The organism is Actinomyces sp. Marseille-P3109 (genome assembly GCF_900323545.1).
Lineage (GTDB): Bacteria > Actinomycetota > Actinomycetes > Actinomycetales > Actinomycetaceae > Actinomyces.
The window spans coordinates 1,095,761-1,153,431 of the sequence record NZ_OOHN01000008.1 but is presented as its reverse complement, the minus strand read 5'-3'; the positions used below and the strand labels follow the sequence as shown (position 1 = coordinate 1,153,431).

44 protein-coding genes, 2 tRNA genes and 1 pseudogene (2 of these 47 running past the window's edge) are annotated in these 57,671 nt (G+C 68.6%); 35 read left to right on the top strand and 12 right to left on the bottom strand.

The window, feature by feature from the left end; genetic code table 11:
• Nucleotides 1-669: the start of a chloride channel protein gene (locus BQ8008_RS05265; RefSeq protein ID WP_108833104.1), read on the bottom strand. It extends 1,425 nt beyond the left edge of the window; the window shows 669 of its 2,094 coding nt (coding positions 1-669); it begins with the start codon at nt 667-669; the stop codon falls past the left edge of the window.
• Entirely contained in the window at nt 669-2,696 is a 2,028-nt protein-coding gene (locus tag BQ8008_RS05260) for an alpha/beta hydrolase family protein (RefSeq protein ID WP_108833103.1), read from the bottom strand. Before BQ8008_RS05260 ends, BQ8008_RS05265 begins: the two co-directional genes overlap by 1 nt.
• Nucleotides 2,697-3,023: 327 nt before the next feature.
• Between BQ8008_RS05260 and BQ8008_RS13905 the strand changes: the two genes are divergently transcribed.
• The 5 genes from BQ8008_RS13905 (at nt 3,024) to pflA (ending at nt 8,903) form a co-directional block, all read left to right on the top strand.
• On the top strand, nt 3,024-3,146 hold the full coding sequence (locus tag BQ8008_RS13905) for a hypothetical protein (RefSeq protein ID WP_267896212.1): 123 nt from the start codon (nt 3,024-3,026) through the stop codon (nt 3,144-3,146).
• Complete coding sequence (dxs, locus tag BQ8008_RS05255) at nt 3,133-5,181, top strand: 1-deoxy-D-xylulose-5-phosphate synthase (protein WP_108833102.1); 2,049 nt, start codon at nt 3,133-3,135, stop codon at nt 5,179-5,181. The genes BQ8008_RS13905 and dxs overlap by 14 nt, the downstream gene beginning before the upstream one ends.
• Before the next feature lie 385 nt (nt 5,182-5,566).
• Complete coding sequence (gene pflB / locus BQ8008_RS05250) at nt 5,567-7,681, top strand: formate C-acetyltransferase (RefSeq protein WP_108833101.1); 2,115 nt, start codon at nt 5,567-5,569, stop codon at nt 7,679-7,681.
• 77 nt (nt 7,682-7,758) lie between these two features.
• Nucleotides 7,759-8,004: an autonomous glycyl radical cofactor GrcA2 gene (gene grcA2, locus BQ8008_RS05245; protein ID WP_009406209.1), complete on the top strand. Its 246-nt coding sequence runs from the start codon at nt 7,759-7,761 to the stop codon at nt 8,002-8,004.
• Nucleotides 8,005-8,027: 23 nt separating this feature from the next.
• Complete coding sequence (pflA, locus tag BQ8008_RS05240) at nt 8,028-8,903, top strand: pyruvate formate-lyase-activating protein (RefSeq protein ID WP_108833100.1); 876 nt, start codon at nt 8,028-8,030, stop codon at nt 8,901-8,903.
• Nucleotides 8,904-9,007: 104 nt separating this feature from the next.
• Here pflA and BQ8008_RS05235 read toward each other — a convergent pair whose 3' ends face one another.
• From BQ8008_RS05235 to glgX, 5 genes are all read right to left on the bottom strand, one after another.
• The gene (locus tag BQ8008_RS05235) at nt 9,008-10,357 is read right to left on the bottom strand and encodes an HRDC domain-containing protein (RefSeq protein ID WP_234415238.1); all 1,350 of its coding nucleotides are present in this window, start codon (nt 10,355-10,357) and stop codon (nt 9,008-9,010) included.
• Entirely contained in the window at nt 10,354-10,959 is a 606-nt protein-coding gene (locus tag BQ8008_RS05225) for a DUF3000 domain-containing protein (RefSeq protein ID WP_442778220.1), read from the bottom strand. The genes BQ8008_RS05235 and BQ8008_RS05225 overlap by 4 nt, the downstream gene beginning before the upstream one ends.
• A gap of 157 nt (nt 10,960-11,116) precedes the next feature.
• Nucleotides 11,117-12,904 (bottom strand): malto-oligosyltrehalose trehalohydrolase, encoded by a 1,788-nt coding sequence (gene treZ, locus BQ8008_RS05220; protein ID WP_108833099.1) that lies wholly within the window; start codon nt 12,902-12,904, stop codon nt 11,117-11,119.
• Nucleotides 12,901-15,579 (bottom strand): malto-oligosyltrehalose synthase, encoded by a 2,679-nt coding sequence (treY, locus tag BQ8008_RS05215; RefSeq protein WP_234415237.1) that lies wholly within the window; start codon nt 15,577-15,579, stop codon nt 12,901-12,903. Before treY ends, treZ begins: the two co-directional genes overlap by 4 nt.
• An 84-nt stretch (nt 15,580-15,663) precedes the next feature.
• On the bottom strand, nt 15,664-17,871 hold the full coding sequence (gene glgX / locus BQ8008_RS05210; RefSeq protein ID WP_108833098.1) for a glycogen debranching protein GlgX: 2,208 nt from the start codon (nt 17,869-17,871) through the stop codon (nt 15,664-15,666).
• Nucleotides 17,872-18,077: 206 nt separating this feature from the next.
• Here glgX and BQ8008_RS05205 point away from each other — a divergent pair.
• The 23 genes from BQ8008_RS05205 to BQ8008_RS05090 all read left to right on the top strand — a co-directional run bounded on the left by BQ8008_RS05205 (nt 18,078) and on the right by BQ8008_RS05090 (nt 41,695).
• Nucleotides 18,078-18,150, top strand: a tRNA-Gly gene (locus BQ8008_RS05205).
• A 1-nt stretch (nt 18,151) separates the two neighbouring features.
• A tRNA-Val gene (locus tag BQ8008_RS05200) sits at nt 18,152-18,226 on the top strand.
• A gap of 329 nt (nt 18,227-18,555) precedes the next feature.
• Nucleotides 18,556-19,797: a carboxylate--amine ligase gene (locus BQ8008_RS05190; RefSeq protein WP_108833096.1), complete on the top strand. Its 1,242-nt coding sequence runs from the start codon at nt 18,556-18,558 to the stop codon at nt 19,795-19,797.
• Nucleotides 19,798-19,815: 18 nt separating this feature from the next.
• Nucleotides 19,816-21,126: a peptidoglycan bridge formation glycyltransferase FemA/FemB family protein gene (locus tag BQ8008_RS05185; protein WP_442778219.1), complete on the top strand. Its 1,311-nt coding sequence runs from the start codon at nt 19,816-19,818 to the stop codon at nt 21,124-21,126.
• 87 nt (nt 21,127-21,213) lie between these two features.
• Entirely contained in the window at nt 21,214-23,265 is a 2,052-nt protein-coding gene (gene thrS, locus BQ8008_RS05180; RefSeq protein WP_108833094.1) for a threonine--tRNA ligase, read from the top strand.
• A complete protein-coding gene (locus tag BQ8008_RS05175) occupies nt 23,258-23,896 on the top strand; it encodes an HIT family protein (RefSeq protein WP_108833093.1) in 639 nt (212 codons plus the stop codon). Before thrS ends, BQ8008_RS05175 begins: the two co-directional genes overlap by 8 nt.
• 119 nt (nt 23,897-24,015) lie before the next feature.
• The gene (pgsA, locus tag BQ8008_RS05170) at nt 24,016-24,648 is read left to right on the top strand and encodes a phosphatidylinositol phosphate synthase (protein ID WP_108833092.1); all 633 of its coding nucleotides are present in this window, start codon (nt 24,016-24,018) and stop codon (nt 24,646-24,648) included.
• Nucleotides 24,645-25,646 carry a phosphatidylinositol mannoside acyltransferase gene (locus BQ8008_RS05165; RefSeq protein ID WP_108833091.1) on the top strand — a complete coding sequence of 334 codons (1,002 nt, stop codon included), beginning with the start codon at nt 24,645-24,647 and terminating at the stop codon, nt 25,644-25,646. Before pgsA ends, BQ8008_RS05165 begins: the two co-directional genes overlap by 4 nt.
• A complete protein-coding gene (locus tag BQ8008_RS05160) occupies nt 25,646-26,827 on the top strand; it encodes a glycosyltransferase family 4 protein (RefSeq protein ID WP_108833090.1) in 1,182 nt (393 codons plus the stop codon). The genes BQ8008_RS05165 and BQ8008_RS05160 overlap by 1 nt, the downstream gene beginning before the upstream one ends.
• Before the next feature lie 74 nt (nt 26,828-26,901).
• On the top strand, nt 26,902-27,651 hold the full coding sequence (locus tag BQ8008_RS05155) for a hypothetical protein (protein WP_442778218.1): 750 nt from the start codon (nt 26,902-26,904) through the stop codon (nt 27,649-27,651).
• Nucleotides 27,652-27,655: 4 nt separating this feature from the next.
• A complete protein-coding gene (locus tag BQ8008_RS05150; protein ID WP_199907938.1) occupies nt 27,656-28,939 on the top strand; it encodes a PrsW family intramembrane metalloprotease in 1,284 nt (427 codons plus the stop codon).
• Nucleotides 28,940-29,085: 146 nt separating this feature from the next.
• Nucleotides 29,086-29,988 (top strand): pyridoxal 5'-phosphate synthase lyase subunit PdxS, encoded by a 903-nt coding sequence (gene pdxS, locus BQ8008_RS05145; RefSeq protein WP_108833088.1) that lies wholly within the window; start codon nt 29,086-29,088, stop codon nt 29,986-29,988.
• Nucleotides 29,985-30,677 carry an NUDIX hydrolase gene (locus BQ8008_RS05140; RefSeq protein WP_108833087.1) on the top strand — a complete coding sequence of 231 codons (693 nt, stop codon included), beginning with the start codon at nt 29,985-29,987 and terminating at the stop codon, nt 30,675-30,677. The genes pdxS and BQ8008_RS05140 overlap by 4 nt, the downstream gene beginning before the upstream one ends.
• A 35-nt stretch (nt 30,678-30,712) precedes the next feature.
• Complete coding sequence (gene pdxT, locus BQ8008_RS05135) at nt 30,713-31,411, top strand: pyridoxal 5'-phosphate synthase glutaminase subunit PdxT (RefSeq protein ID WP_199908021.1); 699 nt, start codon at nt 30,713-30,715, stop codon at nt 31,409-31,411.
• 45 nt (nt 31,412-31,456) lie between these two features.
• The gene (locus tag BQ8008_RS05130) at nt 31,457-32,221 is read left to right on the top strand and encodes a YebC/PmpR family DNA-binding transcriptional regulator (protein WP_108833085.1); all 765 of its coding nucleotides are present in this window, start codon (nt 31,457-31,459) and stop codon (nt 32,219-32,221) included.
• A 70-nt stretch (nt 32,222-32,291) separates the two neighbouring features.
• Nucleotides 32,292-32,897 carry a crossover junction endodeoxyribonuclease RuvC gene (locus BQ8008_RS05125; RefSeq protein WP_108834691.1) on the top strand — a complete coding sequence of 202 codons (606 nt, stop codon included), beginning with the start codon at nt 32,292-32,294 and terminating at the stop codon, nt 32,895-32,897.
• Between the two features lie 115 nt (nt 32,898-33,012).
• Nucleotides 33,013-33,669, top strand: coding sequence for a Holliday junction branch migration protein RuvA (gene ruvA / locus BQ8008_RS05120; protein ID WP_108834689.1), 657 nt, complete (start codon nt 33,013-33,015; stop codon nt 33,667-33,669).
• A 1-nt stretch (nt 33,670) separates the two neighbouring features.
• Nucleotides 33,671-34,702 (top strand): Holliday junction branch migration DNA helicase RuvB, encoded by a 1,032-nt coding sequence (gene ruvB, locus BQ8008_RS05115; protein WP_108834687.1) that lies wholly within the window; start codon nt 33,671-33,673, stop codon nt 34,700-34,702.
• A 181-nt stretch (nt 34,703-34,883) separates the two neighbouring features.
• A complete protein-coding gene (gene yajC, locus BQ8008_RS05110; protein WP_108833084.1) occupies nt 34,884-35,225 on the top strand; it encodes a preprotein translocase subunit YajC in 342 nt (113 codons plus the stop codon).
• Nucleotides 35,226-35,464: 239 nt separating this feature from the next.
• Nucleotides 35,465-37,570, top strand: coding sequence for a protein translocase subunit SecD (gene secD / locus BQ8008_RS05105; protein ID WP_108833083.1), 2,106 nt, complete (start codon nt 35,465-35,467; stop codon nt 37,568-37,570).
• Nucleotides 37,567-38,670, top strand: coding sequence for a protein translocase subunit SecF (secF, locus tag BQ8008_RS05100; protein ID WP_108833082.1), 1,104 nt, complete (start codon nt 37,567-37,569; stop codon nt 38,668-38,670). The genes secD and secF overlap by 4 nt, the downstream gene beginning before the upstream one ends.
• Nucleotides 38,667-39,224 (top strand): adenine phosphoribosyltransferase, encoded by a 558-nt coding sequence (locus tag BQ8008_RS05095; RefSeq protein ID WP_199907936.1) that lies wholly within the window; start codon nt 38,667-38,669, stop codon nt 39,222-39,224. The genes secF and BQ8008_RS05095 overlap by 4 nt, the downstream gene beginning before the upstream one ends.
• A gap of 143 nt (nt 39,225-39,367) precedes the next feature.
• The gene (locus tag BQ8008_RS05090; protein WP_108833081.1) at nt 39,368-41,695 is read left to right on the top strand and encodes a RelA/SpoT family protein; all 2,328 of its coding nucleotides are present in this window, start codon (nt 39,368-39,370) and stop codon (nt 41,693-41,695) included.
• Between the two features lie 9 nt (nt 41,696-41,704).
• On the opposite strand, the gene BQ8008_RS05085 is transcribed toward BQ8008_RS05090, so the two are convergent.
• Nucleotides 41,705-42,340 carry a hypothetical protein gene (locus BQ8008_RS05085; RefSeq protein ID WP_108833080.1) on the bottom strand — a complete coding sequence of 212 codons (636 nt, stop codon included), beginning with the start codon at nt 42,338-42,340 and terminating at the stop codon, nt 41,705-41,707.
• 170 nt (nt 42,341-42,510) lie between these two features.
• Between BQ8008_RS05085 and BQ8008_RS05080 the strand changes: the two genes are divergently transcribed.
• Entirely contained in the window at nt 42,511-43,374 is an 864-nt protein-coding gene (locus BQ8008_RS05080; protein ID WP_108833079.1) for a MerR family transcriptional regulator, read from the top strand.
• A gap of 121 nt (nt 43,375-43,495) precedes the next feature.
• Here the strand turns inward: BQ8008_RS05080 and BQ8008_RS05075 are convergent, their stop codons facing one another.
• Nucleotides 43,496-45,196 (bottom strand): DUF349 domain-containing protein, encoded by a 1,701-nt coding sequence (locus tag BQ8008_RS05075; RefSeq protein WP_108833078.1) that lies wholly within the window; start codon nt 45,194-45,196, stop codon nt 43,496-43,498.
• A gap of 377 nt (nt 45,197-45,573) precedes the next feature.
• Here BQ8008_RS05075 and BQ8008_RS14115 point away from each other — a divergent pair.
• The 6 genes and pseudogenes from BQ8008_RS14115 to BQ8008_RS05050 all read left to right on the top strand — a co-directional run.
• Nucleotides 45,574-46,011 (top strand): annotated as a pseudogene (locus BQ8008_RS14115) (ATP-binding cassette domain-containing protein); the annotation flags it as partial.
• A gap of 96 nt (nt 46,012-46,107) precedes the next feature.
• On the top strand, nt 46,108-47,121 hold the full coding sequence (locus BQ8008_RS14110; RefSeq protein ID WP_442778233.1) for an ATP-binding cassette domain-containing protein: 1,014 nt from the start codon (nt 46,108-46,110) through the stop codon (nt 47,119-47,121).
• An 81-nt stretch (nt 47,122-47,202) separates the two neighbouring features.
• Complete coding sequence (locus BQ8008_RS05065) at nt 47,203-48,018, top strand: MBL fold metallo-hydrolase (protein WP_108833076.1); 816 nt, start codon at nt 47,203-47,205, stop codon at nt 48,016-48,018.
• Between the two features lie 35 nt (nt 48,019-48,053).
• On the top strand, nt 48,054-49,499 hold the full coding sequence (gene hisS, locus BQ8008_RS05060) for a histidine--tRNA ligase (RefSeq protein ID WP_234415236.1): 1,446 nt from the start codon (nt 48,054-48,056) through the stop codon (nt 49,497-49,499).
• Entirely contained in the window at nt 49,496-51,289 is a 1,794-nt protein-coding gene (locus BQ8008_RS05055) for a dynamin family protein (protein ID WP_108833075.1), read from the top strand. Before hisS ends, BQ8008_RS05055 begins: the two co-directional genes overlap by 4 nt.
• Nucleotides 51,289-52,995: a GTPase gene (locus BQ8008_RS05050; RefSeq protein WP_108833074.1), complete on the top strand. Its 1,707-nt coding sequence runs from the start codon at nt 51,289-51,291 to the stop codon at nt 52,993-52,995. Before BQ8008_RS05055 ends, BQ8008_RS05050 begins: the two co-directional genes overlap by 1 nt.
• 660 nt (nt 52,996-53,655) lie before the next feature.
• On the opposite strand, the gene BQ8008_RS05040 is transcribed toward BQ8008_RS05050, so the two are convergent.
• From BQ8008_RS05040 to BQ8008_RS05030, 3 genes are all read right to left on the bottom strand, one after another.
• Nucleotides 53,656-54,510 carry a CPBP family intramembrane glutamic endopeptidase gene (locus tag BQ8008_RS05040; protein ID WP_108833073.1) on the bottom strand — a complete coding sequence of 285 codons (855 nt, stop codon included), beginning with the start codon at nt 54,508-54,510 and terminating at the stop codon, nt 53,656-53,658.
• 59 nt (nt 54,511-54,569) lie between these two features.
• Entirely contained in the window at nt 54,570-55,166 is a 597-nt protein-coding gene (locus BQ8008_RS05035; protein WP_108833072.1) for a PadR family transcriptional regulator, read from the bottom strand.
• A gap of 123 nt (nt 55,167-55,289) precedes the next feature.
• A protein-coding gene (locus BQ8008_RS05030; RefSeq protein ID WP_108833071.1) for a DEAD/DEAH box helicase crosses the window boundary here: on the bottom strand, nt 55,290-57,671 show its 3' portion. It continues 189 nt past the right edge of the window; 2,382 of the gene's 2,571 nt are visible here — the last part of the coding sequence; its start codon lies off the right edge, out of view; the stop codon is at nt 55,290-55,292.

The window sequence follows — 57,671 nt, the reverse complement described above, 5'->3', positions numbered from 1 at the left end:
AACCGTCGAGGTCACACAGGCCAGGACGATGACGATGAAGGCATCCGAGCTGAAGCCCATGAGGACGACCTCCAGGGCGAAGAAGGCCCCCGCCAGCGGAGCGTTGAAGGCCGCCGCGATCCCAGCGGCAGTTCCGGCGGCAGCCAGGTAGCGGATCGGGAGCTTCGGCAGGCGCAGGCCCCGCCCGATGAGGCTTGCCGTCGAGGCGCCCAGCTCTGCGATCGGTCCCTCCGGACCCACCGAGCCGCCCCCACCGATCGTCAGAGCCGACGACGTCGTCACGGCCAGAGCTGGGAGCGGTGCCATCGTGCCGTCGCCGTGGCGCGTCGACCAGATGACGCCGGCCACCCCGTGACCGGTGGGCGTATGACCCAGCCGGGACATGACAGGACCCACGATGAGCCCCGAGAGCACCGGGGCCGCCAGGACGAACCAGGTGCCGAGCGCCGCCAGAGACCCGACCGAGGGCCCCATCGACTCCGTGTAGTCGTTGGCCCCGCTCAGCAGCCGGGACCAGGCGTCGATCCCCAGCCGGAACAGTACGGCCCCCAGACCCGAGGCGAGCCCTACCAGCACCGCCAGGATGTAGAGCCCGAGGCGATGATGACGGAAGAGGCTGCCCGCGCGCCTTGTCAGGGGCTGGGACAGCCTCTTCCAGGCATGATCCATCAGCGCAGGTTCTCCACCTTGACCATGAAGGTGTCCTCCTCACCGCGCCGCTCGGACCCCGAGCAGGAGCCGCCGATGTTCCACACCTGGCGGTAGAAGCTCAGCTCGGCCTCGTAGCGGCGCCGGATGTTCGCGGCCAGACGGAACCCGTGGCCCTCGCCCTGGAAGACCTCCAGGGCCACCGGCGCGCCGGCCTCCTTGAGAGCCTCGTACATGGCGGTGGCCTGCTCAGCCGGGACGATCGGGTCCTCCGAGCCCTGGATGAGCAGCAGCGGCACACTGATGTCCTCGATGTGGTTGATGGGGCTGCGCTCGTCCAGAACCGGGTCGTCAATGTCGTGGGTGCCCATGAGCTGGCCGATGTAGTGCGACTCGAACTTGTGGGTCGTGCGCACCAGCCTCTTGAGATCGGTCACCCCGAAGCAGGAGCTGGCGGCCGTGAACGCCGAGGAGCGGGTGATCGCCGACAGCACCGTGAAACCGCCGGCCGATCCGCCGCGGATCGCGATGCGGCGCGGATCCACGAGCCCGGCGTCCACCAGGTGCTGGACGCCGCTGACGCAGTCGTCGACGTCGTAGATGCCCCACTTGCCCTCGAGGGCCTTGCGGTAGCCGGTGCCGTAGCCCATGGAGCCGCGGTAGTTGACGTCGAGATAGGCGAAGCCCCGACTGGTCCAGTACTGGATGCGCAGGTCGTAGCCGGGCACGGCCGTCGCCGTCGGGCCGCCGTGGACGTTGACGATGAGGGGTGGCAGCTCGCCCTCGCCGCCCACGTGGGAGGCCGACGTCGGCGGGTAGTAGAAGCCGTGAGCGCTCGCACCATCGCTCGTGGGCCAGGAGACCGGCTCGGGGAAGGACACCCCGAGGCCCTCGGGCTCGAACTCACCCGAGCCGCGCAGCACCTGCACCGTGCTGTTCTTGACCTCCACGATGCTTGGCATCGTCATCTCGTTGGAGGCCAGCATGACGACGCGACCGGCGCTGGAGGCCACGTTGCCGATCGGCTGCCAGCCCACGTTCCACTCCTCGAGCTCGCCGTTGGCGAGCTTGATGGTGCCCAGGTGGGAGACCGCGTCCTGGGCCCAGGAGGCGATGATGTGGTCGGCGTCGAGTACGTCGAAGGAGTGCGGTCCCAGCTGCCAGGCCGGGGTGGTGAACGTGACCTCGGCCGGGTGCAGGGGGCGGGTGCGCAGCTTCTCGGACCATCCCGGACGGTTGGTGCCGCGCACCGGGAAGCCCTCGGTGCGATAGAGGTTCCAGAAGCCCGAGGCGTTCGAGCCATGAACCAGGTCGCACTCCTCGGTCCAGCGCGGCTCGGAGACCGAGTGCCCGTCACCGCCGTCCACCAGCGCCTGCTCGCCGATCGTCCCGTCCGGATTCAGGTCGCCCACGTGCAGGGAGGCGTTGTCCCACGGCATACCCGGGTGGTCCCAGGTGATCCAGGCCAGGTGCTCGCCGTCGGGCGAGAGCGTCGGGGCGACCACGAAGTCCGTTCCCGACACCAGCGTGAGCACACGCGAGTCGTCACGGGCGGCCGAGCCGTCCAGAGGAATCGCCACCAGGGTGTTGACCGCCTCGCCCTCGCCACGGTGGTCCTCGCGGACCGCGTAGACCAGGCCACGGCCCGTGTCGATCTCCAGGTCGCCATGACGCACGTCGCCGTAGATGGTCAAGGGAACCAGACCGCGCAGGCGGTGCGCCACGTCATAGCGGTACAGGCGCCCGTCCCCAGCATGGGAAACCACGATGATCCCGCCGTCGACGGCGTAGGCCCTTCCGCCGTACTCGTGCACCCGGGTACGCACGTCGACCAGCTCGTCGGCCGGCGTCAGCGGAAGCACCTCTCCGATCTGACCGTCCCCGTTACGGCGCAGCAGGACGTTGCGCCCTGCCTGCGAGGCGCGCTGCTCCACCCAGTAGGTATCGCCTCCGTCCACACGAACCTGGGACAGCAGAACCGTCCGGGTCGTGATCGTGCCTGGAGTGATGGGTGAGGGCCAGGTGCCGAAGGGGGCTGTGATGCTCATGGTTCCTCCTGGAAGGCTGTCCTGAGGGCGGTCGGGCGGTCGGGCGGTCAGGTGCGACGACGCCACGGACCGGCCGGCGCGAAGGGTTCCGACGGTCAAGGCATACAGTACGTGCTTATCCGTGACCCGCGTGACACGTGACTGTACGGCGGCCAGGACCGCCCTATGCTGAAGGCCAGCATGAGACCGGCATCGAGACCGGCATCGAGACCGGCTCGGCGATCGGCACGGAGACAGGCTGTGATACCGCCACCGAAGCGGTGACGTCAGGAGGAGTACCACCACCGCAGAAACATCATTGCGTGCCCACCGGCTACCCTTTCCCGGGTGCCTCCGCATCCTCTCATCCGCTCCACCAGCTCGGTGGCCGACGACGCACCACCGCATGAACGACACCTCACCACACTCGACATCACCTTCGACAAGGAGGCGCACCGTGCCAGCAGCTGAGCACACTGGTCGGCCCGCCAAGCAGGGCAAGGGCAGCCGAGCGCTTCTTTCCTCAGTGAGGAAGCCCGCCGACCTCAACCGCCTCACCAGCGACGAGCTGGTGGCGCTCGCGGCCGAGATCCGTCGCCACCTCGTCGCCTCGGTGGCGCGCACCGGCGGCCACCTGGGTCCCAACCTCGGTGTCGTGGAGCTGACGATCGCCCTGCACCGCACCTTCCGCTCGCCGCGGGACACCATCGTCTTCGACACCGGTCACCAGGCCTACGTCCACAAGCTGCTCACCGGCCGGCAGGACTTCACCCACCTGCGCGAGCGCGGAGGGCTGTCCGGTTACCCGTCGCGGGCCGAGTCCGTTCACGACGTCGTGGAGAACTCCCACGCCTCCACCTCGCTGTCCTGGGCGGACGGCATCGCCCGAGCCAACCACCTCCAGGGCCACGACGAGCGCCACGTGGTCGCCGTCATCGGTGACGGCGCCATGACCGGCGGCATGGCCTGGGAGGCCCTGGACAACATCGCCGACTCCTCAGACCGGCACCTGGTCATCGTCGTCAACGACAACGGACGCTCCTACGCCCCCACCATCGGGGGACTGGCCCACCACCTCGACGCGCTGCGCACGAATCCCGGCTACGAGCGCGTCCTGACCGGGGTCAAGCGCACGCTCCTGTCCCAGGGGGCGCCCGGCCGGGCGGCCTTCGACGCCCTGCACGGCCTCAAGCGGGGACTCAAGGACGTCCTCGTCCCCTCGGCCTTCTTCGAGGACCTGGGAATCAAGTACACCGGACCCGTCGACGGCCACGACATCACCGCCATCGAGTTCGCCCTCACCCGGGCCCGCGAGTACGCCGAACCGGTCATCGTCCACGTCATCACCGAGAAGGGGCGCGGATACACCCCCGCCGAGGAGCACGTTCCAGACCGCTTCCACGCCGTGGGCCAGATCCATCCCGAGACCGGGCTGCCGGTCGTGGCCGAGCGCTTCGGGTGGACCTCCGTCTTCGCCGAGGAGATCGTGTCGCTGGCGCGCGGCGACGAGCGGATCGTCGGGGTCACCGCTGCGATGCAGGCTCCCGTGGGTCTCCAGCCCTTGGCCGACGCCATGCCGGAGCGGGTCATCGACGTCGGCATCGCCGAGCAGCACGCGCTCACCTTCTCCGCCGGGCTGGCGTTCTCCGGGATGCACCCCGTGGTGGCCCTCTACGCCACCTTCCTCAACCGCGCTTTCGACCAGGTCCTCATGGATGTCGCTCTCCACCGCGCAGGAGTGACGGTAGTCCTGGATCGAGCCGGGATCACCGGCACGGACGGGGCCAGCCACAACGGCATGTGGGACATGGCGCTGCTGGCTCACGTCCCGGGCCTGCGCCTGGCGGCTCCCCGGGACGAGGCGACGCTGCGTGAGAGCCTGCGTCAGGCCGTGACCACCGACGACGCCCCCACGGTGGTGCGCTACCCCAAGGGAACTCTGCCCGACCCGCTGCCGGTGGTGCGCCGCCTCGAGCAGGTGGTTGATGACCAGGGCCTGCAGGACGAGGAGAGTGGGGAGACGGGGGAGGCGGATGCCTTCGACGTCGTCGACGTGCTGCTCGAGAGTCGGGGCACGGTGGGCGCGCCTCATATCCTCCTGGTGGGCGTGGGCGCCATGGCGGCTCAGGCCTGCGAGGCCGGACGGACCCTTCAGCAGGAGGGCCGCACCGTCGCGGTGGTGCACCCGCACTGGGTCATCCCGGCTCCCGATCCTCTTGTCCGGGCCGCAGCCGAGGCCGACGTCGTCGTCGTGATCGAGGACGGACTGGTTGACGGAGGCATCGGGTCCCAGCTGCGCGATGCTGTGGAGGACCACCAGGCCTCCCGTCCCGGTGAGGCAGGCTCCCCGGTCTTCCGTCGCATCGGCATCCCGCGTCAGTTCATCGACACCGCCTCCCGGGCCGAGCTGCTGGAGGACTTCGGCATGCTGGCGGCCGACATTGCCAGGACGGCGGCTACCGCCGCTGACGGCGTCGTGGCGGTCCGGGACCTTGGGGCCGAGTAGGCGTGCATCGGCGGTGCGGCGCGGCTTCTGGCGCGCTCGTTGTCGACCATGCAGCCGACCGCCACTGGGACACCTGTCCTAATCTTTGTGATAGGCCGACAGCCTGCGGGCGTGCTCCCGTTCGCCGATATCGTCGAAGGTAGAGCGACGTTGTTTTCGGGCGACGATCATCTTTCCGAACGGTAGCGATAGGGACCTATGTCCTAGTTTGGGGTGGTGTTGATCGGCCTGTGAGTCATCACACCGGCTCTTCTTGGGACCAGTGGCCCACAAGGCCTCGCCGGAGTTCTACTCTGAGAGTGACGGCGCGCCGATGTGCCGCCTCGCCTCACAAGGGCGACAACAACCGGGTGGCTCTCCGGTCACCCACACGAGGAGGGCACGGATGACCACTGAGGTCACAACATCTGCCACCACGGTGAGCGGCAATGACGCCTGGGAGGGCTTCGTTACCGGACCGTGGACCGAGGACATTGACGTCCGCGACTTCATCCAGCGTAACTACACCCCCTACGAGGGTGACGCCTCGTTCCTCGCGGGCGCCACGGACAAGACCCTGCGCCTGTGGGACACCCTGGAGAAGGACTACCTCTCCGAGGAGCGCAAGGTCCGCATCCTTGACGTCGACACCCACACTCCCGCTGACATCGACGCCTTCCCTGCCGGCTACATCAGCGAGGACGACGACGTCATCGTTGGCCTGCAGACGGATTCCCCGCTGCGTCGCGCCATGATGCCCAACGGTGGCTGGCGCATGGTGGAGACCGCGATCAAGGAGGCGGGCAAGGAGGTCGACCCCGAGGTCAAGAAGATCTTCACCCGCTACCGCAAGACCCACAACGACGCGGTCTTCGACATCTACACCCCGCGCATCCGTGCGGCGCGCTCCAGCCACATCATCACCGGTCTGCCCGACGCCTACGGCCGCGGTCGCATCATCGGCGACTACCGCCGGGTGGCGCTCTACGGTGCCGACTTCCTCATTGAGGAGAAGCAGAGGGCCAAGGACGCCGTGGCGGACAAACCCTTCTCCGAGCACTGGGCCCGCTACCGCGAGGAGCACTCCGAGCAGATCAAGGCCCTCAAGAAGCTCAAGGTCATGGCCGCCTCCTACGGCTACGACATCTCCGGCCCGGCCAAGAACGCCCACGAGGCGGTCCAGTGGACCTACTTCGCCTACCTGGCCTCCGTGAAGTCCCAGGACGGTGCCGCCATGAGCATCGGCCGTCTCTCCGGCTTCCTGGACATCTACTTCGAGAGGGACCTGCGCAACGGCGTCATCGATGAGAGCCGAGCCCAGGAGCTCATCGACAACATCGTCATGAAGCTGCGCATCACGCGCTTCCTGCGCACCATCGACTACGACCAGATCTTCTCCGGTGACCCCTACTGGGCCACCTGGTCCGACGCCGGCTTCGGCGAGGACGGTCGCTCCCTGGTCACCAAGACCTCCTTCCGTCTGCTGCAGACCCTGCGCAACCTCGGTCCCGCCCCGGAGCCGAACATCACGATCTTCTGGGACGAGAACCTGCCGCAGGGCTACAAGGACTTCTGCGCCCTGATCTCGATCACGACCTCCTCCATCCAGTACGAGGCCGACGAGCAGATCCGTGACCACTGGGGCGACGACGCCGCGATCGCCTGCTGCGTGTCCCCGATGCGCGTGGGTAAGCAGATGCAGTTCTTCGGCGCCCGCGTCAACTCCGCCAAGGCCCTGCTCTACGCCATCAACGGCGGTCGCGACGAGATGACCGGCAAGCAGGTCGTCTCCGGTCTGCCCGGTATCGAGGGCGACGGCCCCCTCGACTTCGACGAGGTGTGGGACAAGTACGAGAAGATGCTGGACTGGGTGGTGGCCACCTACGTCGAGGCCCTCAACATCATCCACTACTGCCATGACCGTTACGCCTACGAGTCCATCGAGATGGCGCTGCACGACTCCGACATCGTGCGCACCATGGGCTGCGGCATCGCCGGCCTGTCGATCGTGGCCGACTCCCTGGCTGCCATCAAGTACGCCAAGGTCACCCCGGTGCGTGATGAGACCGGCCTGGTGGTCGACTATGTCACCGAGGGCGACTTCCCGATCTACGGCAACGACGATGACCGCGCCGACGACATCGCAGCCACCGTGGTCCACACGATCATGTCGAAGATCAAGGCTCAGCCCTTCTACCGGGACGCCATCCCGACCCAGTCGGTGCTGACGATCACCTCCAACGTCGTCTACGGCAAGGCCACGGGCTCCTTCCCCTCGGGTCACCAGAAGGGCACCCCCTTCTCGCCCGGCGCCAACCCGGAGAACGGGATGGACACCCACGGCATGGTCGCCTCGATGCTCAGCGTTGGCAAGCTCGACTACAACGACGCCCTGGACGGCATCTCGCTGACCAACACGATCACCCCGCAGGGTCTGGGCCGTACGCTCGATGAGCGCGTCGCCAACCTCGTGGGCATCCTCGACGCCGGATTCGTTCCCGACGACTGCGCCGAGATCTGATCCAGCCGGCTTCCCCGGCTGATCACACCGCAGCAACCTCTCACACATCGATAACATCACCTCAGAAAGGGGCCACCATGGCCACGTATGAAGAGCGCCTCGCCTCCATGAAGGCGCAGCGTCAGGACAACGGCGGCGTCAAGGGCCTGTACCACGCCAACATCAACGTCCTGGACCGCAACACCCTCGAGGACGCGATGGAGCACCCGGAGAACTACCCGAACCTCACGGTCCGCGTCTCCGGCTACGCCGTCAACTTCGTCAAGCTGACTCGCGAGCAGCAGCTTGACGTGCTCCACCGCACCTTCCACTCCCAGGCCTGAGCCCTGGAGCACGGCGAGCGGTCATGACGCAGACCACGACGACCGTGCGCGACGGCGGTCGGGACCAGGACTTCCTGGCCCCGGCCGCCCGTTTGCGCGGGGCGGGTATCGGCGGGCTCGAGGAGCTGACGGATCTTCAGCGCTCTGAGCGCCTGGCCCGGATGCGGGCCGGTGAGTTGGGCTCGATCCACTCCTGGGAGCTCGTCACCGCGGTGGATGGTCCCGGTACCCGGATGACCGTCTTCCTCAACGGATGCCCCCTGCGGTGTCTGTACTGCCACAACCCCGATACCTTCCTCATGAAGGACGGCGAGCCGGTTGAGGCCTCGGAGCTTCTCCGTCGTATGCGCCGCTACCGGGGGGTGTTCCGTGCGTCCAAGGGCGGTATCACGCTGTCAGGCGGCGAGGTTCTCATGCAGCCGGCCTTCGCGGGCAAGCTCCTGGCCGGTGCGAAGAAGATGGGGATCCACACGTGCATCGACACCTCGGGGTTCCTGGGAGCCAATGCCAGCGATGAGATGCTCGACAACATCGACCTGGTGCTCCTCGACGTCAAGAGCGGTGATGAGGAGACCTACAAGAAGGTGACGGGACGCTCCCTCGCCCCGACGATCACCTTCGGTGACCGGCTGGCGGCCAAGGGAATCGAGATCTGGGCCCGGTTCGTCCTGGTCCCGGACCTCACTGACGACCCCGAGAACGTCCACAACGTGGCCCGCATCATTGAGCGCTGGGGCTCGGTCAGCCGTGTTGAGGTCCTGCCCTTCCACCAGATGGGCACCGACAAATGGGATGCTCTGGGACTGAAGTACCAGCTGCGTGACACCAGGCCTCCGGAGCCGGAGCTTGTGGAGTCCACGCGCGCCATCTTCCGTTCCTATGGTTTCGAGGTTCACTGAGGCTCTCAGAGGCCGTCAGGTTGCACGTCCACGAGTCTGTGACGACGACGGGCGCCGTCCACCACCGAGGCGGACGGCGCCCGTCGTGTGTGCTCGAGGAGCGTTCAGCTCAGTGCTGTCGCTAGGGCGGGTGCTGCCTGGTCGATCTGCCATGGTCTGGCCCCCATGGCGGCCAGGCGCTCACCGATCTCCTGGGCACTGACGCCGCCGGTGCGTCCGGCCTCGATCTCCTCACCGAGGTCCCAGGCCAGACGGCGTTGGCAGCCCGGCGCCAGGAGCAGTTCCTGGGGGACATGGATGCCCTCGGCGCGCTGCCTGACGGCCCCGCGTACTCGATTGAACTGGTCGGCGGCCTCGGCATGGTGACGCTGCCAGGTGCGCGGGTGGGGAAGATCCTCGGGACCCATCGGGGCTCGGGTGGGGGGCAGCTCGTCGTCGGGCAGCTCCAGGGCGCGCTCAATGGCTCTCCACCAGCGCTCCTGGTTCTGGCGCGCCTGCCGGGAGGAGAACTCCTTGAGGCTGGTCATCTTGCGCCGCGATCGGGGTCGGGCGACGGCGGCGGCGATGAGAGCCTGGTGGGACAGAACCTTGGAGGGGGTCCGGTCGAGCTCTGCGGCCAGCTCCTCCCGGGACTGCCACAGCTCGCGCAGGATCGCGAGCGAGCGGGGGGAGCGCACGGCGCTTCCTGCTCGCGGGGTCTTGCGCCACGGGTCGAGCTTGGCGGGCCTGGCCGGCCTGGTCCGCACGTGCTCGAACTCCTGGGCGGCCCACTGCGCCTTGCCGGCCGCCTCGAGCTCGGCGGCCAGGGCGTGCCTGAGGTCGATGAGCAGCTCGACATCGAGAGTGGCGTAGATGAGCCAGGAGGTGGGCAGGGGCCTGGTGGACCAGTCGGCCGCCGCATGGTCCTTGGCCAGGCGCAGCCCCAGGGTCTCCTCGATGACAGCTCCCAGCCCGACGTGCTGGCGTCCCAGGAGCCGGGCGGCCAGCTCGGTGTCGAACAGGGAGGTGGCCCTCAGGCCGAGGGCGGTCAGGCAGGGGATGTCCTGGTCGGCGGCATGAAGGATCCACTCGGGGCCGTCGAGGGTGGTGGCCAGCTCTGTCAGCGGACCGCTGGTGACCGGGTCGATGAGGAGGGTGCCGACGCCTTCACGCCGGAGCTGGACGAGGTAGGCGTCCTGTCCGTAGCGGAAGCCTGAGGCGCGTTCGGCGTCAACGGCGACGGGGCCGCGTCCGTCGGCCAGAAGGTGGGCGACCCGGCTCAGGTCGGTGGGAGTACTGGTGATCTTGGGCAGACCGTCCCGGGGACGCGGGTAGTCGATGACGTCGTGGGGGCTGATGGGATGGTCCGTCGTCCCGGGGGGTACGGCTGGGCGGGGTACGGCCGAGGACGCAGATGGGCGGGGTACGGCCGAGGACGCAGATGGGCGGGAGGCGCCGGTTGCGCGGGTTGTCACCTGGCGACTCCGGCGAGGGTGAGCGGGTGGACCGCGGCCGGTTCGTGGCCGGAGGCGACCAGGAGGAGCTCGTGCCAGGCGGTCAGGTGGGGGCCGAGATGAGCGGACGTGGGTGTCCATGAGGCCCGGATCTCGGCGTGGGCGCAGGAGTCGGTGAGGGTCAGCCCGCCGAAGGTCTCGGACAGGACCCTGGTGACGGTTCCTACCAGCGCCCGGTACCCGGCTCGGGAGTCCTCCAGCCCGTCGGTGAGCCAGCTCCAGGCAGCGGACTCGAAGACGGGGTCCATGCCGACCTCGTCATCGATCCGGGCACGCGCCTGGACCACGATGCGGAAGTCTCCGTCCCAGGCGTCCTGACCGTTGGGGTCGTGGAGGACGACGAAGCGTCCGGTGGCGATCGGCGTGGTGCCGACCGCCTCAATGGTCTCCGCCGTCAGTGCGGCGGAGTAGGGCGCCAGCTTCTTGGGAGCGGGCACCTCCTCCATGAGGAGCCCTCGTGAACGGGGCGCGTTGCGAAGGGACAGGAGCGCTTCCTCGAATCGTTCGGGGATGACACCTGCCTCGTTCTGGCGCGGCCTGCCATTGATAGTCACGGATGCCACGCTAGTGCGCCACTGCGGCGGGCACACGAAGCCACGCCGCGCAGTGGGTTGCATTGTGCCATCGAGGTACCTGCCTTTCTGAACGGATGTGCATCTGTTGAGTCTCGGTGCGGCAGCGTGCGGCGTGTCGTGGTGGGAGGCCTCCTGATCCGCCTCGTCAGCGCCGAGCGATGAGTGTCTGTCCGTGGGACATGACCGGCTGGTCTGGATCGATCGTGTCCCAGGACAGGAGCACTGTCGTGAAGGCGGGAGCGGGGCGCTTCTGACCGGAGAGATTGGCTGCGACGACGATGTCCTCGTAGGTTACCGTGAGGACGTCATCGGTCTCGTCGATTTGGGGCCAGGCGGTGCGACGCGACCAGCCCAGCTCGCGTCGCAGGGCGGTCAGCGCGCGGTACCACGACAGCATGCGGGCGTGCCCGGGCTCGTTCAGCTCTGACCAGCGCAGGCGCGAGGCCTCAACGGTGCTGGGCGCCTGAGGGTCGGGGATCTCGTCGGCGTCCCAGCCGAAGCCGGCGAACTCCCGTACGCGGCCCTCGCTGACGCTGCGGGCGAGGTCGGTCTCCTCGTAGTCGGTGAAGAACTGGAAGGGGGTACGCGTGCCCCACTCCTCGCCCATGAAGAGCATGGGCGTGTAGGGGGACAACAGCACCAGGGCGGCGGTGGCCGCCAGGGCGGAGTCGTCGAGGCTGGTCGAGGGACGGTCGCCGACGGCCCGGTTGCCGACCTGGTCATGGTCGGAGCCGAAGACGACGAAGCGCCGGGGGTCGGTGGCCTCGGGCACGGGTGCTCCCCAGTCCCGCTGCCGGAAGGTGGACCAGGTGCCGTTGTGGAGGAAAGCCCGTCCATATGCCTTGGCCCAGGCGCCGGCCTCAGCGAAGTCCCCGTAGTAGCCCTGGGCCTCGCCGGTGAGCCGGGCGTGCAGGGCGTGGTGGACGTCGTCGGCCCACTGGGCGGTCATGCCCAGGCTCGGCATCTTGGCCGGTGGCGGCTCGTCGGTGGGAGTGATGACACCGACGTCGTTGAGGTCGGCCTCCGCCACCAAGCCCAGGGGGCGGCCCAGCTCAGCGGACAGGGAGGCCACGGCGTCGGAGAGCTCGGCCAGGACGTGCGCCTGGGGCGGGTCGGCGGCTGCGGCGTCGTCCTTGATCTCGTGGATGGCGTCCAGCCTCAGGGCGTCGACGTGGAAGTCCCGCAGCCAGCGCAGGGCGGAGTCGATGACGAAGGCACGCACCTGCTGGCTGCCGTCATGGTCGTAGTTGACGGCCTCGCCCCAGGGCGTGTGGTGAGCCCGGGTGAAGTACGGGCCGAAGACGCTGAGGTAGTTGCCCGACGGGCCCAGGTGGTTGTAGACGACGTCGAGGCACACGCCGATGCCGGCGCGGTGGGCGGCGTCGACGAAGCGGGCCAGGGCCTCGGGGCCTCCGTAGGCCTCGTGGACCGCCCACAGTCCCACTCCGTCATAGCCCCAGCCGGCCTTGCCGGGAAAGGCTGCCAGCGGCATGAGCTCGACGATGTCGACGCCCAGATCGGCCAGGTGACCCAGGCGGGAGATGGCGGCGTCCAGGGTGCCCTCCGGGGTGAAGGTGCCCACGTGAAGCTCGTAGATGACCGAGCCGAGCAGCTCCTTGCCCGCCCAGTCCTGGTCGGTCCACTGCCACGAGGCCGGATCCACTGTTCGCGAGGGGCCGTGGACGCCGTGAGGCTGCAGGGCGCTGCGAGGATCGGGGCGGTTCGGGGAGCCGTCCACACGGAAGGCGTAGTCGGTACCCGGCTCCAGGTCGAAGGGCGCGGTCCACCATCCTCCGGAGACCGGGACCATGCCGACCAGCCGGTCGTCCTCGGGCAGGTGCAGCTCCACGCTCCGGGCTGAGGGCGCCCACACCGGCACCCGTGGTCCCACGGGTAGAGCGGGAGAGGTCCAGGTCCGTGGCGTCGGGCTCATGGGGTGGCCTCCTCCGCGGACTGACCAGGCTGAGCGGTGTCGGCTGATGTCCTCGTGGGGACCTTGGCCAGGACGACGGCCGGCGCGTCTCCCACCACCGCGGCCAGGGGCTGGTTGCCGCCCTCCACGGTGCCGCCGTGCAGGACGTCCTCCCAGGTGCCGTCGGGCAGGACGACGCTCTCCTCGCGCCACCCGCCCAGCTGCTCGAGCCGCTCGGACAGGCGCCTGACGATGACGACGACGTCGGGCGCCTCGTCGAGCAGACGGGCGTAGGCGAAGGCGAAGGAGGTGGTCACCGGGATGGCCCGGTAGCCCGACCGGGGGCCGACGAAGGTGTTGGGGCGGGAGGCGCGCAAGCGCGCCAGGCGGGAGGTGAGGAAGAGCTTGTCCTCGTCGAGGTTGCGCGGAGTGGCGCCGGAGTCGAGGCGCTCCAGGGTGCTCATGAGGCCGGCGGGACCGGTGTAGTCGACCGCGCGCCGGTTGTCGGGGTCCACCAGGGAGGTGCGGGTGATCTCACTGCCCTGGTAGATGTCGCTCACCCCCATCCAGGTCAGGGCCAGAGCCTTGTTGGCGAGGACGGCGGTGCGTACCGCCTTGGCCGTCAGAGTCGCGAAGCCCTCAAGCTCACGGGTGACGTCCTCATTGCTCAGCAGGTGGGTGGCGTAGTCGGTCAGGGCCTGCTCGCGGGCCAGGTCCGGGGCGGTCCAGGTGGTCCAAACCTTCTGCTCCCGGGAGGCCTTGATGAGGTAGGCGTTCAGGCGCTCGGGATTCATGGGGTCGTGGCTGTCGGGCGCCCAGGTGCCCCACAGGGTCTGCCACAGCAGGTTCTCGCTGCGCCCGTCGAGGTCCAGAGGGCGGGCCTGCGCGGTCACGGCGCGCAGGCGGTGGACGAGATCGCTCCACTCGTCGGCGTAGGAGGCCAGGACGTCCAGGCGCGCGCGCACGTCCTCGCCGCGCTTGGTGTCGTGAGTGGTGGAGGTGACCATTGTGTCGGGCCAGGTGTTCTGGACCCGGTCCGCCCAGGCGTGGGCCTCGTCGGCGCTCAACGCGAATCCGGCCGGGTTCCCGCCGACCTCGGTGAGACTGGTCAGGTGGGTCCAGCGGTAGAAGGCCGTGTCCTCCACCCCCTTGGCGGTGACTGCCCCGCACACCTGCTGGAAGCGGATGACTGCCTCGGCACGCTCCGGGGCCTCCGACAGGCCCTCGGAGCCGACCGGCTCGCCCAGAAGGATCGCGACCACGAGGTCGAGTGTCTCGCCCTGGTCCGGCTCGAGGCGCTGTCGGGCGCGCTCGGCGTCGGCGTGCAGGACGGCGGCCGTCTCCGGGCTGGGCGGAGTACCCGGGACGACGTAGACCCGGTATTGATCGGCGGCCACGAGCAGCTCGACGACGCAGGCCCGCAGGTCGCGCAGTGTGTGGTCACGCAGACGAACGTCCTGCGAGGTCAACGATTCCAGGATGCGCGCCAGGCGGTCGACCTCCGCGGCCAGCGACCCGGCGATGACCTCCCGCTTGGCCTCCTCGACGATGCGGTCGTAGTCGACCGGTGCGTCACCGGTGAGCTCCTGCATGAGTGCGCCCAGTCGGGCGGCTCCGGCGGGGTCCACCTGAAGCTGGTCGATCCTCCAGGCGGCGTCGTAGCCGGTGGTTCCGGCCACCGGCCAGGATGTGGGCAGGGACTCGTTCGGCGCCAGGATCTTCTCCGCAGCGATCCACGATCCATCGGTGGCGTCAGCCAGCTGGGTGAGGTAGCCGCCGGGATCGGCCAGGCCATCCGGGTGGTCCACGCGCAGGGCGCTGATGGCACCGGCCCGCATGAGCTCCAGGATGAGGGCGTGGCTCCCGGCGAAGACGTCGGGATCCTCCACCCGGATCGCGGCCAGGGTGCCGACGTCGAAGAACCGCCGGTAGTTGATCTCCTCGTCACCGACCTTCCAGTAGGCCAGACGGTAGTGCTGACGCTCGACGAGCACGTGCATCGGCAGCGACTCGGTTCCCTGGGCGACGGGGAAGGCGTGGTCGTAGTAGCGCAGCACCCACTGCTCGCCCAGATCCTCCTGACCGGGGACCACCATCTGCTCCAGGGTGAGCTCCTCGTCGGCCAGGACCGCGCCGATGCGCTTGCCCAGGATCGGCATGAGGATGGGCTCGTCCAGGGAGAGATCGAACCAGGCGGCGTAAGGGGAGTCCGGGCCCTCGCGCAGTACCGACCACAGGGGAAGGTTGTGCCAGCAGGGGGTCGGCACCGCCATGTGGTTGGGAACGATGTCCACCACGACGCCCATACCGTGGGAGCCGGCTTCGGCAGCCAGGGACTCCAGCTGGTCGCGCCCACCCATGACGGCGCTGATGCGCCGATGATCGACGACGTCGTACCCGTGGGTGGACCCTGGGGCGGCGGTGAGGACCGGAGACAGGTAGAGGTCGGTGACCCCGAGGCTGGCCAGGTAGGGGACCAGCGCCTTGGCGTCGGCGAAGGTGAGGCCCGCTCCCAGCTGGAGCCGGTAGGTGGTCACCGGGGTGCGGTGCTCGGGCGCCGGCACGTGCCCCGACCAGGGGGCGTAGGTGGGGGTCTCCGCCGACTCCGCGGAGACAGTTGAATCCGCTGAGCCCCCTGAGCTCTTTCTATCCACTGAGTTCCCTGAATCCACTGCTGCGTCCAATGCGTCGGTCATGTGACTTCCTGAGCTCGTCTGGTGCGCGTCGGGCGGTGCGCTGTTGTCTGGTCGTATCCGATTGCGCGTCGGCCGGCACGGGCTCTACCGCTGGAGCCGCTCCGTCGTCGCGTCGGACTCCGGGGCATCGGTGAGGAAGAGCATGGAGCGGGCCTCCACCGTGACGGTCTCGTCCGCGGCAAGGACCGGGTCGGAGTCCCCGTCCACCGCCGGAGCCGTGTCCAGGGCGACCTTCCAGGTGGGGGAGTAGCCCTCGCCCGGAAGGGTGAAGGTGATGTCCTCGTCGGAGGCGTTGATGAGCACGAGGAAGGAGTTGTCCACGACTCTCTGACCCCGCTCATCAGGCTCGGTGATGGCCTCCCCATTGAGGAAGACCATCATGGCGCGGGCGTACCAGGTGGTCCAGTCCTGATCGGTCATCGACTCACCAGCCGGTGTGAGCCACTCGATCTCGCCGAGCTCGCTCTCACCGCCGTGCCCGGCGTCCCCGGTGAAGAATCGCCGACGCCGCAGCACCGGGTGGTCCCGACGCAGCCACATCATGGTGCGGGTGAACTGGAGCAGGTCGTTGTCCTGCTCATCGAGGTTCCAGTCGATCCACGAGATCTCATTGTCCTGGCAGTAGGCGTTGTTGTTTCCCCCCTGGGTGCGTCCCAGCTCGTCGCCGTGACAGATCATGGGGACGCCCTGACTGAACAGGATGGTGGCCAGGAAGTTACGGGTCTGGCGATGACGCAGCTCGTTGATCGTCGGGTCGTCAGTGGGGCCCTCGGCGCCGCAGTTCCAGGAGCGGTTGTTGTTGTCGCCGTCGGCGTTGCCCTCGAGGTTGGCCTCGTTGTGCTTCTCGTTGTAGGAGACCAGGTCGTGCATCGTGAAGCCGTCGTGGGCGGTGACGAAGTTGATGCTGGCCACCGGTGTGCGACCGGCGTGCTGGTACAGGTCGGAGGAGCCGGTGATGCGGGAGGCGAACTCGCCCAGGGTTGAGGGCTCTCCGCGCCAGAAGTCGCGCACGGTGTCGCGGTACTTACCGTTCCACTCGCTCCACAGGGCCGGGAACCCGCCCACGTTGTAGCCGCCGTCTCCCACGTCCCAGGGCTCGGCGATGAGCTTGACCTGGGAGAGCACCGGGTCCTGGTGGATGATGTCGAAGAAGGCGCTGAGCTTGTCGACCTCGTGGAACTGGCGGGCCAGGGTGGAGGCCAGGTCGAAGCGGAACCCGTCCACGTGCATCTCAGTGACCCAGTAACGCAGCGAGTCCATGATGAGCTGGAGGACGGCCGGCGAGCGCATGAGCAGCGAGTTGCCGGTTCCGGTGGTGTCGAAGTAGTGGGCCGGCGAGCCGTCCACGAGCCGGTAGTAGGAGCTGTTGTCGATGCCGCGGAAGGACAGGGTGGGGCCCAGGTGGTTGCCCTCGGCCGTGTGGTTGTAGACCACGTCCAGGATGACCTCGATGCCCTCCTCGTGGAAGGCCTTGACCATGGACTTGAACTCCTGGACCTGCTCGCCCTCGGTCCCGTAGGCGGCGTAGGTGTTGTGCGGGGCGAAGAAGCCGATCGTGTTGTAGCCCCAGTAGTTGGACAACCCCTTCTCCTGCAGGTGGGTGTCGTTGACGAACTGGTGGACCGGCATGAGCTCGATGGCCGTGACGCCCAGGCTCTTGAGGTGCTCGATGACCGCGGGCTGCGACAGGCCCGCGTAGGTGCCCCGCAGGTTCTCGGGAACCATCGGGTGCAGCTGGGTCATTCCCTTGACATGGGCCTCGTAGATGATCGTCTCGTGGTACTCGTGCCCCGGGGGACGGTCGTGTCCCCAGTCGAAGTAGGGGTTGATGACCACCGAGCGCATTGTGTGCTCGGCGGAGTCCTCCTCATTGCGCACCTCCGGGTTGTCGAAGGAGTAGGAGTACAGGGTCTGGGAGGGCGTCACCTCGCCGGAGATCGCCTTGGCGTACGGGTCCAGCAACAGTTTGGAGGGGTCGCAGCGGTGGCCGGAGGCCGGATCGTAGGGGCCGTCCACCCGGTAGCCGTACTTCTGTCCCGGGGAGATCCCAGGAAGGTAGGCGTGCCAGACGTCGCCGTCGACCTCCTTGAGCGCCACCCGCTCCTCGTTGCCCTCCTCGTCGAACAGGCACAGGCCGACGCCGGTCGCCGCCGAGGAGTAGAGGGCGAAGTTGGTTCCTGAGCCGTCGTAGGTCGCCCCGAGCGGGTAGGGGTGGCCGGGCCAGATCTGGCGCTGCGGAGCTTCCTGAGTTTCCTGAGTGGCCTGAGGCTTCGGTGTCGTCGGCGTGGTCATAGGGACAACCCTGCCACGACTGAGGTGTGAAGGCAGGCGTGTGGGAGAAAGACATGTCACGTCAGTCCCTCTTGCTTCGATCACATGTCTTGATCACAGGCGCCTCCTGGGGCGTGAGACACCTCATGGAGGATCGGTGCCGGGATGGTTTTGCCTCCGGCGACGACCTCTGCTAACTTTCTTCCCGCACCCCACAAGGGTGTCACGCGGATGTGGCTCAGTTGGTAGAGCATCACCTTGCCAAGGTGAGGGTCGCGGGTTCGAGTCCCGTCATCCGCTCGGGCGATTGGCGCAGCGGGAGCGCGCTTCCCTGACACGGAAGAGGTCACTGGTTCGATCCCAGTATCGCCCACCAGACCTGATGTCATATAGGCCCGGAGCACGCCGCTCCGGGCCTTTTCGCGCTCCGGTCATCGGCGTGAGCGTGGTGCTTCAGGCGGCGTGTCGTGGGGCTCTCGGCGTGCGCGTGCCGGGTGGTATGTGTCACCGGAACGCCGCGATCCGGCCGCTCGGTCGGGGTGGCGTCCGCCTGGAATCCGGCCGGATTCTCGATGTCGCCCCGCAACGGTCGGGATCGGCTGCGTGTCCGGATCGCGACGTCCTCATGAAGGCCGGGAACGGGCTGTCCCGGCGTGCTCTACCATCTGGGGAGGAGTTGGTCCCTGCGGCAAGAAACGGATGGACATGACGGAACGCTTCAGGCACCTGCTGCCCGTGGTCCTTGGAGGAGACATCGGCGCCTACGCCCTGGCGCGGCAGCTTCACGAGGTCACCGGCACTCCGGTGACGATCGTGGCCTCGGACCCCATCGTGGCGATCTCCAGGTCCGCCTACATCTCCGTCGTCCACCAGGAGGCCGGAGCGCCGCCGGAGCGGACGATCGCGCTGCTGCAGGGCCTGGCCAAGGGCAGAGGACCTCGCAGCGCCGTGCTCATGGCCAACACCGACGCCGCGGCCGCCATGATCTCCGCCCACCGGGGCGAGCTCGAGCCGACCTACGTGCTGCCCTTCCCGGACATCGACGTGCTCAACGCCGTCAGTGACAAGGCATCCTTCTCCCGGCTGTGCGCCGAGGTGGGAGTGCTCACGCCCCGTGAGGTCGTCGTCGACCTGGCCGATCCCGACCGCGAGCCCCCGACCTCCGCCGCCGAGCTGGGCCTGGAGTTCCCGCTCGTGGCCAAGGCCGCCATCGGCGCCGACTACGACCGCATCTCCTTCCCCGGCAAGCGCAAGATCTGGTTCATCGACGACGCGGCCGAGCTGGCCGGCATGTGGCAGAGCCTCAAGCAGGCCGGCTACCGCTCCACCTTCCTGGTCCAGGAGTGCATCCCGGGCGACGACACCGCCATGCGCTCGGTGACCGCCTACATGGACTCCACCGGCGAGCTGCGCCTCATCGGCTCGGCGCGCGTCCTTCTGCAGGACCACGCCCCCACCATGATCGGCAACCCGGTCGCCATGATCACCGAGGCCTTCCCCGACCTGTGGGACGCGACGGGCCGCCTGCTGCGCCACGCCGGCTACCGCGGATTCGCCAACCTCGACATCAAGGTGGACCCGCGTGACGGACGAGAGCTCTTCTTCGAGGTCAACCCCCGCATCGGCCGCAACTCCTTCTACCTGACCGCTGCCGGCGCCAACCCCATGGCCGTCATGCTCGAGGACCTGGTCCTGAACCGGCGCGACGAGCCCGTCGAGGTCACCCGGCAGGTCCTCTACTCCCTGGTTCCCGACGGCGTCATCGCACGCTACGTGTCCGACGAGGCGCTGCGCCGCAAGGCCAAGAGCCTGGGGCAGGGGATCGACCCCCTGCGCGACCCGGCCGAGCGCTCACTCCGCCGGCGCGTGACGATCGAGCTCCAGCGCCTCAACCACTACCGCAAGTTCGCCCGCAACTATCCGCAACGAGTCGACAGGTCCCGCTGAATGCCCGAGAACGAGAACATGCCTGACAGCACCACGCCCGACACCGCCGCACCGAACCCCGAGACCCCTCAGACCTCCACCGAGACCACGACCGACAGTCCGCAGGCGGATCGCCAGGCCGCTCCCGAGCCGGCGACACCCGACGCGGAGCCCGCCGGGAAGACCTCGGGCACGGAGGATGCTGCGCAGAAGCCCTCTGACCAGCCAAAGAAGGCCGAAAGGGCTGAGAAGGCTGCGAAGGTTGAGAAGCCCAAGGCATCCCGGCCCACTCACCCCGAGCCGGTGCACTCCACCTCCGACCGCTCCGAGACCCTGCGTCGGGTCGACGGGCGCGAGATGCGCCTGGCTGTGGGCAACAGCCCCTTCCCGGTCGAGCAGACCGAGGCCTGGGAGCGCTTCGAGGAGGCCATGGGGCGTCCGCTGTGGGGTCGCTACCTCTACGAGGACGGCGGCAAGCCCGTGGCCGCCATCGCCCTGTACCGCTACGAGATCGGCGGTCAGACCTTCCTGTGGGCCAAGCACGGCCCGGTCTGGCTCAAGGAGCAGTCGCCCGAGCGGGAGGCCCACCTGCGCCGCCTGCTGCGCTCGGTGGCCAAGGAGCGTGACCGCTCCGTGCGCTTCATCCGCCTGCACGCCCGCTACGGCGACACCGATCTGCGAGAGCTGCTCTCCACCATCACCTATGACCGCACCTACGTCATCGATCTGGCACCCAAGACGCCTGAGAAGATGGCCGCCGTCATGCCCAAGGACGGCCGCCGCGCGGTCAAGCGCGCCGAGCGCGTGGCCCGCGAGGCCGGCTGCACCATCAGCGACGAGACCGGCCTGAGCCGCGAGGAGTTCGACAAGGTCTACGAGGTCCTGCGTGAGACCGCCGAGCGCGACGGCTTTAAGCCCCATGACGCCGAGGTCTACTGGACCATGCTGACAGCGCTGGGGGAGAAGAACGCTCGCCTGTTCGTTCTGCGCAAGGACGGCGTCCCCCACGCCTGGGACCTCATTCTCACCTCGGGCAAGGACTCCGTGGCCTACTACGGCGCCTCATCCAACGAGTCGCGCACCTTCCGCGGGGCCGAGGCCCTCGACTGGTGGGCCGCCTGCACCCTGGCTCAGGAGGGCTACCGCGGACTGGACCTCATGGGGGCCGGCTCCACGCGTGTCCCCTCGCTCTACACAGTGGGCCAGTACAAGAAGCGTTACGCCCAGCACGTCACCGAGGTCGACGGCGCCTGGGACGTCCCGGTCTCCCGGGTCATCTACTCCGGGATGTCCACCGCCAAGCGCCTGCGTGACGCACTGCGCGCGCGGCGTGGCTCACGGGAGCACTGAGTCCGCGCGGTCAGGACGTAGACTCGCGGCCGAACGCGGGGGTGCACCAGTACAGCGCCCCACACCAATGCAAGAGGAGACGAGCCCGTGTCAACCCAGCCCACGATCGACATCACCCTCGACGGCGCACCACGTACCATTGAGGCGGGCACCACGGGAACGCTCCTCCTGCAGGACGCCGTCAAGCACGACGGCGTCGTCGCGATGCGCGTCAACGGTGAGCCCTGGGACCTGGACCGCCAGGTCCCAGACGGCGCCGTCGTCGAGCCCATCACCCTGTCCAGCGAGGACGGCCTGAACATCCTGCGCCACAGCGCCACCCACGTCATGGCGCAGGCCGTCCAGGAGATGTTCCCGGACGTCAACCTTGGCATCGGCCCCTTCATCACCGACGGCTTCTACTACGACTTCGGCGCCATCGACGCCGTCACCCCCGAGATGCTGCGCGAGATCGAGAAGCGCATGAAGCGGATCGTCAAGGAGGGGCAGCGCTTCCTGCGCCGCGACATCACCGAGGCCGAGGGGCGCGAGGAGCTGGCCGACCAGCCCTACAAGCTCGAGCTCATCACCACCAAGGGTGCGGGCGCCGAGGGCGCCTCGGTCGAGGTCGGCGCCGGCGGGCTCACCATGTACGACAACGTTCGGCGCGACGGGAGCGTCGCCTGGACCGACCTGTGCCGCGGCCCCCACCTGCCCTCGACCCGTCTCATCGGGCAGGGCTTCGCGCTGACCAAGTCCTCATCGGCGTACTGGAAGGGCGACCAGTCCGGCGACTCCCTCCAGCGCATCTACGGTACCGCCTGGGCCAGCAAGGACGACCTCAAGGCCTACCAGACCCGTCTGGCCGAGGCCGCCAAGCGCGACCACCGCAAGCTCGGCGCCGAGCTCGACCTGTACTCCTTCCCCGAGGAGATCGGCCCCGGCCTCGTGGTCTTCCATCCCAAGGGCGCCATGCTGCGCCACCAGATCGAGCAGTACGTCGTCGACCGCCACCTGGACTACGGCTTCGACTTCGTCCACACCCCCGAGATCTCCAAGGGCGGGCTGTTCCACACCTCGGGCCACCTGCCCTACTACGCCGACACCATGTTCCCGCCGATGCTGGCCGATGAGGAGCGTGACGCCGAGGGCAATATCACCAAGGCCGGTCAGGAGTACTACCTCAAGGCCATGAACTGCCCGATGCACAACCTCATCTTCCGCTCGCGGGGCCGCTCCTACCGTGAGCTGCCGCTGCGCTTCTTCGAGATGGGCCACGACTACCGCTACGAGAAGTCCGGCGTCGTCCACGGACTGACCCGTATGCGCGGCTTCACCCAGGACGACTCGCACACCTACTGCACGCCCGAGCAGGCAGGAGAGGAGATCCGCGCCCAGATCGACTTCTTCCTGTCCATCCTCAAGGCCTTCGGACTGACCGACTTCTACCTCGAGCTGTCCACCCGCGACGAGGACGGTGCCAAGAAAGACAAGTTCATCGGCTCCGAGGCCGACTGGGCCGCCGCCACGCAGGCCCTTCAGGACGCCTGCGACGCCTCCGGGCTCGAGGTCGTCCCCGACCCGGGCGGCGCGGCCTTCTACGGTCCCAAGGTCTCGGTGCAGGTCAAGGACGCCATCGGCCGGACCTGGCAGATGTCCACCATCCAGTACGACTTCAACCAGCCCGAGCGCTTTGACCTGGAGTACACGGCCGCCGACGGCACCCACCAGCGCCCCATCATGATCCACTCGGCCAAGCTGGGCAGCGTGGAGCGCTTCATCGGGGTGCTCACCGAGCACTACGCCGGTGCCTTCCCCGCCTGGCTCTCCCCGGTGCAGGTCCGCCTCGTCCCCGTCGCCGAGGCCTTCGACGCCTACGTCGACGACGTCGCCGCTCGGCTGCGCGCCCGAGGGGTGCGCGTCGAGGTGGACCACTCCGACGACCGTTTCGGCAAGAAGATCCGCAACGCCTCCAAGGACAAGATCCCCTTCACCCTCATCGCCGGCGGGGAGGACGCCGAGGCCGGCGCCGTCTCCTTCCGGTTCCGCGACGGTGAGCAGACCAACGGCGTCCCCGTCAAGGAGGCCGTGGACCATATCGCCAGCGTCATCGATGCCCGTATCAACGACCCGGCGGGGGAGAAGCTGCACAGTGACTGATGAAGTGACAGACGAACCGATTCATCGGCCGACTGACGCGGTGGGTGACGGCCTGCCCGCCGGGAACGATCTCCATGCGGAGTCCCCCTTCTACCACGAGGGCGCCCCGCAGGCCTTCCAGCGCCTGTGGACCCCGCACCGCATGGTCTACATCGGAGGGCAGAACAAGCCCTCGGATGACACTCCCGCCCAATGTCCCTTCTGCACAGGACCGGGCCGTGGCGATGAGGAGGCGCTCATCGTCCACCGGGGCGAGACCAGCTACGTCATCATGAACCTCTACCCCTACAACACCGGCCACCTGCTCGTGTGCCCCTACCGGCACTTCTCCGACTGGACCGAGGCCACCGAGGCCGAGCGGGTGGAGATCGGCGAGCTGACCGCCACGGCCATGAGCGTCGTACGCTCGGTGAGTCACCCCCACGGTTTCAACCTGGGGATGAACCAGGGCGAGGTCGCCGGCGCGGGGATCGCCGCCCACCTCCACCAGCACATCGTGCCGCGCTGGAAGGGGGACGCGAACTTCATGCCCATCATCGGGCGGACCAAGCCCGTGCCCCAGCTGCTCGGCGAGCAGCGGGACATGCTCGCCTCCGCCTGGGCGACCCGTCGTCAGGAGCCTGGGGACTGATATCCCTGGTCCTCTCCGACGATCGTTGTCATGCTGATCGCGCCCCCTGCTTGTCCCAGCCGTATCTCAGCCCGTCTCACTGATTCCTCCACCTCCTTCACCCGAGACCTAAGGACCCTATGCTCGGCAACCACGGCCGCGGTCTGACCAAGGCCCTGTTCACCCGCCCCGCCCTTGCGCTCGGGCGGCTCGGGGTGACCCCCAACATGCTCACCGTCGCCGGGACGGTCCTGTCGGTGACGGCGGCGGTCACCCTGCTGCCCCGAGGACACTTCGTGGCCGGACCCCTCGTCCTGCTGGTGGTACTGGTGGCCGACTCCTTCGACGGCATCCTGGCCCGCGCCACCGGCAGGAGCTCGGTCTTCGGCGCCTTCCTCGACTCCACGATGGACCGCCTGGCCGACGGTGCCGTCCTGGGGTCCCTGGCGGCCTGGGCCGCACTGACCATGCCGCCCGGACCGCTTCGCACCGTCACGGTTGCTGCCGCCCTGGCCGCCATCATCCTGGGCGCCACCGTTCCCTACGCCCGAGCCCGGGCGGAGTCCATCGGCGCCACCGCCAAGGTGGGGATCGCAGAACGCACCGACCGGCTCCTCGTGGCGCTCGGAGCCACCTTCATCGTGGGACTGGGAGCGCCCCCGTGGGTGCTCACCATCGCACTCGTCTACGTGGCGATCGCCTCCTTCATCACCGTGGTCCAGCGCGTGTGGACCGTCTATCGGCAGACCCAGCGGATGGGAGGGCCCGCATGAGGATTCGCCTGCCCACGGTCTCCGACGCCTACCGTCTGGCCTGGGGCGTCACACGCCGTCTGCCCGCCGTCCTGGGCTACGGCCTGGCGCACACCGTTGCCGATGTTCTCTGGGTCTCCCACCGCCTACGGCGCACGACCACCGGCGTGGGACAGCTCGAGCGCAACCTGTCCCGCATCCTTCCTCCGGGCACGCCGCCGCGTGAGCTTCACCGGGTGTCACGCGCGGGGATGCGCTCCTACATGCGCTACTTCTACGAGGCCTTCGCTCTCCCCGGAGTCACGCAGGATGAAATCCTCGCGCGCGTGCGCGCGGACCTCGACCCCCAGCTGCACGAGGACGTGCGCACCGGCAGCGTTGTCATGGCACTGCCGCACATGGGCAACTGGGACCTCCTGGGTGCCTGGGCCTGCCGCGAGCTCGCCACCGTCCTGACCGTGGCGGAGCGGCTCAAGCCCGACGACCTCTTCAACCAGTTCGTCTCCTTCCGCGAGAGCCTGGGTATGCGGATCATCGGCCAGGCCCACGGGGAGAAGGTCTTCGACCGTCTTCTGCAGACGGCGAGCCGAGGGCACTACGTCGTCGCCCTCTTGGCCGACCGGGACCTGTCCTCGGCCGGCATCACCGCCCGGCTGGGCGGTGCCACCGCTCGGGTGGCGGCCGGGCCCGCGGCGATCGCCCAGCGCCTGGGCTGCCCCCTGTACGCCGTGTCGATCCACTACGAGCCCTTGGCAGGTGAACGACGTCGTCGGGCGGGCTCGCCATGGGGACTCGTGCTGACCGCCCGCAGGGTTCCGGCGCCGCAGGATCTCGAGGGGCGGGAACAGGTGGTGGCGCACACCCGTGCCTGGGTCGCCGCGCTGGAACCGTTGATCGCCAACCATGCCCAGGACTGGCACATGCTGCAGCCCGTCTTCGACGCCGACCTGGACCAGGAGCGCCTCGCCCGCAGTCACGCCCGCGAGCAGCAGGACGCCCGCAAGCACGAGGAGATCTGATGAGGATCGGCATCGTCTGCCCGTACTCCTTCGACGCTCACGGAGGCGTCCAGGTCCACGTCATGGACCTGGCGGGTGAGCTCTTCCGGCGCGGGCACGAGGTCCAGGTCCTGGCACCGGCCTCCCAGGACACCGACCTGCCGGACTGGGTCACCAGCGCTGGGGACTCCATCGCCATCCCCTACAACGGCTCGGTGGCCAGGCTCAACTTCGGTGCGCTCGTCGCCAGGCGGGCACGGCGCTGGCTGGAGTCCGGGGACTTCGACATCCTGCACATCCACGAGCCCATCACCCCCAGCGTCGGAATGCTGACCCTCCAGGCTGCCACCGGTCCGGTCGTGGGCACCTTCCACGCCGCCATGGACCGTTCGCTCGCCCGTGAGCTGTTGAGCCCGGCAACCGTTCCCCTCATGGAGAAGCTCTCCGCGCGCATCGCCGTCTCGGAGGAGGCCCGTCGCACCCTCATTCAGTACCACGGCGGTGACGCCGTCGTCATCCCCAACGGGGTCAACGTCGCTCCCTTCGCCTCCGCGCCCAAGGACGACCCCCGCTTCCTGGGGAGTGATGACGCCCCCACCATCTCCTTCCTGGGACGCCTCGACGAGCCCCGCAAGGGGCTGCGGATCCTGGCGGACGCCATTCCCACGGTGCTGGAGTCTGTTCCCGGCGCCCGCTTCCTCATCGCCGGCCGCGGGCAGGCGCAAGAGATCCGTGACGAGCTCGCCCGCTTCGGCGACTCGGTGGTCTTCCTGGGGGGAGTCAGTGACGAGGACAAGGCCGCCATGCTGGCCTCGGCCACCTGCTACGTCGCCCCGCAGACCGGTGGGGAATCCTTCGGTATCGTCCTGGTGGAGGCCATGGCCGCGGGCACCCGGGTCATCGCCTCCGACCTCAAGGCCTTCTCCGACGTGCTCGCCGAAGGCCGCTACGGGGCCCTGTTCCGCAACGAGGACGGGGGTGACCTGGCCCGGGCCATCATCAACACCCTGCAGGACGTCCCAGCCGCTCAGGCCCGCCAGGAGGCCGCCTCCCAGGTCGTCGGGCGATACGACTGGTCGGCGGTCACCGACGAGGTCCTCGATGTCTACGACATGGCCCTGTCCACCGCCCACACCCGGGTGGCACCGGCACACGGCTCACGCACGATGCTGGGCCGCCTTCGTGACGCCCTGGACGACTAGCCTGACATCCAGCTGATCAGTGAGCACGAGCACCAAGGCTCCCCAGGAGGGATGAAGGACCGACAATGACAGCCATGACACAAGCAACCGGCCTCTCTGCGGGTGCAATCGCAGTCTCCGCAGCGGATTCATCCGCGGCCTCCTCGGTGACCTCGGCGACTGATGTGCCGGTGTGGAGCGTCGTCGTGCTGCTTGTCGGGTTGGCCGTGGCCATCGGATGGGCTCTGTACGCCAGGGCGGTACGGGTAGACCGACTGCACCGGCAGGTCCTGGGCTCGCGAGCCACCCTGGAGGCCCAGCTCGTCCACCGGGCCGAGGCCGCAGCGGACCTGGCCACGACCCGGGCCCTGGACCCGGCCTCCAGCCTGCTGCTCAGCCAGGCCGCCCGTGAGGCGCTGGATGCCGAGGGGCCCATCGTCGACGACGGCCTGGACACCTCTCCGAGGCTCGACGTTGAGCACGGTCCCTCCGACGGCGTTGCCAGTGAGGGCAGCGTGCTCCCCACCCGCAGCCGAGCCCTCATCGAGTCAGACCTCAGCCGGGTCCTGCGCACGGTGATCTCCGAGCCCGCCCGCCGAGATCTCACCGAGGACCCCTTGAGCGTGCCCGCGCTCAGCCGCCTGGACCGGGCCTGCTCCCGTCTGGTCTTGGCGCGCAGGTTCCACAACACGCACGTCAGCGAGGCTCAGGCTCTGAGAGGACAGCTGCTCGTTCGGGTGTTCCACCTGGCCGGCCGCGCACCCATGCCCCAGACCTTCGACGCCGACGACGACACCACCCCAGAGGTGCAGCCGGCCCCGTACGACCAGGCGCAGCAGAGGTGAACCAATGAGTATGAGTCCCAGCCCCTGGGCGCCCCGCCCCGGCTACCAGCGTGCCAGCGGGCTGCCCCAGACATCCTCGGATCCCAGCCCGCTTCCCGGCACAGGACAGCGCTACCAGGTCCACCGGGAGACCGCCCCCTTCGCCCCGGCGGGGCAGGATGGTCAGCAGTCGGCTCCGTCCTGGACCCACCCCGGCCCCCACTCCGAGCGGGGGATTGTGGACCTCGTCGTACGCCTGGTCCTGGCTCTCTTCGGCGCTGTTCTCATGATCGTCGTCATCTGGATCGCCTCCCAGTCGGCATCCGACTCCTCCGTGCTGTTCACAGCGATCGCCCTGGCACTGATCCCCCTAGGGCTCGTGCTCACCGTCATCTTCTGGATCGACCGCTGGGAGCCCGAGCCGCTGCCCACGCTCGTCGTGGCCTTCCTGTGGGGAGCAGGCGTGGCCACCGCCATCTCCATGCTTGTCAATAGCACCGTGCTCTACGCCGCCGCAGATTCAACGCTCAGCCTGGAAGGGGCCTTTCAAATCTCCGCGGTGGTCTCGGCCCCAATCATCGAGGAGACGACCAAGGGGTTCGGAGTCCTTATCATCTTCCTCATCTGGAGACGCACCTTCAACGGGGCCGTCGACGGACTCGTCTACGCCGCCGTCGCTGCCGCGGGCTTCGCCTTCGCCGAGAACATCAGCTACTTCGTCCGGTACTGGGGCTCCATCACCGATGTCTTCATCGCCAGAGGCGTGTTCTCCCCCTTCGCGCACGTCACCTTCACCGCCTGCACGGGCCTGGCCATCGGTATGTCCTCAAGACGCCGTTCGCCGGCGGCCTGGGTCTGGATGACCCCCATCGGCCTGGTCTGCGCCATCGTCCTCCACGCCATCTGGAACGGGGTCATTGCGGCCGCTGGGAGTTCACTGGACATGTTTTTCCTGGTGGATCTTCCGGTCTTCTTCGTCTGCATGGGGATTGTGGCGTGGCTGCGCTGGGCCGAACGCATGACCATGCGCAGCCGCCTGGATGACTACGCCCGGGCCGGTTGGTTCGCTCCGGCCGAGGTCCAGATGCTCACCACCGGTGGGGGACGCAAGGCGGGCAAGCGATGGGCCGCCACCCGGGGGCCGCAGGCGGTGTGCGCCATGAGGACTTTCCAGAAGGGGGCAGCCGAGCTCGCCCAGTTGCGCCAGCAGGCTGTGGACGGTCATGCCCAAGCCGATTTCTCCGCCAAGGAGACCGAGCTGCTCGACCGTATCACCTCGGCGCGTCGCACCTTCATCGGAGCCGCGTAGGAGCAGGCCAGGCACAGTGCTCACAGGGTGAGCGCGTCGAGCCGATTCCGAACCGGGGAGTAGCATGCACTCCGTCAGCATCTTTTCACGGAGCCGTCGATCCTGTCCCGGCGCGGACGCGACGGCCCACGGCCCGAGGACCAGGATTGAGCACAGAGCAGAGTACACCCAGCACCGGCACCCTCACCGTCAAGCGCGGCATGGCAGACATGCTCAAGGGCGGCGTCATCATGGACGTCGTCACGCCCGAGCAGGCCCGGATCGCCCAGGACGCGGGCGCCGTCGCCGTCATGGCCCTCGAACGCGTCCCGGCCGACATCCGCGCTCAGGGCGGTGTGGCTCGCATGAGCGATCCCGACCTCATCACCGGCATCATCGAGGCGGTCTCCATCCCGGTCATGGCCAAGGCCCGCATCGGTCACTTCGTGGAGGCCCAGGTGCTCCAGAGCCTCGGCGTGGACTACATCGACGAGTCCGAGGTCCTCACCCCGGCCGATTACGCCCACCACATCGACAAGCAGTCCTTCACCGTCCCCTTCGTCTGCGGGGCCACCAACCTGGGCGAGGCGCTGCGCCGTATCACCGAGGGCGCCGCCATGATCCGTTCCAAGGGAGAGGCCGGCACCGGGGACGTCTCCAACGCGGTCACCCACATGCGCACGATCCGCGACGAGATCCGCCGTCTGACCTCGCTGCCCGAGGACGAGCTCTACGTGGCCGCCAAGGAGCTCGGCGCCCCCTACGAGCTCGTCGCGGAGATCGCCCGCACCGGTCACCTGCCCGTTGTCCTGTTCACCGCCGGCGGCATCGCCACCCCGGCCGACGCCGCCATGATGATGCAGATGGGCGCCGAGGGCGTCTTCGTCGGCTCGGGCATCTTCAAGTCGGGCGACCCCGCCAAGCGTGCGGCCGCTATCGTGCGCGCCACCGCCCAGTTCGACGACCCCGGCGTCATCGCCGAGGTCTCGCGCGGCCTGGGAGAGGCCATGGTCGGCATCAACGTGGACGAGATCCCCGAGCCGCACCGGCTCGCGGAACGCGGCTGGTGACAGGATCTCCGGTCAACGGGGGACGAGCTTCCGGACACCCCGGAGGCCGTCACCCGCTACTGGTCCCCGAGGACTGGGACCAGTACCTCGACGCCTCCGAGTGGAGCCTGGGCGATGACGGCCTGCCCTTCAGGACGGCCGCACGGGTTCTGGTCGTCACCCGGGACGCAGACGTACTGCTCCTGGCGGGGCACGACGCCACCGATCCGGAACACACCTGGGTCTTCACCCCCGGAGGAGGGCTCCACCCCGGCGAGAACCCGCGAGCCGGAGCCGTGCGTGAGCTGGGCGAGGAGTCCGGGATCGACGTCGCACCCACCGAGCTCGAGGGGCCCATCGCCCACCGGGAGGCAATCTTCCGTTTTGCCACCGTCACCTGCCGACAGGACGAGGTCTTCTTCCTCCTGCGCCTGCCCTCCGCACGCACCGTCGGGGGCGATGGCTGGACCGACCTCGAGCGCGACGTCGTCGACTCCATCTCCTGGTGGAGCTCCGAGGACCTGCAGGCCGCACAGGAACGGGGCCAGGAGATCTATCCGGTACGCCTGCCCTCGATCGTGCGTGAGCTCGCTGCGGGCTGGAGCGGTGAGCCTCTCGACCTCACCGATCCGGTGGATGCCGAGCTCCTGGCCGAGCTCACGGCCCGTCGCCCTCCAACCTCCCGCACCGATCGCCAAGGACCCAGATGACGCATCCGAACCACCCCTACCGGCGAGCCCACACGATGGACTCGCGCCATCCTCGGGCGCTCTTCCCCGCACCCGTGCCGACCGACTCCCGCCCCACGATCGGTGTCCTGGCCTTGCAGGGCGACGTACGCGAGCACTCCCTGGCCCTCGAGGCGGCGGGCGCGCGTCCCGTCGTCGTGCGCCGCGCCACCGACCTGGGCCAGGCCCCCGGCGACCGGCTCGACGGACTGGTGATCCCCGGCGGGGAGTCGACGACGATGAGCACGCTGCTGACCTCCTTCGGCATGCTCGAGCCCCTGCGCGAGCTGATTGGTGCGGGCCTGCCCGCCTACGGGTCGTGCGCCGGGATGATCATGCTGGCCGATCGCGTCGAGGGGGCCGAGGAGGGACAGGTCTTCGTGGCCGGCATCGACATGACCGTGCGCCGCAACGCCTTCGGCCGCCAGGTGGACTCCTACGAGGAGGACCTCATCGCCCCTGCGCTGGGTGCCGGGCCGGACCGGCCGCTGCACGCCGTCTTCATCCGCGCCCCCTGGGTGGAGGAGGTGGGGCAGGGCGTCGAGGTCCTCGCCACGACCCGCGCAGGACGAGCGGCTGGGGTCGGCGGGGCCGACGGCGGTAGGATCGTCGCGGTTCGTCAGGGGCCCCTGCTCGCCACCTCCTTCCACCCGGAGGTCGGAGGCGACCACCGGGTCCACGACGTCTTCGTCTCCATGGTGACGCGCCGGACCTGAGTCCCGTCCGGCTGCGCCCTCATCATCGACTCCCAAGGAGCACATATGTCGGGTCACTCCAAGTGGGCCACCACCAAGCACAAGAAGGCCGCCATCGACGCCAAGCGCGGCAAGCTCTTCGCGCGCCTCATCAAGAACATCGAGGTCGCCGCCCGTACCGGCGGCGGTGACCCGACCGGCAACCCCACCCTGTTCGACGCCATCCAGAAGGCCAAGAAGAACTCCGTGCCGGCCGACAACATCACCCGTGCCGTCAAGCGCGGCAGCGGTGAGGAGGCCGGCGGTGCCGACTGGCAGACCATCATGTACGAGGGCTACGGCCCCGGCGGCGTCGCCTTCCTCGTCGAGTGCCTCACCGACAACCGCAACCGGGCCGCCTCCGACGTGCGCGTGGCCTTCTCCCGTAACGGCGGCAACCTGGCCGACCCCGGCTCGGTGGCCTACAACTTCACCCGCAAGGGAGTCGTCGAGGTCGCCAAGGCCGACGGCGTGGACGAGGACTCCATCCTCATGGCCGTCCTGGACGCCGGCGCCGAGGAGGTCGAGGACATGGGGGAGTCCTTCGAGATCTACTCCGAGCCCGGTGACATCGTCGCGGTGCGCACCGCACTGACGGAAGCCGGGATGGACTACGACTCCGCCGAGGTCCAGTTCGTCGCCGGCACCAAGGTCGAGGTCGACGTCGACGGTGCGCGCAAGGTCTTCCGGCTCATCGACGCCCTGGAGGACTCCGACGACGTCCAGAACGTCTACACCTCCGTGGACCTCAGCCCCGAGGTGGCCGCCGAGTTCGCCACCGACGAGGACTGAGTCCCTGGGCGTCGCCGGTCCCCGGCCGCGCTCGGCCGGCGCAGTCGTTGCCCAGCAGCGGGTCCTCGGGATCGACCCCGGGCTGACCCGCTGCGGCCTGGGGTGTGTCGACGTCGATCCCCGCCGCCAGGTCCGCCTGGTGGAGGTCGACGTCGTGCGCACCCCGCCCTCGCAGAGCCCCGAGCTGCGGCTGCTGACCATCACCGAGGCCATCGAGGACTGGATCGCCCGCCTGGGCCCCTCGGTGGTCTCCATCGAGCGGGTCTTCGCCCAGGACAACCTGCGCTCCGTCATCGGGGTCGCCCAGGTGATGGGCACCGCCATGGCCACCGCGGCGCGTGCGGGCCTGGAGGTCGCTCAGCACACCCCCAGCGAGGCCAAAGCAGCCGTCACCGGATCGGGAACGGCGGACAAGTCCCAGGTCCAGGCCATGGTGACCCGCATCCTCGGTCTGAGCGCCCCGCCCCGGCCCGCCGACGCCGCCGACGCCCTGGCCCAGGCGATCTGCCACGGCTGGCGCGGTGGCGGGACCGGGACGGACGACGCCACCGAGATGGTCTCGGCCGGAGGATCGGTGCGCGTCTCCGCCCGCACCCCCGCCCAGCGCCAGTGGGCCGCCGCTCAGGCCGCCGCCCGCCGCACCGGCGCCGTCGACCCGCGCCGAGTGCGGCGCTGACGGCACTGTCTTCCGCGGGCTGCTAGGATCCGAACAGTTGTTCGAGTTCATCAATGTCTGTTTGAGCCTGCCTGAGTCCGTTCGGCTCACTGAGAATGTTCAGGAGAAGCTGCCCATGATCGCGTCCCTGCGCGGCACTGTCCTCAGCGTCGGTCTGACCGGTGCCGTCATCGAGACCGGCGGCGTCGGTATGAGCATCCAGGCCACGCCCACCACACTGTCCGGTCTCAGGGTGGGTGAGGAGGCCCTCGTTCACACCGAGCTGGTCGTCCGTGAGGACTCGCTGACGCTGTTCGGATTCGCCGACGCCGACGAGCGGGACAGCTTCCGCACGCTCATGAGTGCCAAGGGAGTCGGGGCCAAGCTGGCGCTGGCCATGCTCGCGGTCCACACCCCCAACACGCTCCGGCGCGCCATCGCCTCCCAGGACGTCGCAGCCCTCACCCGGGTTCCAGGCCTCGGCCCCAAGGGGGCCCAGCGCGTCATCCTGGACGTGGCCGACAAGCTCGGCCCCGTCACCGGTGACGACCTCAACGCTCCGCAGGCAGGCTCTGGGATCGCCGAGGGCGAGGGGCATGAGACGGTGACCGATGGTGCGCAGCCCAGTGCTGACGTCGTCGCTGCCCTGGTCCAGCTCGGCTGGAACGAGGCCAGCGCCCGCCAGGCCGTGACCGCCGTCGAGTCGGACTATGCCGAGGCCGGCAAGGACCCCGACATGGCCGTCCTGCTGAGGGCCTCTCTCAGGTGGCTGGGAGGCGGGAACCGTGGCTGAGATGGACGAGGACCACCAAGACCGGCTCGTGGGCGGCGGCGCCGATGCCACCGAGCGGGCCGCCGAGGCGGCCCTGCGACCCAAGCGTCTGGAGGACTTCACCGGCCAGGAGGTGGTGCGGGGCCAGCTCTCGGTGGTTCTCCGCTCGGCCCTGGCCCGCGGGGTGACGGCCGACCACGTCCTGCTGTCCGGCCCTCCCGGGCTGGGCAAGACCACCCTGGCCATGATCATCGCCGCCGAGGTGGACGGCTCCCTGCGTCTGACCTCAGGACCTGCGATCCAGCACGCTGGAGACCTCGCCGCCATCCTGTCCTCCCTTGAGGAGGGGGACGTGCTGTTCATCGACGAGATCCACCGTCTGGCCCGTACCGCCGAGGAGATGCTCTACCTGGCGATGGAGGACTTCCGCGTCGATATCGTCGTGGGCAAGGGCCCGGGGGCCACCTCCATCCCTCTGTCACTGCCGCCCTTCACCGTCGTCGGCGCCACCACGAGGGCGGGGCTTCTGCCAGCCCCGCTGCGGGACCGCTTCGGTTTCACCGGGCACCTGGACTACTACGGGCCGGGCGAACTCACTCGGATCCTCACGCGCAGCGCGGGCCTGCTGGGGGTGGACCTGGATAAGGACGCCGCCAAGGAACTGGCCTCGCGCTCGCGCGGCACGCCCCGCATCGCCAACCGGCTGCTGCGCCGGGTCCAGGACTGGGCGGAGGTCCACGGGAGGCCCGGCCATCTCGACCTGATGGCGGCTCGTGGCGCCCTGGACGTCTTCGAGGTCGACGCTCTGGGGCTGGACCGCCTGGACCGTCAGGTGCTCGAGGCCCTGTGCACCCGTTTCGGGGGCGGGCCGGTGGGACTGACGACGCTGGCGGTCAGCGTGGGGGAGGAGCCCGAGACCGTGGAGACTGTGGCTGAGCCGTACCTTGTACGCGAGGGCCTGGTTGTACGCACTCCGCGGGGAAGGGCGGCTACCGCGGCGGCCTACACCCATCTGGGACTGGAGCCTCCTACGGATGGGGCATTGTTCTCCTGACCTGCCACCGGGTACTGTAATCATTTCGTGACCGGTCGGTACCTAGTTGGTACCCAGTTGTGCCCGACCACTCGCCGGCGGTAGGTAACGGTCTTGCCCGCGTGCAATAGACTCGCCACCGCCGGCCTGTGACAGTCGTGGGTCTGCATCGAGACTGCCTAGTCGAAACGGAGAAGCCTCCATGCCGTCGTATTTCCTCTGGATCGTACTCATCGGGATGCTCCTGATGATGTGGTTCGTCAGTCGTAGGCAGCGCGCGATGCAGGAGGAGCAGAAGCGCCGTACGGAGGAGGGGCTGGTGCCCGGGAACTGGGTGCGCACGATCGGCGGCTTCTACGGCACGGTCGTGGAGGTCGACGGCGACGTGGTCACCCTGGCCACGCCCCTGGGCGACGAGACCCTGTGGAGCAAGCGGGCCATCGCCGCCATCGAGGAACCGCCCTTCGGCTCGGCCAGCGCCCAGGAGGAGCCCGACGACGACACCCGCGAGTCCGAGCACGACACGGCCGAGCCGCAGTCCTGACGTCTCACGGGGGACCACCACTCCCACTGGCCCTCAGGTCGGTCGACCGAGCCCCGATGACTCAATGAGGTCGACCTTGCTGGACCTCGCGGCCCCGGTGAGGTTTCGGCCCGGCTGAACGACCCCATGCCGTCGTCCGGCGCCCACCGGCCATGGTCCGTCCCACCGCGGCGCCCAGCACACTCACCCCGCTCATGGGTCATGCACCCGAGCACACCCCCACCCCAGGAAGGGACCACGTGTCCAGCAAGCAGCGAAAGCGCCCAGGGCGCCGCCTCCTGATGTTCATCCTCGTCATCGTCATCGGTTTCGGCGCGCTCGTGGCGGGAACCATGAGGCACAAGGCGTCGCTGACGCCCGGGCTCGCCCTCGACCTCGAAGGCGGAACCCAGATCATCCTGACCCCCACGACCTCCGACGGCTCGGCGATCAGCGACAACGACGTCGAGCAGGCCATCGAGGTGATCCGCCAGCGCGTGGACGCCTCCGGTGTCTCCGAGGCCCAGATCTCCCGCCAGGGCGGACAGAACATCGTGGTCTCGTTGCCAGGGAAACCCAGTCAGGCGACCCTGGAGCTGGTGCGGACATCGGCCGTCATGTACTTCCGGCCGGTCCTGCGCATCCTGCCCGGAAGCGCCCAGCAGGCGGCCAGGAACATCGCCAGCCAGAACCCATCCGCCGCTGCCACACCGGCGCCCACGGACCAGCCCACTGCCCAGGCCCAGGCCCAGCCCGACTCAGGGTCCGGTGGGGAGGCCACCCAGCCGGCTGACGACTCCGGCAACACCGACACGGGCTCGAGTGAGGGCGACCAGGCGGCCGACCAGGAGGGGCAGGAGGGCTCTCCCGCGGATCAGCCCGCCGCCACCCCGGACCCCACCGCCCAGTCCACGGCGCAGCCCAGAACACCGGAGGAGATCGCCACACAGCTGGCGGACGTCAATCAGGACGGCGTTATCTCCTCCGACCCGCTGCCCGCCACGTCCCAGGACAACTCCTCCGACTCCTGGATCACTGAGCAGCTCCTCTACGACGGCTACATGACCGACTGCTCCGACCCGAAGAACCTCACCGGTCAGACGCAGGACCCCAAGGTCGCCGTCATCTCCTGCTCCAAGGAGGCCGGCTCGCAGCAGCACGGCGCCTACATCCTCGGCCCGGCCGACATCACCGGTACCGAGCTCAAGAGCGCCAACTCCGGGCTGGAGACCGACTCGCGGGGGCAGACCACCAATAAGTGGGTCGTCTCGCTGGCCTTCAACCCCGAGGGCACCAAGAAGTTCTCCGAGCTGTCCAAGCGGCTGCTGGCCTACCGCGACCAGGCCGCTGCTGCCGGTGCTCAGGGAGCTCAAGGTGCTCAGAATCAGGACAGCCAGAGCAAGGCCCAGTTCGCCATCGTCTTGGACGGCCTGACCATCATGGCCTCCGGCTTCAACTCGGACGTCCACTCGCCGATCACTGACGGCCGGGTCCAGATCACCGGCGGATTCAATCAGAACCAGGCCAACACACTGGCCAACCAGCTCTCCTTCGGCTCGCTGCCGCTGAGTTTCACGGTCCAGTCCGAGCAGCAGATCTCCGCCACCCTGGGAACCGAGCAGCTGCGCAACGGCCTGATCGCCGGTCTCATCGGCTTCGCCCTCATCATCCTCTACCTGGCCTGGCAGTATCGGGGCCTGGCGGTGGTGGCGGTGGCCTCGTTGGTGGTGGCCGCGGTAGGAACCTACCTGGTCATCGCCGCGTTGAGCGCACTGATGGGATACCGTCTGTCCCTGGCGGGCGTGGCCGGCCTCATCATCTCCATCGGCATCACGGTGGACTCCTTCATCATCTACTTCGAACGCGTCCGTGACGAGGTGCGTCTTGGACGGACGCTCAAGACGGCGATCGACGAGGGGTGGAAGCACGCCAGGCGGACGATCCTCGTCTCCGACGCCGTCAACCTCGTGGCCGCGATCGTGCTGTACTTCCTCGCCGTCGGTGGGGTTCAGGGCTTCGCCTTCACCCTGGGAGTCACCACCTGCGTCGACCTGGCCATCATCATCTTCTTCACCCACCCATTCATGGAGTGGATCGTCCGCTTCCGCTTCTTCGGGGAGGGGCACCGACTCTCCGGCCTCGACCCCGAGCACCTCGGGGCCACGGCATCAACCTACGGCAGGGCGCGTGAGGCCGTTGCCGACCGCGTGGCCGGCTCCCTGGCGCGCCGCAAGGCGCAGGCCCGCAGGGCGGCCGAGAGCCCGGACGGTGCTGCCGATGAAGCACATGAGGACGCGGTTGAGCAGGAGGAGGACGAAGCGGTCGATGTCCTGGCCGACGGCGGAAAGGACGGTAAGACGAAGTGAAGTCTCTCGCCACGCTCGGTAACGAGCTCTACTCGGCCAAGACGTCCATCCCCTTCGTGGGTAAGCGACGGATCTGGTACCTCATCGCCGTCGTCGTCATCGCCGGCTCGGCCACGCTCCTGGCCACCGTGGGGCTGACCCCGGGAATCGACTTCAAGGGCGGCTCGGAGATCACCGTGGTGGGCCTGTCCTCGCCCTCGGAGCGTCCCGGCAACGATGTCCTGTCCAAAGAGGACCTGACCGCCGGCTCGTCGGTGACGACCATGGGATCGTCCTCGGTGCGCGTTCAGACCAGCGAGCTGAGCAAGGATCGCCTCGACTCCCTGGCGGGCAAGCTCGCCAACGCCTACAAGACCGACATCTCCAACGTCTCGGCCACGACCGTGGGGCCGACCTGGTCCTCCGACGTGACCAAGAAGGCGGCCCGAGGACTGGTCCTGTTCTTCATCTTCGTCGGACTGCTCATCTGGGCGTACTTCCGAACCTGGAAGATGGCGGCGGCGGCGCTGCTGGCCCTGTGCCATGACATCGTCGTCACCGTGGGCATCTACGCCCTATCCGGTTTCGAGGTCACCCCGGCCACGATCATCGGTGTACTGACGATCCTGGGGTACTCCCTCTATGACACGGTGGTGGTCTTCGACAAGATTCGGGAGAACACCGAAGGCTTCGAGGCCCAGAGCCGCTCCACCTACGCGGAGCTGGCGAACCTGGCGGTCAACCAGACCTTCATCCGCTCGATCAACACCTCTGTGGTCGGCGTGCTCCCGGTCGCCTCGCTCCTGGTCGTCGGCGCCTTCATCCTGGGGGCCGGGACGCTGCGCGACATCGCCCTGACCCTGTTCATCGGCATGATCGCGGGCACCCTGTCCTCGATCTTCCTGGCCACCCCCCTTCTGGTGGATCTGCGCTCACGCGAGAAGCGCATCAAGGAGCACAACGCCAAGGTGGACGCGGCTCGACAGCAGCGCCGTGAGGAGGCCGGCGACGACGTCGAGGAGCTGGCTAAGATCGATGCGGCCCCAGCCGCCTCACCCGTCACCCCTGGCCACCACCTCGGTGTGGCGGCTCAGCCCAAGAGGAAGAAGAAGCGCAGATGACCACCTCCGTGGCCCACTACGAGACGGTTCCCGAGTCTCTGACCAGGCTGGTCATGAGCCACCTGCGAGAGATCCCCGACTTCCCCGAGCCCGGGGTCCTCTTCCGGGACATCACCCCTCTTCTGGCCGACGGCCAGGCCTTCGCCGAGCTCATCGACGGGCTCGCCGACCACTACCGAGGTCGGATCGACGCCGTGGCGGGTCTGGAGTCTCGCGGATTCATCCTGGCGGCGCCCCTGGCCGTCAGGCTCGGAATCGGCATGATCACTGTGCGTAAGGGCGGTAAGCTCCCCGGCCCGGTCATCGGCTTGGACTACGCCCTGGAGTACGGCACGGCCCGCATGGAGCTGCGCCCCGAGACGGTTGCGCAGGGCGCGCGCGTCCTGGTGATCGATGACGTCCTGGCCACCGGAGGGACCGCCGCGGCCTCCATCTGCCTCATTGAGCAGGCCGGTGCCTCGGTGGAGGCCATTTGCATGCTCCTGGAGCTGGCCGAACTCGGCGGTCGGCGCCAGCTGGGTGGGCGCAAGGTCGACTCGGTCGTCATCTTCTAGCAGGACAGCGGTCTTCGCACGGTTCCTCAACCGATATCGTCTGCTGGTTCCCGTGCGGTGTCGCGCTCACGATGGACGCGACACCGCACACTCGTCGGCAGCGCCGATGGGCCTCGGTGCGCAGGCCGCTATATGATGCGTCAATGACGGAGACGAAGAGCAGCCCAGACACGTCGGGTGACAGTGTTGTCCCCGGCTCGCGCGTGCGCAGCCGTCTGGCCTGGTTCGGCTCACGTGGACACTCCACCCCGGCGGCCATTGAGCCGCTGCTGCGCGCGGTGCGCGCCAACCACCCCAAAGCGGACACGAGCCTCATCGTGCGCGCCTACGAGGTCGCTGAGAAGGCCCATGCCGGCCAACGGCGCAAGTCCGGGGAGCCCTACATCACTCACCCGGTGGCGGTGGCCACGATCCTGGCCGAGCTCGGCATGACGGCCCAGACCCTGGCCGCCGCCGTCCTGCACGACACCGTGGAGGACACCGACTACACCCTCGACCGCCTGCGCGCCGACTTCGGTGACGAGATCACGCTGCTCGTCGACGGCGTCACCAAGCTCGACAAGCTCCAGTACGGTGAGGCCGCCCAGGCCGAGACCGTGCGCAAGATGATCATCGCGATGTCCAAGGACATCCGCGTCCTGGTCATCAAGCTCGGCGACCGGCTCCACAACGCTCGCACCTGGAAGTACGTCTCCGCGGAGAACGCCGCCCGCAAGGCCAAGGAGACCCTGGAGATCTACGCACCGCTCGCCCACCGCCTGGGAATGAACACGATCAAGTGGGAGCTGGAGGACCGCTCCTTCAAGGCCCTCTACCCGGGCGTGTACGAGGAGATCGAGCACATGGTGGCCGAGCGGGCCCCGGCGCGCGAGGAGTACCTGCGCCAGGTGCGCCTCCAGATCGAGGAGGACCTGCGGATCAACAAGATCAAGGGCGCCGTCACCGGCCGGCCCAAGCACTACTACTCGATCTACCAGAAGATGATCGTGCGGGGTAAGGACTTCGACGACATCTACGACCTGGTGGCGGTGCGGGTCATCGTCGACACCGTCCAGGACTGCTACGCGGTACTCGGCTCCCTGCACTCGCGCTGGACTCCCATGAGTGGGCGCTTCAAGGACTACATCGCCGTTCCCAAGTTCAACCTCTACCAGTCGCTGCACACCACGGTCGTGGGGCCGGGCGGCAAGCCGGTGGAGATCCAGATCCGCACCCATGAGATGCACCGCATGGCGGAGTACGGCGTGGCGGCGCACTGGCGCTACAAGGAGGACCCCAACGCCTCAGGCCCCAGTTCCCTGGGAGGCAGGCCCGGGGACTCCGACCAGGGAGACATCAGCTGGCTGCGTCAGCTCATCGACTGGCAGAAGGAGACCCAGGACCCCTCGGAGTTCCTCGACGCCCTGCGTTACGAGATGGCCGGGGATCAGGTCTACGTCTTCACCCCCAAGGGCGACGTCCTGGCCCTTCCCGCGGGAGCGACCCCGGTGGACTTCGCCTACGCCGTTCACACCGAGGTCGGGCACCGCACGGTGGGCGCGCGCGTCAACAGCCGCCTGGTGCCCTTGGACACGCGCCTGGAGAACGGCGACACCGTGGAGGTCTTCACCTCCAAGGCCATCAACGCCGGGCCCTCGCGCGACTGGCTCACCTTCGTCGGCTCCACTCGTGCCCGCAACAAGATCCGCTCCTGGTTCTCCAAGGAGCGCCGCGAGGAGGCCATCGAGGAGGGCAAGGGCGCCATCGCCCGAACTCTGCGCAAGCAGAACCTGCCCATCCAGCGTCTCATGAGCCACGAGACCCTCATGAACGTGGCCAAGACCCTCGACAAGGTCGACATCGACGGTCTCTACGCAGCCGTGGGGGAGGGGCACGTCTCTGCCCAGCATGTCGTCGACACCCTGGTCGCCACCATGGGCGGGGAGGACGGCGCCGAGGAGACTCTCGCGGAGGGCGTCCTGCCCACCCGGGCAACGGTGCACCGACGCCCGCGCACCGCCGACGCCGGAGTCGTCGTCGCCGGCATGGAGGAGGGCGACGTCTACGTCAAACTGGCACGGTGCTGCACCCCCATGCCGGGCGACCCTATCGTCGGCTTCATCACCAGGGGCTCGGGCGTCTCGGTACACCGGGCGGACTGCCAGAACGTCCATCAGCTCCGACGCGAGCCCGAGCGGCTCATCACCGTCTCCTGGGCGGACCACGCCCAGTCCGCCTACCTGGTCCAGGTGGAGGTTGAGGCCCTCGACCGCGGAGGCCTGCTCGCTGACGTCACCCGGGCGCTCGCAGACAGCCATGTCAACCTCGTCAGTGCCAACATCGCCACCAGCCGCGACCGGGTCGTCACCGGCCGGTTCGTCGTCGAGCTGGCCGAGGTCGGCCACCTGGACCACACGCTGGCGGCCCTGCGACGCATCGACGGCGTCTTCGAGGCACGCAGGAGCCTGTCCACGGCCCGGCGCTCCGACTAATGCCCGGGCTCAGCCATCCGTGTCGTTCTCTGGCGGGGCGACCGCTCGCGGCGGCGCGCCGGACATGACCTCCTCGATGATGTGCTGTGCCCGCGGGCAACCCCGGCTGGCCGCCCCGCGGCAGTGGTTGAGCGTCAACAGCAGGCGGACTCGGCTGATCCCGTGGTCGCGAGCGATCATGATGGCTCGGACGGCGGCCACCGGCGGCCCCAGGCGGGCGATGTCAACAGCGGCCCGGGCAATGGTGGCGCAGGTGACGCCGTTGATCACAGTGGTGTCGGAACGGGGCAGCCTGCCACGCCTGGTCTCCAGGTAGGGGAGCCGGCTCCGACGGCCCCCGGGTAGGCAGACCTCCAGCGTCTCGGGCGGCGGCCCGCCGACATGCACCCACAGCGCCGTGCTCGCCAGGAGCACGCCCTGGTGGGGCAGCGCAGCGATGACGGCCCGAAGGCGACCCTCCGCCGAGCGCAGGAGGTCGACGGGTTGAAGGTTTCCCAGGACGCTGACCAGCAGCCGGGAGTCGAGCTCGGCGCACCGCAGTGCCTGCATGTCCTGGGGTGGAAGCGTGCCCAGGACAGGGGAGAGGGGGCGGGAGGACAGGTGGGCCACAGCGGCGTGACCCGGTACCGGGACGAAACGAGCCATATGCCATGGTGGGCCTCTCCTCGTCTACGGTGCCAGAGCGAACCGGCTACCTGTGGAAAACCTCGTTGTGAAACGAGGAGGACTTGACCCTCACGTAGGGGGAGGCGCCAAGGTACTCGATAGGTGCCACAGTGAAGACGCATTGAGGCAAGGGCTGTGAGGAAGGAGGCATGGTGACGGATTCCGGGCAGGAGCGTGACGGAGCCGGAGCGCTCGACGCAGCGGATGATGCTATGGAAGACGGTGCGGATATCGCGCTGACAGTCGGCGAGGTCTCAACGCTCCTGGGCATCAGCGTCAGGGCGCTGCACCACTGGGACGAGACCGGTCTGGTGCGTCCCTGCCGGCGCAGTGACGCCAACTACCGCCTCTACTCTGAAGCGGACGTCATGCGTATTCAGCAGGTTCTCGTCTATCGGCAGACCGGCATGAGCCTGGCCGATATCAAGATGGTCCTTGATGAGCCGGATACGGACGCCATGACGCACCTGCGCCGTCAGCGTGAGCTGCTGCAAGGACAGATCTCCCACATGCAGCAGATGCTTAGCTCCATCGACATGGTGATGGATATACAGCAGTCGGGAGCGAGGATCTCTGTGGCTGAGATGGCGGAGATCTGGGGGACCGACTGGGATCCTGTCTATATTGAGGAGGCCCGTGCTCAGTGGGGTGACACGGAGGAGTGGGCAGAGTCCTACCGGCGTAAGGCCCGGATGACTCGCGCCGACTGGGAACGGGCGCACGAGGAGACTGTCGCTCTGGAGACCGCGCTGGCTAAAGCGATGCGCAGCGGCGTCGAGCCGGGAAGCCCCGAGGCCAATGCCCTGGCGCGGTGGCACCGCAAGGACTTCAACCGGTGGTTCGAGGTCTCCACCTCTAAGCAGGTGCTCATCGCCCGCGGCTACGTGGCGGACGAGCGTTACGCCCGGTACTACGACAAACGCGCGCCAGGGCTGGCGGCCTGGCTCAAGGACGTCATCGACGCCGGCGCCAGGTCTGAAGGAGTGGACCCCGCGACCGCCACCTGGGAGTAGCAGAGCTCCCGACGATGGACGCCAGGACGAGACATGAGGCGGGGCCGACACCGGTGGGTGGTGTCGGCCCCGCCTCAGGTGCTTGCTCCTGAGCCTCAGAGCTGAGCGGAACGTGCTCGGGTCACGCCTTGGCCGAGCGCAGCACCTGCTCGAGCCAGGCACGGCGGGCCGTCAGCGCGGCCTCGGCCTCGGCGATCTTCTTGGCGTCACCGGCGGCCTGGGCGGCTGCCAGGTCCTTCTCCAGACCGGCGATCGCGTCCTGGAGCTGACCGGCCAGGCCCTCGGCGCGGGCCTTGGTCTCCGGGTCGGTGCGGCGCCACTCGGCGTTCTCGGCCTCCCGGATCGCGTCCTCGACGGCGCGCATGCGGCCCTCGATGCGACGCACGGCACCGCGGGGGACCCGCCCGGCCTCCTCCCAGGCGTCCTGAATGGGGCGCAGGGCCTTCTTGGCGGCCTTGATGTCCTTGATGGGCAGGAGCGCTTCGGCCTTGGCCACCAGCGCCTCCTTGACCTTGAGGTTCTCGGCGAACTCGGCGTCGACGGCCTCGTCCTTGGCGCGGCGGGCGTCGTAGAAGACCTGCTGGGCGGCCCGGAAGCGGGCCCACAGGGCGTCGTCCTCCTTGCGGGAGGCGCGGCCGGCCTTCTTCCACTCGGCCAGCAGGTCGCGGTACTTCGCGGAGGTACCGGCCCAGTCGGTGGAGTTCTGCATCTCCTCGGCACGCTTGATGAGCGCCTCCTTGGCGGCCCGCACCTGCGCCTGCTTGGCGTCCAGCTCACTGAAGAACTGGCGACGGTGACGGTCGAAGGTGGTGCGGGCGTGGGAGAAGCGCTTCCACAGCCCGTCCTCGGTGGGGCGGTCCAGGCGCGGGCCGCGCCGCTGCGCTGACTTCCAGGACTCGAGCAGCTCGCGCAGCTCGGCGCCGGAGTTCTTCCACTGCGTGCGGGCCGGGTCCTGCTCGGCGATGGCCTCGGCGCGCTCGACGATCACGGTGCGCTCCTTGAGCGCCTGCTCCTTGGCGGCGGCGCGCTCGGCGGCCACGGCCTCGCGGCGCTCGGCGGCCACGGTCTTGAGGGCGGCGAAGCGGGCTCGCAGCCCCTCCAGGTCACCCACGGCGGCCGGCTCGGTGAGAGACTCAGAGATGGAGGACAGGGTCGAGTCGATCTCGCGGACGCTGAGCTGGGGAAGGCGAGTGGCGAACAGGTCGATGGTCGCCTTGAGGTCCAGGTAGCGGCGCACGTAGAAGGCCATCGCCTCGGCGATGGGAGCATCGGGGAACTGACCGACCTCGCGTTCGGTTCCACCGTCCTGGACATAGACCCGTCCCTCGCCGTCCACGCGCCCCCACTTGGCGGCGTCCATCGCCTCCTGCGGGTCGACAGCGGGCTCGGCGGGCGCCGCAGGTGCCGCTGCAGGGGCGGGAACCTCGGCAGGAGTCGGCGTGGCGTCCTCCTGGGCGGCCTCGGCGGCCTGAACCGTCTCGGCCGGCTGCTCGGTCTGCGCGGGATCCTCGGAGGCGGGCGACGCCGACTCGTCAGAGGACTTCTCTGTGGACTGCTCGATGGACTGGCCTGCAGGCTCGCCGGGCTCGGGCTCCTTGGAGGACTCGACGTCGGCCTGCGTCTGCGAGGTGTTGGTCGCTGTTGACGCGACGGCCTCAACCGCGGGATCGGTGGGGGAGGCGTCGGCCGTTGGTGCCTGCTCCGTCGGAGTCTGCGCTGCCGACTCGTCAAGGCCGGTCGGCTGGTCGGCCTGCTCAGCGTTGGGCTGGTTGTCAGGCCGGTTGTCGGGCTGGATCCGCTCGGTCACGGGATGCTCCTTCATGGGTTGACGGGGAGGGAGCAGGATGACCGCTCCGTTCCGTTCGCGCCCGGCCGTCAGGCCGGGTGGTGGTGAGGTGCCGTCGGAGGACGGCAGTGCCGAGAGTCTACGTTCCTGCGGGCGGCAACCACCATCCCTGGCCCCATCGATTTCAGTTGAGTCGTTGATAATCCGCCTGATTGTGAGCTCACCTTGCGCCATACGCATCGACTCGGACCTCGTCAACGGCCCGTGCTGATAGACACTGATAAACTCCAGGCATGCTCGCGTGACTCGCCCTTGTGCCCCCCACCGCCTCATGTCAAGGACGAGTCATGCCTGCGATCTGCTTCTCCCACGTCAGCTTCTCCTACACCTCTGATCCCCTGCTGGAGAACATCAGTCTCACGGTCTCCGACCGCGAACGCGTCTGCGTCGTCGGTCCCAACGGATCGGGGAAGTCCACGCTTCTGCGCCTGGCCACCGGCGAGCTGACCCCTGACCATGGGGCTGTTAGCTTTCCCGAGCAGCATGGCCCGCCGGCGGCCGACTCGGAGGAGTCGACTGCGACGTCGATCAAGGGCTACCTCGACGCCATCTGCGCTGAGACCTTGGACGCGCTTGATCGTTTCGAGCGCATGGGCGAGGCCATAGCCCAGGACGGAGTCGACACCGGCTCCCTCGCTGAGGAATACGACTCGTTACTGGCCCGGCTTGAGTCTCTCGACGCCTGGAACCTACCGGTTCGGCGGACTGAGGCGCTTGCCGGGCTGGGACTGGGGCAGGTGGACACAGGCCGACTTGTCTCTTCCCTGTCGCCGGGGCAACGGGGAAGGCTGGAGCTTGCTGCCCTGCTCCTTTCATCCGGTCAGGCGCTGGTGCTCGACGAACCCACCAACCACCTGGATGCCGGTAGCAGCGACTACCTGAGCCAGATGATGGTGTCATGGCCCGGACCGGTCCTGTTCACCACCCACGATCGTGCCTTCATCGACGAGGTGGCCACCGCCGTCGTCGACCTCGACACAGCGCCGTGGCAGGCGCTCGCCACCGCCGCCGGGGACAAGAGCCCCATCGGCGCCTACAGGTGCTCGGGGCGATACAGCGACTACCTCGTGGAGAAGGCGCACGCCAGGTCGTCCCACCGCAGCCTTCACCAGCGTCAGCAGGAGCAGCGGCGCAAGCTCACACGTCACCGGCGGGATTCCGAGATCGTTGGGCACAGCGGGGCAGCGCCCAGGACCGAGGTCCGTATGGCCAGGAAGTTCTACGCCGACCGCGCCCAGCGAGTCTCCACCCGGCGCCAGACGCAGGACGACCGCCGACTGGAGGCGCTCGCCAGTACCGAGGTGCGCAGGCCCCGCTCCTACGAGCTGCAGCTGGGCCTGACTGAACCGGCACCGCGAAGAGGAATGGCGGTCTCGGCCCGGTCGGCCGCCGTACCCGGGCGCCTTGAACCGGTCACGGTCGACGTCATGACAGGCGAGCACCTGCTGGTCACCGGCGCCAATGGGAGCGGGAAGTCCACGCTTCTGACCTGGTTGGGTAGGCGGTCAGCACCCACGGAGGACTCCAACGGCAGCCTCACGGTATCCGGCTCGGTGTTCTGGATACCCCAGCACCTGCCGCGTCTCGGCGACCCTGGGGTGGATGAGGACGTGTGGGTCGAGGGGATCGGGGACCGTGGCCAGGGCGCCCTGCACCCGCGCCTGTGGAACCGTCCCCTCAGCGAGCTCTCCGACGGCAACCAGCGCCGCGCCCAGCTGGCCCTGGCCGCTGCCGCCGGGCCCGAGGTGCTCGTCGTCGATGAGCCCACGAACTACCTGGACCTGGACGCCCTCGAGATGCTCGAGACCGCCCTGAGGTCATGGACGGGCACGCTCATCGTCGCTAGCCACGACCGCTGGCTCATTGAGCACTGGTGGGGGCGGCGGCTTCACCTCCGCTGAGACGGTGCGGGTCCTCTGAGCTCGTGCGTCGTCGTGAAGCGTCTTGACACAGGTTCCAGGCGACCCAAGTAGGCTGGGTCCATGATCCTGGAGCGCACCATCGCACCCGTGTTCGCCGCCAACTGCTACGTCCTGGCCGCCGGCCCGGGAGAACCCGCCCTCGTTGTCGACCCCGGAGCCGGGGCGGCTCGCGGTGCCCTGGCCCTTCTTCGATCCAACCGCCTCACCCTGGGAGCGATCCTGCTCACCCACGGTCATGCCGACCACGTGTGGGATGCCCAGGCCCTCATCGAGGCCGCCCACGGTGCGGGCATGCTCGCCAGTGACGATGCCGTCGACGTGCCGGTCTACATCCCCGAGCCCGACCGGTACCGGCTCGAGGAGCCCGACATCACCACCGGCATCAGCGCCAACGGCATGAGCTTCACCGACATGGCCGGCACCCCATGGAGGCAGCCGGCGGACATCCGTATCTTCCCCGGGGACGGCTTCTCCCGTGCCATCGAGCTGGTCCCCGGCATCGCTCTGCGCGCGATCCCCGCACCAGGTCACTCGGAAGGCTCCACCCTGTTCTTCTTCGAGGCCCGGCTGGCGGACAATTCCCTGCTCTATGAGGCTGAGGTCATCGAGGACGACCCCTCCACCGCCGACGAGGAGCGCACTTACCTCATGGCCCTCGACGGCGACGTCATCTTCAAGGGATCCGTCGGACGCACCGACCTGCCCGGCGGCGACCAGGTGCAGATGTTCGGCACCCTGCGGTTCCTGGCCAGTGCCATCGACCCGGCCACGATCCTGCTGCCCGGGCACGGCGCCGTGACCACCATGGAGCACGAGCATCACGGCAACCCCTACCTCGCCGAGGCCAAGATCCGCGGAGGGGACCTCAAGGCCTGACGACGGTGCGCCGTCGAGCCGCCCGTCATGACACAATGCGGACCATGGCACAGGCACGACAAGCTCTCTCCTCACTGTCCGGCTTTCCCGAGTGGCTCCCCGCGGGCCGCATCGTCGAGCAGTACTTCGTCGACATCCTGCGCCGTACCTTCGAGCTCCACGGCTTCAGCGGCATCGAGACCCGGGCCGTTGAGCCGCTCAGCGAGCTCACGAGGAAGGGGGAGACGTCCAAGGAGGTCTACCTCCTCAATCGCCTGCAGGCGGACCCCGCCGAGGTCGACTCTGAGACGGACCCCCGCAAGCAGCTGGGGCTCCACTTCGACCTGACCGTCCCCTTCGCCCGCTACGTCGTCGACAACGCCGGGCTCCTCACCTTCCCGTTCAAGCGCTACCAGATACAGAAGGTCTGGCGCGGTGAGCGCCCCCAGGAGGGGCGCTTCCGCGAGTTCATCCAGGCCGATATCGACATCGTCGGCGACGGCTCCCTGCCCCTCTACCACGACGTTGAAGTGCCCCTCATCATGCACGAGGCGCTCAGCGCCCTACCGGTGCCCCCGGTTACGATCCACGTCTCCAACCGCAAGGTGGCCCAGGGCTTCTACCAGTCCATCGGCATCGACTCCGACCAGCTCATCGAGGTCCTTCGCGTCGTCGACAAGCTCGACAAGATCGGCCCCGAGAAGGTGGCCGCCGAGCTCACCCAGAGCGTTGGCGCAAGCGCGCAGCAGGCGGCGCAGGCCCTCAGGCTCGCCACCATCACCGGAACCGATGGCGAGGACGTCTCCGGTCAGGTTCTGCGGGCCCTGGCCGGGGCCGAGCCCACCGAGCTCCTGGAGGAGGGCCTGGCCGAGCTGACCGTTCTGCTCGAGGCCGCCGGCCGACGCCGCCCAGGCGCCGTCATCGCCGACCTCAAGATCGCCCGTGGACTGGACTACTACACCGGTACCGTCTACGAGTCCTTCATGACCGGTCACGAGGACCTCGGCTCGGTGTGCTCGGGCGGCCGCTACGACTCCCTGGCCACCAACGGCAAACGGACCTTCCCCGGCGTGGGCATCTCCATCGGCCTGTCGCGGCTCCTGGCCCGTGTCATCGGTGAGGAGCTCGTGGAGGTCAGCCGCCCCGTGCCCACGGCGGTGCTCGTGGCGGTCACCGACGAGGCGCACCGCTCCACCTCCGATGAGATCGCCGATGTGCTGCGCGCCCGCGGCATCAGCGCTGACGTGGCTCCCAGCGCCGCCAAGTTCGGCAAGCAGATCAAGGCGGCCGACAAGCGCTCCATCCCCTTCGTGTGGTTCCCGGGTGCCGACGGCGAGCCCGACTCGGTCAAGGACATCCGCTCCGGTGAGCAGGTCGAGGCCGACGCCACCACCTGGCAACCGCCTCGTGATGACGTCGCTCCGCGGGTCACTGGGTGCGGAGGTGCGGTCAGCACCGGGACCGACACAGATGCCGGTACGGAGGCCGACTCAACCTCATGACCGAGAACCGAGGCGATTCCAGCGGCACCCAGAAGGTCCAGGAGGCGACCAGGGCGCTGTCCGCGCTGCGGGACAGCCTGACGGCCTTGTCCATGCCATACGCCCTGCAGGGGACGGCGGCCGCTTCGGACAAGGCCACGCTGATCCGCGACCAGCTCGGCGACTACATCCTGCCGCGCCTGGCCAGCCTGGACGCGCCGCTGCTGGCCGTTGTCGGCGGTTCCACCGGAGCGGGCAAGTCGACCCTCGTCTCCTCACTGGTGCGCCGACAGGTGGCCAGGGCCTCCGCGATCCGTCCCACCACGCGCAGACCCCTGCTGCTCCACGCGCCGGCCGACGCCGCCTGGTTCGACACCGACCGGGTCCTGGGCTCCCTCTCGCGCCTGCGTGTGGATGCCGACGCTCCCGCGACCCCGTCCACCGAGCACACCCCGCGGGAGCTCGAGCTGCGCTCATGCGAGGGACTTCCCGAGGGACTGGCGATCGTGGACGCCCCCGATGTCGACTCCGTGGTGGAGGACAACCGGGACCTGGCCGCCACTCTCCTGGCCGGTGCAGATATGTGGATCTTCGTCACCACAGCGGCACGTTACGCCGACGCCGTTCCCTGGGAGCACCTCCGGGCAGCGGCGCAACGGCACATTACGACCGCCATCGTCCTGGACCGGGTACCGGCTGGCGCGGAGAGCGAGGTCGAGGCCGACCTGCGCCGCCGGCTCGTTGCCGCAGGCCTGGAGGAGGCTCCGGTCTTCACAATTCCTGAGACCGCTCTTGACGGCGACGGCTTCCTGCCCGAGTCCTGCGTGTCTCCCGTGCGCCAGTGGCTGGGAGCGCTGGCCTCCGACGCGGCTGCCCGCCAGGACATCGCGCACCGCAGCCTGACAGGGGCCATTGGTGCTGTGCTGGCGCAGAGCGAGCTGCTGGCCGCTGAGCTGGACTCTCAGGAGGCTGAGCACGCCGAGCTCAGGCGCGCCGCCACCTCCGAGCACGACGACGCCCTGGAGCGCGTCATCGAGGCCACCGAGGACGGATCCATGCTGCACGGCGAGGTGCTGGCCCGTTGGCAGGACTTCGTGGGGACCGGCGACCTGTTCCGGTCGCTGGAGGTCCAGGTGGGCCGGGTCCGGGACCGCGTCACCTCGCTTCTGCGGGGACGTCCGGCGCCGGCCAAGCGCGTCGAGCAGGCGATTGGCTCCTCCCTTGTCGAGCTCATCGTTGCCGAGTCCCAGCGGGCCTGCCTGGCCACGGAACGCTCCTGGCGGCGCGCCGGAACCTCCCAGCAGGCCCTCAACCGCGCCCTGGCGGAAGTGCCCAGCCAGACTGGGCTCGAGGTCATCGCCGCGGCTCTCGTCCACGACTGGCAGCGTGAGGTCCTTGCGCTCATCCGGGCCGAGGGCGCAGACAAACGGCTCACCGCCCGGCTGCTGTCCCTGGGGGTCAACGGCGCCGGCGTCGTCCTCATGATTCTCGTCTTCGCCCATACCGGAGGCCTGACCGGTGGAGAGGTGGGCATCGCCGGTGGCACCGCCATCCTGGCTCAGCGGGTTCTGGAGGCCGTCTTCGGCGACCAGGCGATGCGCGGCATGACCAGGCGGGCTCGCGAGGACCTCACCAAGCGCGCCACCACCCTGTTCGCCAATCAGGTGAAGTACTTCACCGATGCCCTTCCGGTTCCGGCGCCCAGCGCGGACACGCTGCGGGAACAGCTCCAGGCCTGTCAGGATGTCGTGACCTCCCTGCGCACCGCAACCGCCCGCACCCGCCAGCAGGCTGGGAGGAGAGTGCGGTGATGACCGACCACACCGACGTCGGCAGCCTGGCCCTGACCCTGGAACAGCTGGAGCAGGCCGTTGCGCTGGGCGAGCGGCTCGGTCTGCGTGACGAGCTGGACCAGGCCCGTGCGGTCCTGGCACAGGCCTCCGACCGCAGGCGCCTGGCTCCGGAGATCACGGTGGCCGCTCTCCTGGGGGCCACAGGCTCGGGCAAGTCCAGCCTCGTCAACGCCCTGACCGGCGTTGAGGTGTCCCGCACCGCCCGCACCCGCCCCACCACCACTCAGCCTCTCGCCGTCGTGCCGGATACCGCCGTCGAGGCCACTGCTCTGCTGGACTGGCTCGCGATCAGTCGGCGGGTGAGCCTCAGCGGGCCCTGGGAGCTGGGGGAGGCCACGGTACTGGTGGACCTGCCCGATATCGACTCCGATGAGCAGGCGCACCGAGCTATCGCCGAGCGCATGGCCGGTAAGGTCGACGTCCTGGTATGGGTCCTTGATCCGGAGAAGTACGCCGACGGCGTCGTCCATCGCGACTTCCTCATCCCCATGGCCGCCCACGCCGAAGTCATGATCGTCGCCCTGAACCAGGTGGACCGGCTCGACGCCGAGAGCCGGGACGCCGTGATCACCGATCTGAGACGGCTCCTGGATCGTGAGGAGCTGGCAGACGTATCGCTCGTTGCCGTCAGCGCCCGTACCGGTGAAGGTGTTGAGACCCTGGCCCGCACGGTGGCCTCGGCGGCCTCCGACCGTCTGGCCAGCGCCCGCAACCTGGCCGCTCATGTTCGCCGTGCCGCCAAGGAGCTGGCAGACCAGACCGGCCTGATCGCCCCGCCTCGTCCAGACGCCGTGGCGCAACGCGCTGTCAGTACGCAGACCAAGCAGTCCTTGGCCACTCTCAGGCAGGCGGCTGCGACCGTCGCCGGCGTCGACGTCGTCACCCGGGCCGTGGAGGGCTCAGACCGGCACCGTGCACATACACGGGTCGGCTGGTTCTGGCTGCGATGGATTGAGCGTCTGCGCCGCGATCCGCTCAAGGTGCTCCACCTGGGAGGCGGACGTCCGCCCTCGCTGGCTGTTGCCGATGCTGATGACTCCAGTGGAAGCCCCGGCCGGCGAGTGGTGGACCTCAGCTCCCTTCCTCCGGCGGGTCCCGCGGCAACAGGGAATCTGCGTAGCAGCGCTCACGTTTACGCCATGGCCGCCTGTGCCGAGCTACCGGCTGATCTGGCGGTGCAGGCCGTCTCACGCAGCGACGAGCGTGCCGAGAACCTCGCTGTTCCTCTGGACCGGGCGGTGGCTGCGGTGGACTACGGAGCATGGAGGCGCCCGGCCTGGTGGACGGTGGCCAACGTTCTGCAGTGGGTGACTGCACTGACCGCCTTGATCGGTGGCCTGTGGCTGGTGGCGATCCGCGTCCTGGAGGACTACCTCCTGCTGATCACTGTTGACGTTCCCCGCTGGGGACGAGTTCCCTGGCCCACCGTCCTGCTGCTCGGTGGCCTACTGATCGGGCTGGCACTGGCCGGATTGGGCACACTCCTGGCCCGTCTCCAGGCCAGACGCCACCGCAAGCAGATCACCCGCCGCCTGCGTCGAGCCACCGATGAGGTCATCGATATTGAACTCATCGAACCACTCAGCACTGAAACACGCGGGTGGGCGGAGCTCACGCAGATTCTGGGCAGAATCACCTCGACTGACACCATTAACTCTTACTGAATGATGTCATTGCGACATCATATTCTCCAGACAGCCTTGATGGATCGTCTCACCATACCTCGCCCTGGAACTGCCCCCTCTGAGCGTGGTGACCGCGCCGGGAGTGGGGCGCACGATCACTGTCGAGGCCGATGAGCTCCTGGAGCCTCTTCTGGATGTACTGCCGACGGCGCCATAGTGAGTGTCCGTCAGATCGCTCTCGTGGGGCGTGAGCGATTCGCTGGTATCTGGCCGTGGGGCCCGGAGGCATTTCGCGTGCGTGTGACGGTGCCGGACGGTACGCGTTTTGATGCCAGCGTTGATGCCGGGTCGATCAGCGCGGAGCACTCGTGGGATCAGGTGCAGGTGCACGCCGACGCCGGCTCCATCGTCATCGGCACGCTGCGCGACGGGAGCGTGAGGGCCCAGGCCGGCTCGGTGCGCATCCGGTCCACCACCGGTACGGTATCGGCTCACACGGAGGCCGGCTCCGTCAAGGTCCTTGCGGCGTATGAAGGACTCCTGGATCTGTGTGACAACCGACCTGCCTCACCAGAATCACCCCGAGCTGCTCGAACGACGCCTCGAGCTGCGGGCCCGCGCCCAGATGGGGACCGTCCGGGTTCGTCGAGCCTGAAAGGTGCGAATGCCGAGCCGGTCCCCGTCCGGCGACTGGGCAGATCACCGAGACCGACGGCGGAGCCGACCGGTGCGCCGCGCCCACAGCCCCAGGCCCGCCGCCAGGACGATGGCGTTGGGAATAATGCCCACCATCGGGGAGACCAGCAGTCCCCACGACGTGATCGGCAGTCCGCCATAGATGAGGGGCATATGGCTGAGGTTCGCGATCGAGTGCGCGATAAGGCCCGGCCAGAGACTGCCACTGATGATCCGAAGCTCGGTGAACAAGGGGGCCCAGCAGATTATGACGGGAACTGCGATGAGGACGAAGATGATCGGGGGGACGTCGTAGACCGAGCGGCTGAGCGACTCGTCCAGGAACCAGAAGTAGTAGGGGATGTGCCACAGGCCCCATATCATTCCGACGATGAGCCAGACCCAGGGGTCGGGCAGTTTTCGGCCGATGAGCGCGGGCGTCAGGTAGCCGCGCCAGGCGCCCTCCTCGGCGACGTTCTTGAGCACGGTCCCCACCGCGTTCGCGGCCACCACACCCCCGAACGCTCCCAGCCCGGCAGGGGTGAGCCACCCCGCCGCCCAACCGACGGCGATGGCAACGGCGAAGGACACTGGGAAGACGCCGAGCGCCACGCCATAGGCCCGCAGCCTGCCCGGAAGCCACGAGGCGACGTAGGAACGGCGCAGCGACGGGTCGCTCAGAGCCAGGACGGCACCGGCCAGGAGCGGCGCCATGATCCAGACGAGGCTACCCAGCGAGTTCATGGAGTGGGGGATACCGAGGGCCTTGTTGACGAGCAGTCCGATCCAGCCGGATCCCAGGGCAACGACACTGAAAACGACGAGATGGGTCAAGGGGCTTACGGCGGGTGCACCGCCGGAGGGAGATGCTTCATCCATACTCATACTATGCAGTACGAGTATTGGACTATGCAAGTATGTGACGTTGATGCGTCTCCTCAGTGAGCGTCCTCATCAGCGGTCTCGGTCCCCTCAGCGGTCTCGGTCCCCTCAGCGGTTCTCGACCGTGTAGTGCCGGCGTCCGCGGCGATGGTGCGCCGGGTCTGGGCGACCCACTCCAGCTGGGTCTTTGTGCCGTCGATCCCATAACGAAGCACTGCCGCCTTCATTGCGGTGTCGAGATCCACCACGTCGATGTCGATCGCCTCCAATTCCTCCAGCTCCCTGCGGAACCTCTTCTCGGCCTCGGACAGGAGCGCATCGACTCTCTCGTGACCCAGTCGAGCCGCGAAGAAGAGCCGCGCCAGCAGGGGGTCCTTCGTCGTAATGGGCTCGAGCGGGCTCATCAGCCAGGCATCGAGCTCGGCGCGACCCGACTCCGTCAGGCTGTGCACCCGCCGATCCGGTCGACCGCTCTGAGGGATGACTCGCGTCGAAATGGCGCCGTCAGCCTCAAGGCGGTCGAGGGTGCGATAGATCTGGGACTGGTCGGCGTACCAGAAGTAAACGACCGAGCTGGTGAAGGCTCGGTTGAGGTCATAGCCGCTCTGCGGTAGATGGGACAGCAGCCCGAGGATGGCGTGTCTGAGTCTCATGCGCTCACAGTATGCGAAGAAGATCTCGCAGCGCCGATCGCCTCACGTGACCGGCTGCGATGATGGGTGGGGCGGCAACGTGTGTTGCCGCCCCACCCATCGCGTCAGTGAGCCGCCGGGGACTCAGCGGTTGCCGCGCCCCCCACGGAAGCCGCCCCGGTTGCCGCCGAAGCGGTTCTGGTTGCGCTCGCCATGGCCACGGCCGCTTCCACGATCATTGCCGCGGTCGCCCCGGTCCTCGCGCCGGCCCCGGAAGCCGTCCCGGTCACCCCGGCGCTCGTCCCACCGGCGGTTGTCGCGGTGGTCCCCGCGGTCCGAGCGGTCGTAACCGCCCCTGCCGCCGCGCCCGTCACGGTCCTTCCAGCCACGGTCGCCGTCATCACGGCGCGGACGGAAGCCGCGGTCCGAACGGTCCCTGCGCTCCCCGCGCTCACCCCGGTCGTCCCAGTCGCGCCGCTTGGGACGGCGCTCCCCACCGTTGGGGCCGGACCAGCCGTGACCCGGCCCCTCGTCGGGGCGGATCCGCAGCTCACGGCCGGCGAAGGTGGCCCGGCCCATGACGCTCAGCTGCTCGGGGCTGAGGTCGGCGTAGATCGTGACCAGGGAGAAGGACTGAAGGATGTCGATCTTGCCGATGTCGGAGCCCTCGATTCCGCCCTCGTTAGCCAGGGCGCCGACGATCGCGCCGGGAAGGACCCGGTCTCGGTGGCCCACCTCGACGCGGTAGACGGTCCCGGGGCCCTCGTGCTCGCGGCGCCCGGAACGCGTGGCCGAGCGGCGTCCCTCGCCACGGTCTCCCCGTTCTCCGCGACGGTTCTTCTCGCGCCCGCCTTCGAAGGAGGCCGACAGGAAGGTCCCCTCGGAGTCGAGGTTCTCCTCCCGGCGGGCGCGCTGGGGGCGCTCACCGCCACGGTCCTCGCGCCTGCGCGGTCCCTCGTCCCCCACGGCGAGGGCCAGGAGCGTGGCCGCCAGCTCCTCGACGTCGATGTCCAGCTCCCGGGCGGAGTCACTGACCAGCGGCAGGTACATGTCCAGACGGCCGCGCTCATGGCGGGCGGCGGCCTTGGACAGGAGCTTTCGGGCCCGGTGCTCGGAGACGTCCGCGGGGGAGGGCAGGGTGATCTCCTCCAGACGGCTTCCGGTGAGGCGCTCGATCTGGCGGAGCTTGCCCTTCTCCTTGGGGGTCAGGAAGGTGACGGCCTCGCCGTGGCGACCGGCGCGGCCCGTGCGGCCGATACGGTGGACGTAGGCCTCGGCCTCGCGGGGGACGTCGAAGTTGACGACCAGGCCGATGCGGTCCACGTCAAGCCCGCGGGCGGCCACATCCGTGGCCACCAGCACGTCGAGGGTGCCGGCGCGCAGACGCTCCACCAGGCGCTCTCGCTCGCGCTGCGGCACGTCACCGGAGATGGCGGCGGCCTGGATGCCCCGGCCCGCCAGCTCGATGGCAACGTCCTCGGCCGTGGACTTGGTGCGCACGAAGACGATGGCGGCCTCGGCGTCGGTGACGGCAAGGACCCGGGAGACGGCGCCGATCTTGTGGCGGAAGGGAACCACCGCGTAGGTCTGGTGGACGGTGGCGACGGTGGAGGCCGGCCTCGAGACCTCGACCTGGACGGGCTCGTGAAGGTGCTGGCGCGCCACGGCCTGGATGGCCGGGGGCATCGTGGCCGAGAACAGGGCGGTGCGCCGCTCGGTCGGAAGGGACTCCGCAATCGTCTCAACGTCCTCGGCGAAGCCCATGCGCAGCATCTCGTCGGCCTCGTCCAGGACGAAGTAGCGCACGTCGTCGAGCTGGAGGGCGCCCTTGTCAATGAGGTCGATGACGCGTCCGGGGGTGCCGACGACGACCTGGGCGCCGCCCTTGAGCGCGCCGATCTGGGGACCGTAGGGGGCACCGCCGTAGACGGCCACCACGTCCAGTCCGCGGGAACGGGCGGCCATGTCGGTGATGGCCTCGGCGCTCTGAAGGGCGAGCTCGCGAGTGGGGGCCAGGACAAGGGCCTGGACCACGCCGTCACGGGAGTCGACGGCGTCCAGGAGCGGCAGACCGAAGGCCGCCGTCTTGCCGGTTCCGGTCTGGGCGACGCCGACGACGTCACGGCCGGCCAGCAGGACCGGGATCGCCTCCCTCTGGATGGCGGTGGGGGTCACGAAGCCCATGTCGGTGACGGCCTTGAGCAGGTCGCCGGGCAGTCCCAGGTCGGCGAAGGTGATCTCATCGTCCTCGTGGTCCTCCTTCGCCTCGCGCCTGCCCTTGCGGTCACGCGGAGCGTGGGCGCCCTCGCTCTTGCTCTGTGGGTCCGCGTCGGAGTCGATGAAGGGAGTGTGGCCGTCGACCTCCTCCTCATCGATGTCGACGCCGTCGTCCTCATCGGAGTCCTCATCCTCCGGGTCGGCCTCGGGGCGGTCTCGCTCGACGTCGTCGGCCTCGTCCTCGTGGTCGACGTCCTCCGGGTCCTCGGGGGAGTCTGAGGAGGCAGGAGTGACGAAGTCCTCGGGGGA

Bases quoted from the DNA above. Each gene is read 5' to 3' on its own strand.
- pflA (WP_108833100.1), top strand. From the start codon at position 8,028: ATGACGCAGACCACGACGACCGTGCGCGACGGCGGTCGGGACCAGGAC.
- BQ8008_RS05050 (WP_108833074.1), top strand. From the start codon at position 51,289: ATGACCGACCACACCGACGTCGGCAGCCTGGCCCTGACCCTGGAACAG.
- BQ8008_RS05055 (WP_108833075.1), top strand. From the start codon at position 49,496: ATGACCGAGAACCGAGGCGATTCCAGCGGCACCCAGAAGGTCCAGGAG.
- BQ8008_RS05165 (WP_108833091.1), top strand. From the start codon at position 24,645: ATGAGGATTCGCCTGCCCACGGTCTCCGACGCCTACCGTCTGGCCTGG.
- BQ8008_RS05160 (WP_108833090.1), top strand. From the start codon at position 25,646: ATGAGGATCGGCATCGTCTGCCCGTACTCCTTCGACGCTCACGGAGGC.
- BQ8008_RS05075 (WP_108833078.1), bottom strand. From the start codon at position 45,196: ATGAAGGAGCATCCCGTGACCGAGCGGATCCAGCCCGACAACCGGCCT.
- BQ8008_RS05155 (WP_442778218.1), top strand. From the start codon at position 26,902: ATGACACAAGCAACCGGCCTCTCTGCGGGTGCAATCGCAGTCTCCGCA.
- BQ8008_RS05090 (WP_108833081.1), top strand. From the start codon at position 39,368: ATGACGGAGACGAAGAGCAGCCCAGACACGTCGGGTGACAGTGTTGTC.
- BQ8008_RS05035 (WP_108833072.1), bottom strand. From the start codon at position 55,166: ATGAGACTCAGACACGCCATCCTCGGGCTGCTGTCCCATCTACCGCAG.
- BQ8008_RS05190 (WP_108833096.1), top strand. From the start codon at position 18,556: ATGACGGAACGCTTCAGGCACCTGCTGCCCGTGGTCCTTGGAGGAGAC.
- ruvB (WP_108834687.1), top strand. From the start codon at position 33,671: ATGGACGAGGACCACCAAGACCGGCTCGTGGGCGGCGGCGCCGATGCC.
- glgX (WP_108833098.1), bottom strand. From the start codon at position 17,871: ATGACCACGCCGACGACACCGAAGCCTCAGGCCACTCAGGAAACTCAG.
- pgsA (WP_108833092.1), top strand. From the start codon at position 24,016: ATGCTCGGCAACCACGGCCGCGGTCTGACCAAGGCCCTGTTCACCCGC.
- BQ8008_RS05185 (WP_442778219.1), top strand. From the start codon at position 19,816: ATGCCTGACAGCACCACGCCCGACACCGCCGCACCGAACCCCGAGACC.
- BQ8008_RS14110 (WP_442778233.1), top strand. From the start codon at position 46,108: ATGATGGTGTCATGGCCCGGACCGGTCCTGTTCACCACCCACGATCGT.
- BQ8008_RS05080 (WP_108833079.1), top strand. From the start codon at position 42,511: ATGGTGACGGATTCCGGGCAGGAGCGTGACGGAGCCGGAGCGCTCGAC.
- hisS (WP_234415236.1), top strand. From the start codon at position 48,054: ATGCGGACCATGGCACAGGCACGACAAGCTCTCTCCTCACTGTCCGGC.
- pdxT (WP_199908021.1), top strand. From the start codon at position 30,713: ATGGACTCGCGCCATCCTCGGGCGCTCTTCCCCGCACCCGTGCCGACC.
- BQ8008_RS05095 (WP_199907936.1), top strand. From the start codon at position 38,667: ATGACCACCTCCGTGGCCCACTACGAGACGGTTCCCGAGTCTCTGACC.
- BQ8008_RS05085 (WP_108833080.1), bottom strand. From the start codon at position 42,340: ATGGCTCGTTTCGTCCCGGTACCGGGTCACGCCGCTGTGGCCCACCTG.
- BQ8008_RS05065 (WP_108833076.1), top strand. From the start codon at position 47,203: ATGATCCTGGAGCGCACCATCGCACCCGTGTTCGCCGCCAACTGCTAC.
- BQ8008_RS05130 (WP_108833085.1), top strand. From the start codon at position 31,457: ATGTCGGGTCACTCCAAGTGGGCCACCACCAAGCACAAGAAGGCCGCC.
- BQ8008_RS05260 (WP_108833103.1), bottom strand. From the start codon at position 2,696: ATGAGCATCACAGCCCCCTTCGGCACCTGGCCCTCACCCATCACTCCA.
- treY (WP_234415237.1), bottom strand. From the start codon at position 15,579: ATGACCGACGCATTGGACGCAGCAGTGGATTCAGGGAACTCAGTGGAT.
- BQ8008_RS05150 (WP_199907938.1), top strand. From the start codon at position 27,656: ATGAGTATGAGTCCCAGCCCCTGGGCGCCCCGCCCCGGCTACCAGCGT.
- treZ (WP_108833099.1), bottom strand. From the start codon at position 12,904: ATGAGCCCGACGCCACGGACCTGGACCTCTCCCGCTCTACCCGTGGGA.
- grcA2 (WP_009406209.1), top strand. From the start codon at position 7,759: ATGGCCACGTATGAAGAGCGCCTCGCCTCCATGAAGGCGCAGCGTCAG.
- pflB (WP_108833101.1), top strand. From the start codon at position 5,567: ATGACCACTGAGGTCACAACATCTGCCACCACGGTGAGCGGCAATGAC.
- ruvA (WP_108834689.1), top strand. From the start codon at position 33,013: ATGATCGCGTCCCTGCGCGGCACTGTCCTCAGCGTCGGTCTGACCGGT.
- BQ8008_RS05040 (WP_108833073.1), bottom strand. From the start codon at position 54,510: ATGGATGAAGCATCTCCCTCCGGCGGTGCACCCGCCGTAAGCCCCTTG.
- yajC (WP_108833084.1), top strand. From the start codon at position 34,884: ATGCCGTCGTATTTCCTCTGGATCGTACTCATCGGGATGCTCCTGATG.